Annotated in this window: 31 protein-coding genes (1 of these 31 running past the window's edge); 16 read left to right on the forward strand and 15 right to left on the reverse strand. The window is 40.2% G+C overall.

The annotated features are described in order from the left end of the window. Window positions 1–553 precede the first annotated feature (553 nt). Entirely contained in the window at window positions 554–2,098 is a 1,545-nt protein-coding gene (locus EYS08_RS20125; RefSeq protein ID WP_131031798.1) for a GH39 family glycosyl hydrolase, read from the forward strand. A gap of 314 nt (window positions 2,099–2,412) precedes the next feature. On the opposite strand, the gene EYS08_RS20130 is transcribed toward EYS08_RS20125, so the two are convergent. The 11 genes from EYS08_RS20130 to EYS08_RS20180 all read right to left on the reverse strand — a co-directional run bounded on the left by EYS08_RS20130 (window position 2,413) and on the right by EYS08_RS20180 (window position 22,239). Continuing rightward, complete coding sequence (locus EYS08_RS20130) at window positions 2,413–3,666, reverse strand: glycoside hydrolase family 28 protein (protein ID WP_131031799.1); 1,254 nt, start codon at window positions 3,664–3,666, stop codon at window positions 2,413–2,415. 56 nt (window positions 3,667–3,722) lie between these two features. Beyond that, on the reverse strand, window positions 3,723–6,494 hold the full coding sequence (locus EYS08_RS20135; RefSeq protein WP_131031800.1) for a glycosyl hydrolase: 2,772 nt from the start codon (window positions 6,492–6,494) through the stop codon (window positions 3,723–3,725). A 4-nt stretch (window positions 6,495–6,498) separates the two neighbouring features. Next, window positions 6,499–6,807 (reverse strand): L-rhamnose mutarotase, encoded by a 309-nt coding sequence (gene rhaM / locus EYS08_RS20140; protein WP_131031801.1) that lies wholly within the window; start codon window positions 6,805–6,807, stop codon window positions 6,499–6,501. Window positions 6,808–7,100: 293 nt separating this feature from the next. After that, on the reverse strand, window positions 7,101–9,554 hold the full coding sequence (locus EYS08_RS20145; protein ID WP_131031802.1) for a glycoside hydrolase family 31 protein: 2,454 nt from the start codon (window positions 9,552–9,554) through the stop codon (window positions 7,101–7,103). Window positions 9,555–9,556: 2 nt separating this feature from the next. Continuing rightward, window positions 9,557–12,058 (reverse strand): glycosyl hydrolase 115 family protein, encoded by a 2,502-nt coding sequence (locus tag EYS08_RS20150; RefSeq protein ID WP_131031803.1) that lies wholly within the window; start codon window positions 12,056–12,058, stop codon window positions 9,557–9,559. Window positions 12,059–12,063: 5 nt separating this feature from the next. Next, window positions 12,064–13,191: a glycoside hydrolase family 88/105 protein gene (locus EYS08_RS20155; RefSeq protein WP_131031804.1), complete on the reverse strand. Its 1,128-nt coding sequence runs from the start codon at window positions 13,189–13,191 to the stop codon at window positions 12,064–12,066. A gap of 18 nt (window positions 13,192–13,209) precedes the next feature. Continuing rightward, window positions 13,210–16,113, reverse strand: a complete 2,904-nt coding sequence (locus EYS08_RS20160) for an exo-beta-1,4-galactosidase (RefSeq protein WP_131031805.1) — start codon at window positions 16,111–16,113, stop codon at window positions 13,210–13,212. Window positions 16,114–16,208: 95 nt separating this feature from the next. Continuing rightward, complete coding sequence (locus EYS08_RS20165) at window positions 16,209–17,000, reverse strand: rhamnogalacturonan acetylesterase (RefSeq protein ID WP_131031806.1); 792 nt, start codon at window positions 16,998–17,000, stop codon at window positions 16,209–16,211. Window positions 17,001–17,137: 137 nt separating this feature from the next. Continuing rightward, window positions 17,138–17,905 (reverse strand): rhamnogalacturonan acetylesterase, encoded by a 768-nt coding sequence (locus EYS08_RS20170; RefSeq protein ID WP_131031807.1) that lies wholly within the window; start codon window positions 17,903–17,905, stop codon window positions 17,138–17,140. Window positions 17,906–17,941: 36 nt separating this feature from the next. Beyond that, window positions 17,942–19,792, reverse strand: a complete 1,851-nt coding sequence (locus tag EYS08_RS20175; RefSeq protein ID WP_131031808.1) for a rhamnogalacturonan lyase — start codon at window positions 19,790–19,792, stop codon at window positions 17,942–17,944. Window positions 19,793–19,836: 44 nt separating this feature from the next. Next, window positions 19,837–22,239, reverse strand: a complete 2,403-nt coding sequence (locus tag EYS08_RS20180) for a carboxypeptidase-like regulatory domain-containing protein (RefSeq protein WP_165456528.1) — start codon at window positions 22,237–22,239, stop codon at window positions 19,837–19,839. A gap of 465 nt (window positions 22,240–22,704) precedes the next feature. On the opposite strand from EYS08_RS20180, the gene EYS08_RS20185 reads away from it, so the two are divergent. From EYS08_RS20185 to EYS08_RS20195, 3 genes are all read left to right on the forward strand, one after another. Beyond that, entirely contained in the window at window positions 22,705–24,708 is a 2,004-nt protein-coding gene (locus EYS08_RS20185; protein ID WP_131031810.1) for an alpha-L-arabinofuranosidase C-terminal domain-containing protein, read from the forward strand. Window positions 24,709–24,721: 13 nt separating this feature from the next. Further along, the gene (locus EYS08_RS20190; RefSeq protein WP_244216004.1) at window positions 24,722–26,263 is read left to right on the forward strand and encodes an alpha-N-arabinofuranosidase; all 1,542 of its coding nucleotides are present in this window, start codon (window positions 24,722–24,724) and stop codon (window positions 26,261–26,263) included. A gap of 148 nt (window positions 26,264–26,411) precedes the next feature. Beyond that, a complete protein-coding gene (locus EYS08_RS20195) occupies window positions 26,412–27,347 on the forward strand; it encodes a glycoside hydrolase family 43 protein (RefSeq protein ID WP_131031811.1) in 936 nt (311 codons plus the stop codon). A 463-nt stretch (window positions 27,348–27,810) separates the two neighbouring features. Here the strand turns inward: EYS08_RS20195 and EYS08_RS20200 are convergent, their stop codons facing one another. The 3 genes from EYS08_RS20200 to EYS08_RS20210 are packed head-to-tail and all read right to left on the reverse strand — an operon-like array spanning window position 27,811 to window position 32,371. Beyond that, window positions 27,811–30,156: a glycoside hydrolase family 127 protein gene (locus EYS08_RS20200; protein ID WP_131031812.1), complete on the reverse strand. Its 2,346-nt coding sequence runs from the start codon at window positions 30,154–30,156 to the stop codon at window positions 27,811–27,813. A 14-nt stretch (window positions 30,157–30,170) separates the two neighbouring features. After that, window positions 30,171–31,040, reverse strand: coding sequence for a sialate O-acetylesterase (locus EYS08_RS20205; protein ID WP_131031813.1), 870 nt, complete (start codon window positions 31,038–31,040; stop codon window positions 30,171–30,173). A gap of 2 nt (window positions 31,041–31,042) precedes the next feature. Next, a complete protein-coding gene (locus EYS08_RS20210) occupies window positions 31,043–32,371 on the reverse strand; it encodes a rhamnogalacturonan acetylesterase (protein ID WP_131031814.1) in 1,329 nt (442 codons plus the stop codon). A 702-nt stretch (window positions 32,372–33,073) separates the two neighbouring features. Between EYS08_RS20210 and EYS08_RS20215 the strand changes: the two genes are divergently transcribed. From EYS08_RS20215 to EYS08_RS20255, 9 genes are all read left to right on the forward strand, one after another. Beyond that, window positions 33,074–40,198 carry a type I polyketide synthase gene (locus tag EYS08_RS20215; protein ID WP_244216005.1) on the forward strand — a complete coding sequence of 2,375 codons (7,125 nt, stop codon included), beginning with the start codon at window positions 33,074–33,076 and terminating at the stop codon, window positions 40,196–40,198. A gap of 23 nt (window positions 40,199–40,221) precedes the next feature. Continuing rightward, window positions 40,222–44,469, forward strand: a complete 4,248-nt coding sequence (locus tag EYS08_RS20220) for a type I polyketide synthase (RefSeq protein ID WP_131031815.1) — start codon at window positions 40,222–40,224, stop codon at window positions 44,467–44,469. Window positions 44,470–44,492: 23 nt separating this feature from the next. Further along, window positions 44,493–44,741, forward strand: coding sequence for a phosphopantetheine-binding protein (locus EYS08_RS20225; RefSeq protein ID WP_225876570.1), 249 nt, complete (start codon window positions 44,493–44,495; stop codon window positions 44,739–44,741). Further along, window positions 44,729–45,493, forward strand: a complete 765-nt coding sequence (locus EYS08_RS20230) for an alpha/beta fold hydrolase (protein WP_131031817.1) — start codon at window positions 44,729–44,731, stop codon at window positions 45,491–45,493. The genes EYS08_RS20225 and EYS08_RS20230 overlap by 13 nt, the downstream gene beginning before the upstream one ends. Before the next feature lie 11 nt (window positions 45,494–45,504). Then, window positions 45,505–46,704 (forward strand): nucleotide disphospho-sugar-binding domain-containing protein, encoded by a 1,200-nt coding sequence (locus EYS08_RS20235; RefSeq protein ID WP_131031818.1) that lies wholly within the window; start codon window positions 45,505–45,507, stop codon window positions 46,702–46,704. Between the two features lie 10 nt (window positions 46,705–46,714). Beyond that, window positions 46,715–47,929 carry a glycosyltransferase gene (locus EYS08_RS20240; RefSeq protein WP_131031819.1) on the forward strand — a complete coding sequence of 405 codons (1,215 nt, stop codon included), beginning with the start codon at window positions 46,715–46,717 and terminating at the stop codon, window positions 47,927–47,929. Between the two features lie 357 nt (window positions 47,930–48,286). Beyond that, entirely contained in the window at window positions 48,287–49,576 is a 1,290-nt protein-coding gene (locus EYS08_RS20245; RefSeq protein WP_131031820.1) for a condensation domain-containing protein, read from the forward strand. Continuing rightward, window positions 49,573–50,841 (forward strand): hypothetical protein, encoded by a 1,269-nt coding sequence (locus tag EYS08_RS20250; protein WP_131031821.1) that lies wholly within the window; start codon window positions 49,573–49,575, stop codon window positions 50,839–50,841. The genes EYS08_RS20245 and EYS08_RS20250 overlap by 4 nt, the downstream gene beginning before the upstream one ends. Then, window positions 50,834–51,343: a hypothetical protein gene (locus tag EYS08_RS20255; protein ID WP_131031822.1), complete on the forward strand. Its 510-nt coding sequence runs from the start codon at window positions 50,834–50,836 to the stop codon at window positions 51,341–51,343. The genes EYS08_RS20250 and EYS08_RS20255 overlap by 8 nt, the downstream gene beginning before the upstream one ends. A 1,079-nt stretch (window positions 51,344–52,422) precedes the next feature. Here EYS08_RS20255 and EYS08_RS20260 read toward each other — a convergent pair. After that, complete coding sequence (locus EYS08_RS20260; protein ID WP_131031823.1) at window positions 52,423–54,501, reverse strand: CehA/McbA family metallohydrolase domain-containing protein; 2,079 nt, start codon at window positions 54,499–54,501, stop codon at window positions 52,423–52,425. A 157-nt stretch (window positions 54,502–54,658) separates the two neighbouring features. On the opposite strand from EYS08_RS20260, the gene EYS08_RS20265 reads away from it, so the two are divergent. The 3 genes from EYS08_RS20265 to EYS08_RS20275 all read left to right on the forward strand — a co-directional run. Continuing rightward, window positions 54,659–55,495, forward strand: a complete 837-nt coding sequence (locus EYS08_RS20265) for an alpha/beta fold hydrolase (RefSeq protein WP_131031824.1) — start codon at window positions 54,659–54,661, stop codon at window positions 55,493–55,495. Between the two features lie 580 nt (window positions 55,496–56,075). Further along, window positions 56,076–56,696, forward strand: coding sequence for a peptidase M16 family protein (locus EYS08_RS20270; protein ID WP_131031825.1), 621 nt, complete (start codon window positions 56,076–56,078; stop codon window positions 56,694–56,696). A gap of 153 nt (window positions 56,697–56,849) precedes the next feature. Beyond that, window positions 56,850–57,671, forward strand: partial view of a M28 family metallopeptidase gene (locus EYS08_RS20275; RefSeq protein WP_131031826.1) — the 5' portion only. The gene runs 528 nt beyond the window's last position; only the first 822 of its 1,350 coding nucleotides appear in the window; its start codon is at window positions 56,850–56,852; its stop codon lies beyond the right edge, outside the window.

Consider the following 57,671-nt stretch of genomic DNA (forward strand, 5'->3'; position numbering starts at 1 on the left):
TCGCCGCCACAGAGAAAAACAGATTTAAGGGAGTAGAAAACATCCTTCCAGGAATACTTGCTTTGGGCAGCAACGCAGGGCAGATGTGCATGGCAAAGTTTATCGATTTCTAATTTGTTTAAGTAGTCAAAAACAAAATTTATGCCTCCGAAAGAGGATATTGGATTTGAATTTATTATTTTCACAGCAGTAATATTGGTCAACACTAATTTAAGTGAATATTACCTTGCTGCAAAACATTATTTATCAAGGTTTTGCAGCATTTTTTTTTATAACATGCGGACATTAGGAGCTATCGGGTCGATTGGGAATCTTAATGCTTTAACCAGATTTGCATGGTGCTTTAAGATTCCCGCCTGCACAGGAGTGACGACCGATTATTTAAAACTGTTAATGGTAGCTTGTCGAAGGGCAATCTTTTTTTGATTTACTTTCAATGTAAGGGTCTTCGACTACGCTCAGACTGACACCATATAAAAACAATACAATATGAAAACATTAAAAAAAGTTTACCTCCTATTCTTTAGCTTAACCGCTTTTATCCACACGGTTAATGCGCAGTTGGTTTGGTTATGATGAACCGAATTACACCTATATGAAAGATGGCCAGAAGTTATTGACCGAGATTTCTAAATTAAGTCCGGTTCCGGTATATGTACGTGCGCATAATTTGCTAACCTCCGGAGATGGCACCCCTGCGTTAAAATGGGGATCTACCAATGCCTACACCGAAGATGCCAAAGGTAATCCGGTTTATAACTGGAAAATTGTTGATCAGATTTTTGATACTTATGTAAAAAGGGGGATGAAACCTTTAGCCCAAATTGGTTTTATGCCCGAAGCCTTATCAACCAAACCTTTTCCTTACCAACATAAATGGAAACCCGGCGCCAGGTATGATGAAATTTTAACAGGCTGGGCCTATCCGCCAAAAGATTACAAAAAGTGGGGCAATTTGGTTTACGAATGGGTAAAACATTGTGTAGCACGATATGGCAAGGCTGAGGTAGAAAGTTGGTACTGGGAAGTGTGGAACGAGCCGGATGGCGCTTATTGGAAAGGTACACAGGCCGAATTCTTTAAACTTTACGATTACGCTGCCGATGGACTAAAACGTGCCTTACCTACTGCGAAAATTGGTGGTGCCAACGTAACAGGTGGTGGAACGAAGTACCTGGATGCCTTTATCAAACATTGTTTAAACGACACCAATTATGTAACGGGTAAAATCGGTTCTCCTTTAGATGCTGTTCTTTTTCATGCGAAGGGCTCGCCAAGGGTGGTTAATGGAACCGTAGTGATGAATGTAAGGGCTCAGCTCCGCAATATTGATGGCAATTATAAAATCATCAGTAAATACCCTCAACTTAAAAACATACCTGTAATTATCGGCGAATCTGATCCCGAAGGTTGTGCCGCTTGTGGCATGAGTACCAATCCTGAAAATGCCTACCGCAACGGCACAATGTATTCGAGCTACACCGCAGCTTCTTTTGCCCGGCTTTACGAACTTACAGATAAATATAAAATCAACCTGTTAGGTGCCGTTACGTGGTCGTTCGAATTCGAAAACCAGCCCTGGTTTGCAGGCTTTCGCGATTTAGCTACCAATGGTGTTGATAAACCTGTTTTAAATGTATTCAGGATGTTTGGCCAGATGAAAGGAAACCGTGTTGAAGCCATAAGTAACCGCATGTACAATTTAAATTCTATTTTGGATTCGAGCATCCGAAAACCACAAACAGACATAGGTGTTTTAGCCACTAAAGCCGAGAAAACGGCAGCTGTTATGTTGTGGAATTACCACGATGAAGATAAAACGGATTCGAAAGATTTTATTTCCATATTGTTGAATAAATTGCCTGCAAAAATGGTAACTGTTACAGCATATCGCATTGATACCGAAAATAGCAATTCTTATTCGGAATGGAAAAAAATGGGCTCGCCACAAAACCCAGATGCGAAACAGATTGCAGTATTAGAAAAATCAGGCCAGCTTAAAATGATTGGCAAACCCAGAAAATTTGACACCACAGGTGGTGCTTTTGAAATGGAATTAGCCAGACAAGGAGTAGCTTTGTTGAAGTTGGGTTGGTAGGCATTTTGCTTTTTTTTTGCCACGGAAACACTGAAAGCAGAAAAATAAAGAAGTATTTTTCTCTTGGTCGGCGGCTCACCGACCAAAACGATTGTTTATAGCGATATAATCTTAATGCTATTTACGCACTCGTTTGGAAACGAGCGCGAGCAATAAAAGTTGCCATGGTCTGTGTCTCCACAGACCACCTAAATATTATTTTTTCGTTCTGTGAGGACACAGACCGAGGATAAAGTTTATTCTTTCTACCTCCGAAGTACCTCTTTCATTTGACCTCAAAGCCCAATATCATTAACTTAAGAATAAGTGTTGGATTAAGGTTTAACCACCAATGGTGCTCCATTTACCATTACGTTCTCAATTTTAACATCCTGATACCTGTTTTTCAGAAAAGGTGTTTTTGTAGTTACTTCCAAATCTTTAAAAAGAAAACCAGATACTTTATCTTCAGGGTTCCCATCCATTTCGCCAAATTTTGTTGCTTCTACTTTAATGTTTGAGATCTTGATGTTTCTAATCGTACCAAATGGCCTTGCGGTGCTACCTGCCAAATCGAAAAACTGTTTCCAGGGATTTAGGTCGATAATAGCGCCACATTTTCCTGTAATGTTTTCTACCGTAATATTTTCGTAAAGCTGAAAAGTATCTCCACGCATTTTCATTTTTAAAATGGGGCAGTTATTCTCCACCTTACAGTTGCGCATGGTAATATTGCGTGCATGAATACATTCGCTTCCCATGGTTAAAGTAGCATGCGCTTCGCCAATGGTACAGTTTTCAATTAAAATATCTTCAACAATTCCATTTTCTGGCAGGTTCTGTGCATCGGGTCCTTTACCGCCTTTAATGCAAATAGCATCGTCATTTACCGAGATATAACAATTCCTGATCGTTACTTTTTTACAAAAATCAATGTCTATACCATCAGTGCTTGGTGCTTTTACAGGCCTAAGTGGCGAACGGATATCACAATTCTCAATTAATACATTGTTAGATTGGTACAAATGGGTTGTCCAGAATCCAGAATTACGCAATTTTGCCCCCTTAATATTCACATTATTGCATCCCCAGATAAAAAGTAGCCGTGGACGGCTCACTTCAAGGTTTGTAGATTCCCTTCCTAATTTTTTAAGCGAATCGCGATGTGCCCAAAATGTTTTCCAGAATTTAAGGCCATTTCCATCAATAGTTCCCGGACCTGAAATACTAAAACCATCTACTTTTGTTGCATTTATTAATGCCGCAAAGTATTTTAGGCTCCTCCCTTCCATCCGCGACGGGATAAAAGGATAATCTTTTATGTTGTCAGATCCTTTAAGCACAGCACCTTCTTGTAACAACAGCTTCGTTTTAGGCTTAAAAAAAAGCGCTCCACTAAGATAAATACCTTTAGGGATTACAATCGTTCCTCCACCTTTTTGATAAGCTTTATCTATTACACTTTGAATGGCTTTGGTATTCAGTTTGGTGCTATCGGTACCTACACCAAATTTGGTGATGATATAGTTTTGAGCCATGGTATTTGAGCCAATAACCAAAAGAAAAGTGAGGATAATGAGTTTTTTCATGATAAAATGCATATTGATTTGTACGAAGCATTAAGATCCCGTATGCGAGAATATGATTAATTAAAAGCTGTGATGCTTACTGGACCGATTAACCCTGAAGGCATTACCTTCCAGTTTGATGCATCAAAATCCTTATAGTTAATATTTACGAAATTGATTTCATGATAATTCCTCCATTGAATTTTCTTGATATCCATATCACGGATGCGGTTCGCCATCAAATTAACCACTTCAATTTTTATGGTATTATGGCCTGCTTTTAAATATTTGCCAACACGGGCCTGAAAAGGAATACTCCATAAAATGCCTACTTCCTCACCATTGATCCATACACGTGCACTCTCATCTACATGGTTCAGGTTTAAAATATATTCTCTGGCTGTTTTCGAACTCAGATTAAAACTTGAGGTGTAAACACCAGTACCAGAAAAGGCCAGTAATTTAGGATCGTTTAAAGTAGTCCAGCTTACCAGTTTAGCTAACCTCTGATCTGCAGGAAGCTCTGGCCCACCTTCGGTAAAATGTAAATTCCACAGTTGGTTAAGATTGATTGAATGGGCAGCTTTGTTCAAATAAACCCAAGGAGTTTTGGTTGTTGCATTCTGATCTACCTTTAAAAACAAACTCTCTCCCGATTTAAGCTGTACACGAACCTTTTTATTGCGTACTGCAGCCAAGCCCACATTCGAACTTTGCGGATCCATAATTAAAACCTGCCCTTCTTCATTTAAGGAAAGCTCCGTATCGATATCTTTAGCGGTGTGGTTAACCAGATAATAGTATTTTCCAATATTTGTTTTTCTCCTGATAAACTGAAGGCCTGAATCAGTTAAAGTTTCTCTGTTAATGGCTACCGAACTTAATGCTTTTTGCACATCATCAGCAAGCAAGATTAGCCCTGTCCCTACTTTAAACTGTTTAATACCATCTGCGCCATCCGTAAAAATCAATTTAGCCAAGGTCGCTTTTAGCTGTGCTCTGCGGGCTTCCAGATTGTTTAAACCTGGAACATCTTTAGGCAATGCCTGAAAAATGACTTTTGATCCGTTGCTGGCCAGTTTTATCATCTGATCTAAAGTTTCCGGGCTGATTATTTCACACTGCGGAACAATTAACACCTGATATGGTGCAGCCGCCACGTTGGTACTAATTAATGCATTGTTAACAGTTGATTGCTTTAATAGCCGATCAGATGCAAAATCAAAAGAATAACCCGATTTGGAAAGCGCTTTGGATAATTTATAGAAAGCCGTTGGGTGCAGCCACTCGTCAACATCATGTACTTTTAAGGCCATGTCTAAACCTTTGGCTTTGTTCCATACATCATAAATTGGCCAATAGATTAAAAGTTCGTTGTCGGGCTTTCCTGATTGAAGAATAGACTGGCAACGGGCTATATAATTGTTCAGCCCTTTTGCCTGCGGCCATAAACTGTTGTTTGGGTTCATTTCCACCGAGGCATAAAACAACCATCCCGGCCAAGGGGCATTTGTTGGCGAGTTGGTGGTACCATGGTAAAAAATATGGTTTATGCCTGCCAGAAACAATTGTTCTGCTTCTGGTTTACATTGCGAAAATGAGGTTTTAAAATGTTCGGTTAACCAGGTGAATGTTTCAGAAGATGCCAGTTTTTTACCACCTGTATGTGCCGCAGAAGATGCAAACTTGCACATCATAGGGTCTGGGTCTACATTGCGGATATCTCCTGAATCGCGCCTAAGCCCCGGGATAGGAAAGTAACTTGAGCCGAAGGTTTCCGTTTCGGGAATATCAACTGCTCCATAAAGATCGAGTAGATTGCCTGGCGAACCATGCGATTGGTTTTTGGTCACCGATTTAAGCTGATGCGCCCAGTTGGTCCAGTTTTGCGTAAAATTATGGAGCAAAAGTTCATCCATGGTTTCGCGGTAATCAGATTTTAAACGGGCAATATTTGCATTTGTAGAATCCTTACCAGTTAATTCTTTAATATGAATGGCCAGATCGTAGCCCCTGTTTTTCTTAAATTCCTGAAAGAAAGTTGGCGTCCATGTTGCGCCATACACTTCATAACTATCGTTAAAAAACGACCGAATACCTTGTGGTTTGTCTCCAAAAGCATCCGAAAATCTTTTCAGGTAAACATCAACTGCATTTTTATCGAGGTGATTTAAAGTAAAACCTTCACCGCCAGGTGCTGCACGTTTAACCATTTGCCTGGTTTTACCTGCAAAAGCAGCATAAATATCCCAACTGCCACTGCTGGGTGACCAATTTAAAGATCCATTAGCTTGAACTTTTGAAAACAGATCGAGTACTTCACCTTTTGCACCATAAGCAGTTAAAGCCTGTAACTGCGCGAAATCCTGTTTCGCTTCTTTAACTTTAATGGTTTCGGTTAACTTCTCTCCCGCCTTGAGTTTATATTGTTGGGTAATCAGTTTGGTAGCGGCGTTTTCGGGCTTAATCTGCGGACCGCCAAATGGCCAACCTGTACCGGTATTCATATCTACCCCTAAGCCTAAAGTATTAGCTTTATTTACCGTATGGTGCAATATATTCACCCACTCTGGCGATAAAAACTGAAGATATTGTTTTTCAAAGCCCTTAGCTCCATAAATTGGCGTAATTTCTACTCCACCGAGACCAGCATCAGCATATTTCTTTAAAACAAGGTTTAAGTTCTGCTCATCTACAGCATTCCCCATCCACCACCAGCGGGTCCAGGGTTTCATCTGCTTTTCGATAACAGGCCAGCTACCGGTATCTTTTACAGGCTTTTGCGCTTTGGCTAAACTAAAAATTAGCGTACTAAACAGCAGAACAGAACAGAATCGATGTAATTGCATATTTTTAATCTAAATGGAATACCATTTCTAAAGGGAATGTTTTTGGAGAATTATCAGCATTGGTTTCCATAATATCGGCCATATATGCCCACCATTCCTGTACAATCTGAGTGCTGCCCAAATCTTGTGAAGAATTTCCATTTTGTTGTTGCACGGCAAAAAGTGTATTGGTTTCTTCATCTAGAAAGATAGAATAATCGCTGATCCCATTTTCCTTTAACAAAATAGATAACGCTGGCCAGATCTCATCATGGCGCTTTTTGTATTCTGTTCCAAAACCGGGTTTAAGTTTCATCTTAAATGCAATTTTCATGTTTTCAATTTTATTTTTTTAAGGATTTTGTCATTTTAAAACCCGTTTTATTTCTTCCATGGTTCGTGTCCCCACGGACCACTAGTTATTATTCTCTGCCAAAAAGAAATCGCTCAGTTTCAGTCTGTGAGGACACAGACCGAGGAACCAGAGATCGTCATTGCTTCAGCCGATTTTTCATCGGCTGAAGCAATCTTTTTGTTACTGTAAAGATTGCTTCGTCGTACCTCCTCGCAATGACGCCAGATTTTGATATCTTATCCGCCGTGGTTCGTGTCCCCACGAACCGCCTATTAATTCACTACAAAACTTAAATCAGCACTGTTATCTCCAGCTGATTTGATCCAAAGTATTTTATTTTTTACATCATAAAACCAGCCTTCCGTTTTATCCAATTGATCTGGTGTTTTTAAAACTTTCAATTTAGCACCATTTTCTGAAACAACACTAGGATCTGCCTTTCCTGTCCAATGTATTTTAGCCAGGTATTTATGTTTAGTTGGCTTAAAATTACCTGTTGGCTTAGCTACTTTCAACGTTAAATCCGATGCAGTTAATGAAGAAGTAATTTTGGTTAACGCAAAGTTACCTGTTTTGTATGCAGCGCTTAAATTATCGTCCTCGTACATATCATATTTAGACGTTCCATAAGGGAAAACATCCAGGGTAATCACATCAACTGGTTTTTCACCACTATAGGCCATTTCTGGTTGCATCGGAATAATACTTCCCGCCTTCACAAACAAGGGAATGGTATCTAAAGGTGCTACGACATGGTGATAACTTTTGCCTTCGTATTTTTCATTCGTCCAATAGTTAAACCAGGTACCTTCTGGCAGATAAACCGAGCGGGTAATGGCGCCTTTGGTGGTTACCGGGGCAACCATTAAATTATCACCAAACATGTACTGATCGCCTATTTCGTATACATTTTCGTCATCCTGATGGTTGAGTACTAGAGCCCTCATCATGGGTAAACCTTTTTCGTATTGCTGATGCATACTGGTATATAGATAAGGGAATAAACGGTAACGTAAAAGATCGTATTTTTTGAAATTACGCAAAGCATCTTCACCATATTTCCAGGGTTCTTTATAACCGGGATGATCCATCCCAAAAACAAGAGCTATCGGGCTGAACATCCCAAACTGCACCCAACGGATATACAGTTCCGGATCGGCCTGATGTTCGAAACCGCCCATACAATGTGCCCAGGAACCTACACCCGATAGACCAACATTTAATCCAGCTTTAATTACCGGAGCAAAGTATTGCCATTCGCTAGGCCAATCGCCTGCAAAAATATAAGGATAACGTTGAATGCCCGAATAACCTTCCCTGGTTTGATTTAATCCCCTAAAACCATTAAACTTTTCGAACTCCAAAAACGGTGCTTTAGCATAGGCTATAGGAAATAAGTTATGCAAACGTTCTGCATCTTTTCCTGTAGGCCCTACTTTTTCACTCTCATTTGCCAATGATCCAAACGCACTACCTTCATCTGTTTTCAGAAATTTAGCGCCTAATTTTGCTACCCGCATTACGCCGTTATCCCACCACCATTGCGTTGCCTTTTCATCAAAAAAGTTTACAAATTCGCCGGGTTTACCATTTTCGGGATACGTATAACCTTGTGCTCTGGCCTGATCTAACAGGTTTAATTTTTTGGCATTATCAAACCGTGGACGAAGATGAAGCCCCACCATTTTATAATTCATGGCATAAATGCTATCGAACATGGATTTTGGGTCTTTAAAGGTTTCTCTCCATTCGAAAGAAGTGGCACCTTTACCGCCATTTTCGCCAAATAAGCGCCATGTAGAATCCAGCCAAAGCAGATCAACCGGAATACCTAACGACCGGTATTTTTTTGCCAGCTCAACCACATAATGATCGGAAGTTTGTGCCTCATGGCCCCATGTACCACCACTATATGTACCTGCATGTAAACCTAAAGCAAACTGCGGTAACATCGGCGATTTGCCTGTAATACTGGTATAATAATCTAAAATAGCCGGAAAAGTAGGCCCATAAATGAAATAGTAATCCAATTCTCCATCGGCAGCTTTAAAACTGTACTGATCTTTTTTAGAAGCGCCCATATCCCATTCAGTAGCAAAAGAATTATGCAGGAAAATGCCATAACCTTTTGTACTCATGAAAAACGGAACCGGACAATAATTGGCTTCCAATATATTGTAAGCACCGATGGCGTGCGGCAAACCTTTACCACGCCCAACATTTAACGTTACTTTTTTAAAGCGGCGATCCATAAAATCCATGCGCTCGCCAAAACCAAAGAAATGTTCATCGGCCTGCAGTTTTTTGGTTACCCCAACCTGCGTATTTTCTTTATTTATTGATCCATTGACTTCGTTGCTCAGCAATTTACCTTTGGCGTCAAAAACATCAATCCTGAAAGGGGTTTTGTATAATTTAACCACCAATTTTGAGGTGGCAAGCAAAAAATGATCTTTTTTATCCGAAACCTTAACCGCAACATTGGCCCAGTTGTAATTAATCACCATTAGGTTTTCGTTGGCTTCGAATTTACCATTCCAGCTGGTTCTGATCCTAACGATTTCAGGTGTACAGAACTCCAATTTCACTTCTCCCCTTGTGGTTAAAAATGAAATGGTATTGCCCGTTTTCTTAAAACCAGATTTATAATTGCCAATGCTTTGTGCCCTGGCGATGGCAAGCATAAAAATTAAGGATAGGGCAAAAGCTAAAAGTTTCTTCATCATATTTATTGTATTTCCAACTGGTTAATCACCAAGCCCGGATCGAGCATATAAATTTTCACAGTCGATTTACCTGTTTTATTAATATCGTGGTTGGTTATGCCCGAAGCATAACCCTGTAATACATTCTGTTTCCAGATATTATTTTCTGAAGCCGGAGAAATGTTAATTACCTGCGGCTTATCATTATTTACCGAAATGGCATAACGCACTTTAATGCCGTTATTAACGCCCTGGGTAGGCAAACATTTCACTTCGATCTGGTGTTCGCCCTGTGTTTTGAAATCAACTTGATAAATAATAAAGGCGGCATTTTGAAGCGCTGTTTCACCAATTGGTATAAAAGTAAAAGGATAAAGAGAAATACCAGCGCCCCCTAAACCAAGTCCTTTTAGGCTTTGTAAAGATAGACCCTTCGGCACTGATCTTTCGGCATATTTAGCTGCACGAACAATGATCTTATTTTCAGATTCCGCAGTGATGTGTAATGATTTCGCAGTTACAGAATCGGCCACTTTTGGCATTTTAAAAACGGCTAAATCGCGTGGTTTCCAGCTCATCATTCCGTTCCACTTGCCGCCTGCAATTTCTTCATTGTACTTTTTGGTAATTAACTGGATCTGCTCAAAAGCAGCTTTTGATTTTTTCGAATAAGTTAAGGCCGATTGATCGCCCTTCGAGGCTAAAACCAGACTTTTCTTTGCATATAAAATCTTCTGGTTCATCAGCATGGCACCTTCAACGGGATACAAAATCAACTCAAAAAAAGCATCCTTCAAACGTGCAGGCATCTTTTCATTTAAGCTTTCAGCCTGATAATAAATCCTTTCATAAGCGGCTAAACGCTCTTCGGCCTGGGCATCGGTAAAATTAACACTGGCCATATGCTCTGGCTTAGCAGCCTGTGCCAAGCGATAATAAATTGCTTTTATTTCGGCGATTGGTTTTGCAAATTCAGCACCGAAAGTCTCTGCAGCCCAGCTTTCAGCATAATTATCCGCATTTTCGGGTTTCCACTGGTTTACATTCCAGGCCAGATCCATGGCAAACTGCGTTTCCATTTCGGCAGGTTTAATATCGCCCACATTTATAACCCAAAGTCGGTCGGCTTTATACTGGTAAGCCTTAGTTAACTCGTAAGAAATTAATGATGGAGAAATGGAAGAAAGCCACAAATAATCTTGTGGGGCACCCCAATAAGAAATATGGTAGTACACCCCGCTTCCACCCGAGCGCTTTTGCTCTTCAGGGTTCGAAAGCTGACGGATATAACCGTGATTATCGTCGGCCCAAACAATGGTCACATCATCAGGCAGTTTTAAACCAGCCTGGTATAAAGATAATACTTCCTTGTAAGGGCAAAAAATCTGTGGAATGGAGCTTACCGGTTTAGTGATGTTCTTGCTGAGAATGGTACGTTGATCGGCAATTACCTCGCCCAATAGTTTCACTTTTTCATTTTTATCTTTCGGTCCCGGCATACTGCCATCATGGATACCACGCATCCCCACAGTATAAATCGATTCGCAATTTTTTGCCTGTTTTACACGGTCGGTCCAGTAATTTGCAATTTCATTTTTATTCAGATCGTAGCGCCATTCACCCGGTTTTTTACCGTATTCGTGCTCGAAATTCTCAGCCCACTCGAAAACATTGTTCCGCAGCATGGGCTCACAATGACTCGAACCTAAAACAATGGCATATTTATCGGCCATTATGGGATTATTGGCATAATAATAGAACGCTTTGGTTGAAGGATGCATACCCGGCCAGATGTAGTTAGCTTTTAACCTGAGCAGCAGCTCGAATATTTTAGTATAAGTTTTTGGGCCGATATCTTTCACATCGGTATCCATCATTTTAGCAGCCCAGGGCTGAATGCCCCAATCTTCATCATTGATAAAAATACCGCGGTATTTAACCGATGGCGATTCTACCAAAGGCTGACCAGCTTTTACGTATAACGATTTTTTTATTGCAGGTTTTACATCAGCCCACCAACACAGCGGCGATACGCCAAGCATCCGCGAAAGCTGAAAAATGCCATAAGCAGTCCCACGCCTATCACTACCGGCAATCACCAATGCCCTTTTCACTCCCTTTACAGGATTTTCGATCACTGAAACAGAAAAAGTTTCCCATTTACCGGATAAAATAGTCCTATTTATTTTCCCGGCTTTGATTAACTGATCGATATAAAACGACTGCCCTATAGTACCAACAATAATGGGATAAGCACTTAAAGCAGGATTATTTTTCAATACCGAGGTAGTTGTTCCCGTTAATAAATGAATATCATCCTTGAAAGCCTCAGCAGCAATTCCAACAACTTCGGCATCTTTTTCATCGATATAAATCGAAGATGCTTTTCCTCCATCCACAATCGGAAAAGATGAAATACTATTAATTTCAGAAACAGCAATGCCCGCCCTTTGCGCCATATTTTGTTTGGGCAGCAGGAGCAACAACATCCATACCGATAAGCCAGCTAGATTTCTGAAATTCATTTTAATTACTTTTTAAGCTTGTAAACCTCAGTTCCGGCCAATAAGAAACAACCCAAACCATAATCTTCAAAATCAGGAACGCTGGTATAACTTACCGGCTGCCCGTCTTTTGGCTCTTTCCCAGTTCCTTGCATATAACCTATAAAACCGTTTTTTTGAACAGCATCTTTCGTCATGGCGTTCCAGGCTTTGGTAATGATGGGCAGATAAGTAGCCTTATCTAAAATACCCTGATTTACGCCCCAGGCCATACCATACACAAACAAAGCAGTGCCCGAAGTTTCTTTACCACCAAAATGTGTGGCATCATGCAAACTTACATTCCAAAAACCATCAGCGCGCTGGATTGGTACTAAAGCTTTGATCATTTCGTGGTAAGTTTTTAAGTATTCATTGCGGTGAGCTTCATTTTCAGGGATAATTTCCAATACGCGCACCAATGCGGCAACCACCCATCCGTTTCCTCTGGACCAATAACAATCTTCGCCATTTGGTTCTTTATAAGGAGGCACAAAATCCTTATCGCGCCACCAAAGACCATCTTTGGCATTGTACAAACCACCACCTTCGGTATTTTTGGAATGCATATACATTTTGTACATGTAATTGTAGTAGGTGGTATCGTTGTATAATTTACCCAGTCTGGCAAAAACAGGCATTCCCATTTGGATCGCATCGATCCATGTCCAATCGTTTACCTTGCCCGATTTGATGACCAGATCGATAGAAGCTTTAATGTCTTTAATGCGTTCGGGTTGTTTATCAATCAAATAAAGATCGATATAAGTTTGCCCACAGGCCTGATCGTCGGCATTTTTTGTAGTAATACCATTTCTTAAACCCCAGTTGTGTTTTTGCCCCCATTGAACGGCATAATCGTAATATTCTTTTTTGGGATGGATTTTATAAAGATTCATCAATCCTTCGTAATACACTGCCCTTGTCCAGATATTGCTTGGCCTCTCCCTGTTGGTTATGATTGATTTCCCGGCATCAGGCCACTTATTCATAAAATAAGCATTTGTTGATTTTAATACTTTTAAAACCTCCTTTTTATTGGGGATTTTCTGTGCCAAAAGCAGTTGGACAGATATGCCGAATATTATTGCAGCGCTGAATATAAATTTCTTCATGGTGGTATTTCGCTTATCTTAATTGGTTTTTGGTTTTACTTTTAACTCGTCAGGACTATCTTTCGTAAAGGTATCGAACTGAATTTTCGACGGACTTTCGAAGATATCTTTTACGGTGTTAAAAGCAACTTCATATTTTGGATTAAACTGGGCAGACATCATATACTGCTGTAAACTGAAATAAAGTTGTTGTGCAGCAGGTGCGTCTTTTAAATCAGGTGAGAGGTTGGTACTCGAAACCACTAATTTCCCCTTACCTACTTTTGCTTCGAAAACTAATGCCAAACGGCGGTTCAAAAACCAGGTATCAATTGGTTGAATAATTGACTTAAATCCTGAAGGAAAATCTTCGAGATTCATTACCTGCGATTTGTTTACAATTTCCCACCACTGCATATCGCTATGGAAATCGGTCGGAAAATTATTAAAAGCGGCGTGTTTTGGATCACACAAAATACCCAAAGTATGTGGCGGACGCATTTTAAACCACGATGTATTCCAAAAAACAGGCAGAAAAGTCTGCACCACTTCCTTTCCTTTTACCACTTTGCCAGCTGCGTTGAGAAAAACATTCCCTCCCTCGGCCAAAACGGCCTGTGCTTTGTCATCTAAACTGGTACAGTAATATACGTTGCTTTTAACCTGAGGCAATTGTGCAGGATAAACCCAGAAACTCCAGTCGTTGGCAAATTCGGTTTCATCAATGGTGACCTCCAGTTTCAGTTTTGTTGCTTTTGTAATGCCATTTAACTGAAATTTAATTTCTCCAATGGCAATACAGTTGGTAACAGCTAAGGTTTTAGGATTGAAATTACCTTTTGCCACATTTGTTCCGCTTTCATCTTTGAGTGTCCACGAAAGTTTTGCATTTTCAATAGGCGCCTTTCCAAAATGTGCCACTTCTACCGCAGCTGTTAAGGTTTCGTTATTAGTAAAAACAAATTTTGAAACTTTTAGCAGAGGCACGGTACTGTTAGAAAAACGTTTGAATTCTTTAGCGCTGATATAACCTTTTTCATCCCAAAAGGCATCTAAAACCCCTACAAGTGCTGTTCCCTGTCCTGGATAATCATTTAGCGACAATAACTGGTAACCATTGTAATTCGGCGTACGCAATGCTTTTTCAATTTCATTTTTATAGCAAAGGGCTTGTAATTTGCCCGAAGCCATTAAAAAATCGTGCCCTTGATCGGCCATATCGTGGTCTTTAAGATCTTCCTGAAACATCTCAAAATTTTTCGCACGATAAACACCTGTATATTTTTTTATTTCATCGAAATTAGGGAAAGCACAATACTGCCCCATTTCGTGTGCTACAAAAGGCACGGTAAACTGTTCGATCTGTTTGGCATAGGTTGAAATACTTTCTGGCTTTCTGCCCCAATCTAAACCCCTGGCACCAGCACGCACCATAAATTCGTTATTTGGAATAACCGGCCAACTACCACCTACTGAAGCGCCAGTGTACAATCTTCTCGAATCTTTAGCTTTCCAATAATTATTGAATTTAGTAAGGTACTCCACTTGCCTTCCCCGCGGTTCATTTCCATAGGCCATCATACAAAAAGATGCATAATTGCCATAGTTTTTGGTCATGCGGTTGGTTTCATCATAAATAAACTGATCAATCGGTTTTCCATCACCGATAGATGTACCGTGGTTGGCCCAGCTTGGTCCTTCTGGCTGAAGGTAAAAGCCGATCTGATCTGCAGCAATAAAAGCAGCTTCTGGTGGACAAAACGAATGAAAACGCATGTGATTTAACCCATGAGCCTTTGAAATTTTAAAAATACGTAGCCATGCGGCAACATCCATTGATGGATAACCTGTTAACGGAAATTCGCAATTGTTAACCGTTCCGCGTAAAAAAACCGGCCGACCGTTAATTTCAAAAGTTCTGCCTACTGCTTTAAACTCACGCATGCCAAATTGTACCTTTTTCTCGTCTTTTTTGCCATCTTTCGATAGTAAAGTAGCTGTTAAACGGTACAATACCGGATCAAACTCATCCCAGGTGGCTATTTTATCACCCATTGGCAAATTGATTTCCAAAACACCGTCACCATTTGTAATTTGGTAGGCCGCTGTTACAGGCTTAACCTGAAGTGAATTTTTGGTATTGAAAGTGGTAGCAGCAAGCGTAATTTTCCCGGTTGAGGATTGCTTAGCATTCGCTTTAAGCTGGATTTTAACCTGGGCAGACTTATTTTTTAAATCGGGGTAAACCTGAATATCTTCAAAATAAACAGGCGAACCGGCTATTAGCTCCATTTTTCCAACTACGCCATTCCAGTTTCCTTGAGTGTGATCGGTTAAACTATGCGAATCCTGCCCAACGTTTATTGCCTTAATGCTGTTGTCGATTAAGAGCGTTATCGTATGTTTCCCTGATTTTAAATTTGCCGGGAGTTCGAAATTTTGCGCAACCACAAAGGTATACTGCGTTCCGATTTCGATATCATCTACCCAAACCCTAGTTTCTGAATGGGGATATTCTAAAGATAAAACCAATCTTTTACCCTTCCAATTGGCAGGAATTTCGATATCTTTTTGATACCATGCTGTACCTGTATAATGTTTGGCCGGAGTTAACCAGAAAGGTATTTTTATATTACCTGGTTTACGGTATTTTTCTAAACGCGGATGAAAAAAGTACGAACTATCGTAAATACTTCCGGTCCATTTTGTTTTGAGGGTAATGTCATCGCCCTTTAAATTTTCGGCCATCGAGCCTGGCAGATTAACGGATTCGGGAAGAACAGTCGAGTACCATTTTCCTTTTACACCTTCATCTTTAGCATCAATTTTGAAACGCCATTTGCCGGCAAGCGAAATACTTTGGGCATGTATCTGCGTGATGCTTAAGAATATAAAAGCAATGCCTAACAGCACTTTAAAAACTCGGTTAACCTGTATCTGCATAAAATTGGACGGTCTATTACCGCTGGTATTTGGTTAGGCGGTTAAAATAACACAATATTGGCAGGAAAGCATCCTGTAGTATCCTGCTCAATGGCTTATTTCAGGTAGCTATTCAGTTTATTGTTTTTTAATTTCTTTAGGCCTTCTACAACAGCAGTTGCATTTAATTTCGCTCCTGCTTCGTTGGTGTGCGTATGATCTTTCTCGGTAAAAAATGCCTTTACCTCAGTCGCGCTTAAAGTAGCATACTTATCTTTAATGATCTGATTCAATGGAATGAAATCGACTTTTTCGGCTTTTGCCACCTCTTCGGCCCAACCTGCGTAACTATCGTTGGCTAAAACTATGGCATTATCTTTAACCGGATTACGTGGAATCGATGAACATACAATCGCTGTTGCGCCTTTAGCTTTAATATCGCTGATAAATTTGCGCAGGTACCAGCCATAAGTATAAACCACTTCCTGTTTTTTCTTAATCGGGTTGTAAATTTCCTTGCTTTCCGTTCCGATGCCTTTTATGGTGCCGCGGGCACGGGCGGTATCATCTAATGGGCTGCTATCGTTATGACCAAATTGCATCATCACGTAATCGCCTTTCTTCACCTTAGCCAAAACAGCATCCCACAAACCATTGGTTTGAAAAGTACGACTACTGGTACCGCCAAGGGCATCGTTTTCGACATTGATTTTTTCGCTATTAAATAAATTTCCGATAAAACTTCCCCAGCCCCATAAAGTGCCATCGCCTTTGCCTTTTCCATTTTTAACGGTCGAATCGCCAATGAGGAATAAAGTGGGTTTTGCCTGCTGTTTTAAGATAATGCAGGAAGAAAAAATAATAAAAGCAGTTAAGAGAATAAGGGGTAGGTATTTAGTTGATTTCATCGTTGATTACACAGATTAATTGATTACAACCTTCGGGATGATTACACCGATTGTTGGATTACACAGATTTATTTTGTCTTTGGTCTTTCAGCTTTAGTCTTTAGTCTTCGGACATCGGACTTTCGTACCTCCGACTTCTAGTCTTTTAGATACTTTTTCAAATTACAATCTTTTAATTCCCTGATTCCTTCTACAACAGAGGCCGCATTAACTTTTGCACCTTCCAAATTGGTATGGGTATGATCGCCTGGGAAATAGCGTTTTACCTTATCCGGACCGAGCGCATCATATTTATCGGCCGTTATTTTATTCAGGTCTACAAAATAGGCATTTTCTTCTTTGGCTACATCATCGGCCCATTTCCCGAAATCGTTATTGGCTCGAAGCACTTTACCATCTTTAAAAATATTCCTGGGGATCATCGAAAGTACAATCGGTGTGGCCCCTTTTGCTTTGGTTTCACGCACAAATTTGCGGATATACCAGCCATAGGTATGTACAGTTTCTACTTTTCCATCCGGCCAGGTTAATACTTTGGTTTCTTCACCCGATCCTTTTAACACGCCTCTTCTACCTACTTTTGTAGTATCAGGAACACTTCCATCATTGTGACCGAACTGCATGGTAACAAAATCACCCGGTTTTAATGTTTCTAAAACTTTGTCCCATCTACCCTCCGATAAGAAAGTTCGTGTACTTCTTCCAGCCATGGCATTATTTTCAATATGGATTTTTGTCGTATCAAACAGGGAAGCGATCGGCGTTCCCCAGCCCCAGGTTTCTTTGTTTGAGTTGCGGACTGTAGAATCGCCAATGGTATGTAATGCGGGTTTATGCTGAGCGATAAAAGCAAAAAAAGAAATGACGATGATCATTCCCGCCGGGATAAAGCTATATTTTTTCATTCTTGTTCTGTTAAAATTTATTTATGGTGCACATGATTATTTTTTGGATTCAATAAGTACAATGTTAGGTTTTGGTGCTTTCTTCATTCCAAAACCGAAGTAAAACCCAGTATGCGGGGGTTGGTTATAGCCATCGTTTTGCCAGGCAATACTTAAACGGTATTGCGGATCGTGCATTAGTGTATAATTGCGGTACACAGTCGGTATAGTTGAGGTGTAAATTCTAAGGCTTTGGTTATCATAAGACCTTAAGATCAATTCTTCACGCCAATCGCCAAAAATATCAGCACTTAAAGCAGGTGTAGATTTAGTTCCGTTGTTCGAAACAGCTCCATCTGCTGTAAAAAGCCGTCCTCCGTTGTATTTATCGATGTGGTTTCCATCTAAAAGTTCCCTTGACAAATCACCATCCCAATAAATTAAAAAATTGGTTGATCGGGGCTGATTACCGATCCGATTGCCCTTGATATCAAATAATCCATTTGATCCCGACCACCACATCTGTGCGCCAAAACGGGTATTATCGATATTATCGGCCACACCTCTGCCCACATCTTCGTCTTGCGATCCTTCCCATAATATTTTGCCTGTTTTGGCATCATACACCGCCGCACCGGGGCCTTTTGTACCTTCTTCTATTTCGTGTACACCAAAAACTTCTAACCCAGGGCGCTCCGGATCAAGGTCTGAAACATGAATGGCATCACCATGCCTTAGGCCCGTAGAGTACAGCCCCTTTCCATCATCATCTACACACATCGAACCGTAAATAATTTCATCTTTTCCATCCTGGTCTACGTCAGCAACGGTTAGGTTATGGTTTCCCTGCCCAGAAAATGAGTTTTTAGCATCTTTGGTATCAAATACCCATCGCGAGGTTAGTTTACCATTATGCCAGTCCCAGGCCGCCAAAACCGTTCTGCCGTAATAGCCTCTGCACATCACTACACTTGGATGGATACCATCTAAATAGGCCACGCAGGCATTAAACCGATCTACACGGTTACCCGTATTATCGTTTTTTCCGTTTCCACCTCTACCGCCCCAGGCACCAATATTGCCACGGGCAGGAATATAATCTGATGTGGCTAATGCCTCTCCCGTTTTACCGCTAAATACGGTTAAAAATTCAGGGCCATCTAATATTTTACCGTTGGGATTGCGCCAATCTTTAGTCGCATCGCCAATTACTTTTCCTTTGCCATCTACCGTTCCATCGGCAGTTTTACATACCATTTCGGCAATACCATCACCATCCAGATCGTACACCATAAATTGGGTATAATGAGCGCCTTCACGGATATTTTTTCCCAAATTAATCTCCCACAAAAAAGTTCCATCTAATTTATAGGCTTGAAAAATCGGCGGATCGGTAATACCGTTTGATGAATTATCCCTACTCCGGCCAGTTTGGTGCAATACAATTTCATATTCACCATCTCCATCTAAATCGCCTACTGAAGCATCATTAGGCGTGTAGCCTGCTGGTGTTTTTAATGGAATAGTTAAATATTGCTGAATAGGTGGCTTGGCTGGCAACGTAAAAGATTTACTGGCTTCCAATTCACTGCCTTTTAAAATGGGTTTTACAAAATAGCTGTTCGAAAGATCGAATTTAACCCCAGCATCTACAAAATTAGTGCTCTTGGTAATGGGATCGTGATTGAGTTTTATGGCTTCATTATTTCCGCTTTTGCGGTATAGGTTAAAAGCAATGTCATCGGCATCGGTACCCAACATCCGCCAGGCTATATAAACAGAGTCGCTATTTTGCCGTACGGCGATTACTCCACGGCCCAATTTTTCCATTTGGCGCTGGCCGAAAAGCTGTGTAGCAAAGAACAAGCTGATCATAAAGCAGGAAACTGTAATGGTTTTGATCATCATGACTTATGTGGAAACTTAATTAATAAATATAATCGATTCATGGTTTATTGAACTTTATAGACTGTTTTCGCCGATACAGCCACCCCTTTATCAGTAATTCCATCGGCTTTGATCAAAATATCGGCTTTGTTATCTCCGTTAAAATAAGTGATAGTTGCTTCGCCATTTTCATTGGTTTTTACAGCTGGTGTCCAGAAAATAGTAGTACGTAAATCTTTATTTGGTGTTGCCGGACTGCTATAATTTGGCGAATAAAAAGTCCTTGCGGCATAATAACCGTTTAAATTTAGGTTTAGCAAATCTAGATTTGGTCCGCGCAAAGCCTCATCTTTTAAATTAAGGCTGATGAGGTACACATCTTTTCCACTGCTGTTTAGCAAATGCTGAATTCTAACCTGGTTAATCTGATCCATGGTTAAACTGTAGTAATCCAAGCGCTCAGTAAAGAGCTCTTCTCTATTGTTTACTTTAATAACCGGCCTAACTTTTTTTCCATTGGCGATAAAGGTGACTCCTTCATTTCCCAGCGTATCGTTATCTTCTGCCGGATAACTTCCTTTGGCCTTTGTTAACAGAAAATGCTCCAATCCTTTGTAAGAATAATCGGCTGCTGTAATGTTGAAAACTTCCTCAGGATACCCAAATGAAGTAAGTACATCCTGAAACAGAACCACCTTGTTATTCTGGGCGGCCTTAATTTCAATATCGTTTAAACTGATCGAATCGCCAAACTTGTAAGTGCGGTTATAATCCATGCGTTTACCGATTTCTACATTCAAGGTGTTCGAAATTCCAGATGAGATTGTTTTTAACGGCGCTAAATTTAAAGGTTTAATCAGCGTATCGATCTGCAGCCAACCACCCTTTTTCCCTTTATCATCTTTTGATGAAATTTTTACCGTTTGATTGCCATACCAAGTGAGTCCATCCAGAAAATAACGTCCGTTCTGATCGGTTTTCGTAGTATAGATTTTATTACCTGTAAAGTTGGTACCAAACAGGGTGATATTCATATTCGGAATGGGTTTATCGGCCAGTTTCTCTTTTACCAATCCTTTAATTGTGATGCCAGGCTCAGGTAAACAACTTATTTTAATAGCCGAATCGGCCAGTTTTCTCCAGATATAATCTCTCCAGCCCTGGGTAAGCAACAATAAGTCGAGCTGTTTTAAACGAGATGGATTTTTAGCATCAAAATATTGTGCAGCGTTTTTAATATCTCCCTTTAATTCCGATTGTAGCATCAAATACGAAACAATATCATTTCCATCATCTGGAATAAGCCCATCAACAGCAGCTAAGGAAAATGCCGTTTTAGCTGGCTGACCAAGAAAATTGGTCGCTTTTACCTTAATAATCACTTTTTCTCTTGGTTTATAAGCTGCTTTGTTTGGGCTTATTGAGAAATTGACCTTATTTTCGTCTTGTATAAAAATAAGCCGTTCACAGTTAGGCCTGTTCTGGTCATCTAGCAGGGTTATGCTTGCAATACCATTCGGAAAACCTTTTGTTGGGATAGATACCGATACTATAGCTTTACTTAATTTGATCGATCCGGAATAAATATTATCGCCTGCATGTTTAATTACAAGCGAAATGCTTTTATCCTTCAACTCGCCGAACATTAACTCGTTAGCACTAATACTTGCTTTGATATTTAAAGAATCGGTAGTAATATGTAATGAGAGGCCTTTTTTAAGGCTTAAGGGCATTTCTGATGTAAATTTTTCTTTGCCATAAAAGCCCTCAACCTTATATTTCTCATCTGCTTTTGGCGTAAAAGCAAAAATGCCCATACCTGCATCGGTACTTTGAAAGGCAGTTACGGTATCTCCTTTTGATGAGATTACACTTCCTGTGGCTTTAATCCCATTTCCAATGTCATCATTGGTTTTAAAGGCTACAATACTGCTTAATCCTTCAACCAGCGAACCACCCTCCGGGAAAAAGGCAATGGATTTTTTTGAATTGGAAATATCGTTTTTTTTGACCGGATTTCGGGTAAAATAAGAAGCGTTTTCAATAATGTTATTGCTAATGTGAATCCGTTTTTGAAAAACAAAATCATCGCCAAAGTTTCGCATCCAATTGGTGTAAGCCCTAATGGCGTACCAACCAGAAGGAATAGAATCTTTCAGTTTAAAATCTCCCTTTCCTAGTCCACCATCCAACCTGATCATTTTCCGGTCTAAAACTTCCGATTTTGGCGAAAGCAGCTCCACATATAAATTATTGCTGGTAGCGGTTAAACTGCTGCTTTTTCCATTTACCAAATAGGCGCTAAACCATACATCTTCGCCAGTGCTGTAATAACTGCGGTCTACCTGTAGGTATGATTTCTCAAAAAAGAGTTTAACCAATTGTTTATCTGTAACTTTTTGTTGCGCCGAACCACAAAGTGTTGCTGCGCTTAAAAAGCCAAGCAAAGTATATTTTTTAAGATTCATAGTTCTTTTATCAAGCATGTGAACCAGCTATTTCGCACATAAAAGCCCTACTGAATAAAATAGTCAATATTTGAATATTGAAAAAACGAAGGCTCATCATGTGTTATTGGTTAGCGGATCATAACAGCCGTTGGTAGCAGCCATAAATGATTCATGTCGAATGTAAATAGTATATCCCTAAGGTGCATCCTGTAGTATCCTGCTTTTTGACGATGACAATATGTTATAAGAAAGATTTTAGAGGTTTTTGCTAAATAAATTTTAAACATCAAGTAAAAAGTTACTTTACTAAACCCTTTTACTACCTTAATCCATATTTGAGATTCTTCCATCATTTTCCCCAGTGCTAAGATTGTAGAATTTACCAACAAAATCGTAGATGGATAAAAAAATAAATGTTTAGATAACGTTTATTATTTTAAATATTTTACTTTTACCATTAGGATCTTCCAAATATTAAACCGTATGAAATTAAATTACCCTGTAAAAAGTGTGTTTTCGGCATGCCTGGCGTATGCAGCAATTGGAATCGGGTACACTTCCGAAGTACAGGCACAAACTGCAAAAGTGATCAAAGTTAAAACAGACCACTCCATTGCCAAGGTGCAGCCCAATATGTGGGGCGTTTTTTTTGAAGACATCAACTTTGGCGCCGATGGCGGCATTTATGCCGAACTGATCAAAAACCGCTCATTTGAATTTGCAAAACCGCTGATGGGCTGGACTTTTCAACCAAAAAAACCACAGGAAGGCGAGATATTGGTGGTGAACCGGAAAGAGGTGAACACCGCCAATCCACGGTATTTACAGGTAAAAAAACAAACCGACGATTTTGAACTTGTAAACGAAGGTTTTAAAGGCATGGGCGTAAAAAAAGGCCTGCGTTACGATTTTTCTGTGATGTACCGTCAATCAACTCCTGGGGTTAAACTTGTACTCCTGTTAAAAGATGCGAACAATAAAGTTATCGGACAGGGAAGTTTAACACCCGACCAAACGGGTAGCGACTGGAAAAAACAGTCGGCAAGTTTCACCGCTACCGAAACCGATCCAAAAGCAAAATTTGCCATTGGGTTCCAGGGAAAAGGAAATATCGATCTGGATATGATTTCGTTATTTCCCAGCGACACCTGGAAAAACCGTCCGCAGGGGTTAAGGGCCGATATGGTACAGTTACTTGCTGACATGAAGCCCGGTTTTATCCGTTTCCCCGGTGGCTGCATTGTAGAAGGAACCGATCTGGCCAACCGTTATCAGTGGAAAAAAACCATCGGCCCCATCGAAAACAGACAACTGTTGATGAACCGCTGGAATATTGAATTTGCACACCGACCTGCACCTGATTATTACCAGAGTTTTGGGTTAGGTTTTTTCGAATATTTCCAGCTGGCAGAAGATATAGGATCTGATGCCCTTCCGATACTAAATTGCGGCATGGCCTGTCAGTATAATTCAGCCGAAGTGGCTTCACTTGACGAGCTCGATCCCTATGTTCAGGATGCGCTGGACCTGATCGAATTTGCCAATGGCGATGTAACTACCAAATGGGGAAAAATGAGGGCAGATCTTGGTCATCCAAAACCTTTCAATTTAAAAATGATGGGTGTTGGAAACGAAAACTGGGGCCCACAGTACCTGGAAAGACTAGCGATTTTCACCAAGGCCATAAAAGCCAAATATCCGGATTTTAAACTGATCTATAGCTCTGGCACCGGTCCTGATGGCGATCGGTTTGACTTATTGAATACCACTTTAAGAAGCAATAATGCCGATTTTATCGATGAACACTATTACCGCCCAGCTGATTGGTTTTTGAAAAATGCCGGGCGTTACGATACCTATCCAAGAAACGGATCGAAGGTTTTTGTTGGTGAATATGCCGTCCATGCAGACAATAGTATAATTGGAAGTAACCGCAACAACTGGCAAAGTGCCTTAGCTTCGGCTTCGTTGATGACAGGCTTGGAGCGCAATGCCGATGTGGTACAGATGGCCTCTTATGCGCCTCTTTTTGCCCATATCGATGCCTGGCAATGGGCACCTGATATGATCTGGGTAGATAACCTGAAATCGTACGGAACACCCGATTATTATGTACAGAAACAGTTTTCTACGAATAAAGGAACCGATGTGGTTTCGGTTACACTCGATGAAAAGAACATTATCGGTCAGGACGGACTTTACGCTTCTGCGGTAACCGATCAGACAAAAAAAGAACTGATCATTAAAATTGCCAACAATTCCGATCAGGCACAAAACATAGATTTCGACCTGGAAGGAAAAATGAAACTAAAGAGTAAGGCCACCAATGAGGAAATAGCCAGCAGTAACCTAAATCAACTCAACTCTTTCGAAAATCCCGAAGCGGTAAGCCCACAAAAAAGCGCTATTAACCTGAAAGGCAAAAAACTCAACATCACTTTAAAACCTTATTCTTTTAACGTTATCAAAATCCCATTTAACCAATAGATTTAACGAGATCATGATGAAAAAACTTATCTTATCTGCGGCTGTATTCTGCAGTTCTATTTTAGTGCACGCACAAAGCGAAACCCAGTTAACCATTAAACCTGCTGGTGATCAGATGGTTAGCAAGCACATTTACGGTCATTTTTCCGAGCATTTGGGCCGCTGTATCTATGATGGTTTTTGGGTGGATGAAAATTCGACTATTCCCAATAAAGGAAGAATCCGTTTAGATATTGTAGATGCTTTAAAGAAGATAAAAGTTCCAAACCTGCGTTGGCCAGGCGGCTGTTTTGCCGATGAATACCATTGGAGAGATGGCATAGGGCCGAGAAATCAACGTCCGAAAATGGTAAATACCAACTGGGGCGGCGTAACTGAAGACAATAGTTTTGGTACACACGAATTTCTAGACCTCTGTCAGATGCTCGATTGCGAACCTTACATTGCAGGCAATGTAGGCAGCGGAACCGTTGAAGAAATGGCCAAATGGGTTGAATACCTGAACTTTGATGGTGTAAGCCCGATGACGGCCATCCGCAGCCAAAATGGTAGAGAAAAACCATGGAAAGTTTCCTTCTGGGGTGTGGGTAACGAAAGCTGGGGTTGCGGAGGAAACATGACACCTGCTTATTATTCTGATTTATACCGCAGGTATGCCACTTATGCACGTAATTATCCGGGCGCTCCGCTAAAAAGAATTGCCAGCGGCGCAAACTCCGACGATTACAACTGGACAGAAACCTGCATGAAAAACATCGGCGACCAGATGTGGGGATTAACTTTACACTATTACACCATTCCAACAGGAAACTGGGGCAAAAAAGGATCGGCTACCAAATTTGATGAGGCACAATATTTTTCGACCATGAAAAACTGTTTAAAAATGGAAGAACTGGTAACCAAACACTCAGCAATAATGGATAAATACGATCCTAAAAAGAAAGTGGCTTTAGTGGTTGACGAATGGGGAATCTGGACGGATGTAGAACCTGGAACAAACCCTGGTTTCTTGTATCAACAGAACAGTTTACGCGATGCTTTAATTGCTGGTACAACTTTGAATATCTTTAATAACCATTCCGATCGTGTTAAAGTAGCCAACCTGGCACAAACAATTAATGTTTTACAGGCCATAATTTTAACCGAAAAGGATAAAATGATCTTAACCCCTACTTATCATGTTTTTGATCTGTACAAAGTGCATCAGGATGCCAAATATCTACCGATTGCCTTTACCAGTCCTGATTATACTGTAGGCGATCAAAAAATTCCGGCTTTAAATGTTTCTGCCTCTCAGGATGCTAGCGGCGTTATCCATATTTCATTGGTGAATTTAGATCCGAACAAGAAAATTGCCTTAAGCACCGTTTTAGATGGGTTAAAATGGAGCTCAGTTACAGGACAGATTTTAACCTCAGCCAAACTTACCGATGTAAATACGTTTAGCGATTCGAACAAAGTGCACAATGCGAAATTTAGCGGTGCAAAAAAATCGGGCAATGCACTTAAAGTAGAATTACCTGCTCAATCTGTTGTTGTTCTCGAATTAAAATAAGCTCATGAAACAAAATAACCAGTATCATGCTGCTATTGCTTCTTCTATTCAAATGGTTAAGCGACAAGCCAGATACAAAATTGTAAATCAGCCCGTAACACGAATCCTTTTGGCGGATCTGTAATCGTTGTAGAATAAAAATAAAATGATGAAAAAACTCATATACCTTTCTATAATCTTACTATCGTTTTTTTTTAATGCCCAGGCACAATCGAAAAAGGATGTTTATCTCTTTGCCTATTTTAAAGGTAATGGGGAAGACGGGTTGCATCTGGCCTATAGTAACGATGCATACAAATGGACCGCGCTTAAAAATGATCAATCGTTCCTTACGCCCAAGGTAAGTAAAGATAAACTGATGAGAGATCCTTGCATTATCCGAGGGGCTGATGGCTTATTTCACATGGTTTGGACAGTAAGTTGGAAAGATAAAGGTATCGGTTATGCCAGTTCGAAAGACCTGATTAACTGGAGCGAGCAGCAGTTTTTACCGGTAATGGCTAAAGAAGATAGTGCGAGAAATACCTGGGCACCTGAAATCACTTACGATAGCCATACCAAGACCTATATGATATATTGGGCCACAACTATTACGGGTAAGTTTAATGAAACGGCCTCAACTGAAGAAAGCGGTTACAATCACCGTATGTATTACGTTACCACCAAAGATTTCAAAACCTATTCGGAAACCAAACTGCTTTACGATCCGGGTTTTAATGTGATTGATGCTACTATTGTAAAAAACGGGAAACAGTTTATCATGTTTTTAAAAGACGAGACCCGCGAGCCTGCCCAAAAGAATATCAAAATAGCTTATGCCGATCAATTGGTTGGTCCTTACAGCAAGGCGGGAAATCCAATTACGGGAAATTATTGGGCCGAAGGACCAACAACTTTAAAAATCGACAATAATTGGATGGTGTATTTTGATAAGTACCGCGACCATAAATATGGCGCAATCCAATCTGCAGATTTAAAAAACTGGACTGATGTTTCCGATAAAATCTCCTTACCAAAAGGTTTAAGACACGGAACCATATTAAAAATTAAGGAAAAAGAACTAGAAATCTTATTAAAGCAATAGGGGTTAAGAAAACGAAATAATACCTGATGCTCCGTGGTCTGTGTCCGCACAGACCACATTGTTAAACCGCATCAATTTACCCCACCACGCGTCATGCTGAACTCGTTTCACTGCGTAGCTTTCCGCTTCGCTACAAGTCAGCATCTTTATAGTCTATACATATCCACTTCAAAAACCTTCCTCATAGATCCTGAAACAAGTTCAGGAAGACGACCGCCTTGGGTAATCCCCGTAGTCTGTGTCTCATAGACTACTATGATAAACCCCCTCTACGCATCATGCTGACTTGTTTTACTGCTTAGCTTTCCGCTTCGCTACAGGTCAGCATTATAGTCTATACATATCCATTTCAAAAACCTTCCTCATAGTTCCTCAAACAAGTTCAGGAAGACGATCGCGTTGAATAACGTTGATGGTCTGTGAGGACACAGACCACGGAATAAGACGAAATGACGCCAGCTATCTATTTCACCAACCTCACTTCATATATATTTGCAATAGCTGATCCCTGATCGGCAACAAATTTTACTTCTAAACCTGCTTTTAATAGTTCTTTGGGGATTAGGTATTCCTGGGTATAAAAAGTATCACCTTTGTTTCCATCCAGCTTTACATTTTCAATTACAACGCCATTAATCAAAATAGAAAAGTTTTTATTCTTTTCTTTTCCGTAATAAGTTAAACTCATCTTGGTGGCCAATAAATCTCTGTTTTTAAGCATATAACTAAACCATGCTTTCCCATTTCTAAAATGCCTTTCCTGATACGTTCCGTTATCGGTTTGTTCACCCTTAAAATTGTGATCCGATTCTGGCTGCTGCTCTCCAGTATTGATCAGATCGACGGTTCGCTGTTCCGTTTTCATCTTTTCTTCTTCAGCCAACTTAATCGCCTTTGCACGTTCTGGCAATGCCTCTGTGCTGCTGTAAGGGAAATAAACCACATAGCGCTTTTCGGCCAGGGTGTAAAAAGGAACCAGTTTTAAAGATTTGTATTTTGGCTGATAGATGGCATTTTGAGCACTGAAAGTTAAACTGTTTTTATCAATCAAAGTAATTTCATTTGCTAAGGTATTTTTAGCTCCTGTAACGAGTGGTGCATCGCTGATCGGGAATAATGGCCCTGAAGCAATATGCCCCATCCTACTGCCATCAGCTAATAAATTAGGTTGATTTAATGTATCCATCGCTGCAGCGAGCACAACCGGGCCACGAAGAAAGGCCACCCAATCAGAACCATCGGGCATAAACTCAGTGGTGGTGTGCATTGGCAATGAAATGTTAATCACATCACCCGTAGCCCAAACACGATCGATACTGGCATACCCATTTGTTTCGCTTTTAACCGTTACTTTTTTCCCATTGACGAGCACAGTCATTTTTCCCTTTTCCACCCAAGCCGGCTGACGAAGACGTAGGGCAAAACGTTGCTTGTGCTTTAACTGAAGTTTGATTGTGGTATTTTCTGCATCAGGAAAAAGTGTTTGTTGTGTAAGCTGAATACCTTTTTCCTTCCAGTTTAAGGTAGAAGGTATGAAAAGGTTTACATACACATCATTCTTGCCATGAGCATATATCAGCTCTCCATATTTACCATGGTTTTCCAATCCCGAGCCTACACAGCACCAAAAACTCTCCTGTGGACTCGAGTAAGTACGGTAATGCCCCGGCCGCATCGGTGTAAAATATACAAAACCACCTTTTGGCCGCTGCGAAGAAAGGATATGATTGTAAAGCGTACGTTCATAATAATCAAGGAAGGTGTTCGAAGGTGAGGCCAAAAATAGCTGTTTAGTGAGCTTCAACATGTTGTAAGAATTGCAGGTTTCAGGGCCTTCCCGCGATTCGGTCATCGAAGAAAAGTTATTGGCAGGATGAAAGTGCTCTCTAACACTATTTCCACCTATGGCCACTGTTCTATGCTCTACTACTGTTTTCCAAAAGAAAGCAGCCGCATTTGCCCAGGAAGGGTCTTTATCCAACAAGGCGATCTGCTCAAAACCAATTACCTTTGGAATCTGCGTATTTGCATGCAAACCATTCAGCGCATCTGTATTTTTCAGCAATGGATTTAGAATGGATCGATCTGAAAACCGCTTCGCCAATTGAAGATACTTTTGATTACTCGTTATTGCATAAACATGCGCAAAAGTTTCATTCAACCCACCATGTTCGCTTTTTAGAAGTTCTTGTACTTGCTGATCAGATAAATTCGAGACCAGATCTACACACCAATCGGTGAGTTTTAGGAGCATCTGCTTTGCTTTTACATTACCTGCAACCGCATAAGCATCGTAAAGCCCTGCATAAATTTTATGGATATTGTACAAAGGAACCCATTTTCCATTCAGTGAAAAACTTGACGACTTGATGTTGCCTGCTTTGATCTCCTTCCAGATTTCTTTTCCACCTGGAATACCTGCCAAATAGCCATCGCCATTTTTTACCTGGCATTTATCCAATTCGGCAATCATGTATTCCATTCGGTCTTTAACCTTTGTATCACCAGTTGAAGCATACATTAAAGCCAGAGCAGACAAATAATGTCCGCCAATGTGCCCGTCTAAACCTGTGTTTTCCCAGTTTCCGTAAGATGCTGCTTTAGACTTTAATCCCGCCTCCCTTAAATAAGGAGCCAAAAGCTTATCCGCATCAAGCGAAAGCATATATTTTTTGTCAGTTTCCTGAGCCTGCTTAAACGGCCCTTCGAGCAAACGGACTTCCGATAAATTAAATGGCTGCAAACTCGCCTGTCCGAAAGTAGTTCCATACAGGGCGGTAAACAATACAACGGTAATTATTTTTTTCATTGTTAAATGATTGTCTATTTTAAATGTTTATTTATCTCCTCGGCCATTCTTAATCCCAGTTCCCAGGTCCCCTTGGTACCAAAATGGATATAATCTTTTGGATAACGCGTATTTTTATCACTCGCTCTTTGGCTAAGATCATCAGTGAGTATAACATAAGCATTGCGGACAGATAATGGCGTTTTAGCATTCGATGCTACTTCACGCTGTCCGTTTCGAACCTCATCTATTGATATACTCTTATTAGGTGGTGGGTAAACATACCCGTAAACAAACAGCATATTGGCTGTTTTTAAATCCTGTCTGACCCGAATAATGAATTGCTTCAAGTTTTTACCGTAGCTCTTGCTTATTTCCTCTCCTTTATCAGCATCGGATTCGCCCTGCTGCCACAACATTCCCTTAATCACAGGTTGATAACCACGTTTGACTAAACTATCCAGCCCAGATTTAACCGTACTCATAAATATCTTATATTGTAAACCTTGGTTTATTCTATCCTTTTGATCCTTCCCTGGATTCCATTGTTTATAAAGATTGGTACCACTATGTGCATGTTTTACAATGGCTATACGGGCTTTTGGACGAAGATTTTGTAATTGTGATCCAAAACCCAGTTCCGGACCAAAACGGTCGGGCGATTCTGAAGAAGCATGTAATGGAAACCATTGATCAGGTAAAAAATTACTATTAAGATGAGGTTTTCCTGAATGATAAATCAAAACCCTGCGATCAACTTTCATCGAATGATCCATATTGGACAAGTACCCTTGACCAGTTGCATTCGACTGTCCACCAATCAGATAAACTTCAATTACTGGCTTTTTTTGTCCGAAACAAGAAAAGCAAATAAAAGTTAATATTAAAATTAAATTACCTCTCATTTTTAATTCCCATCTGGCTTAACTACACTACTTTTGGGGCTCTCTGGCCAGTGCCAATCTGCAGGGTTATCTGGTTTTGCCGGATCAAATTTTGGCAGATCATCTACCAGATATTTAGCAATTGCTAATTTCTGCTCTTTAATCCCTAAGATGATACATTGCGCAATTTCATAAGCCCCATAAGGATTAAAGTGTGTGTTATCGGCCAATGCCTTATCCTGACCAGGATAACTGTTAGCAGGATAATGAACAAAGGCTTTTTTCGAAGGCTCTTCTCCCAAAGCATTAAACAAAGTCGATGTCATGGTATTCAGATCAATTAAAGCAACTTTCTCTTCGGCAGCAACCTTACGTGCAGCATCAGGAAAATCGCCAAGAGAGTTTACAATTTTTCCATCGGGGCCAAAAGACCTTCTACTGGTTGAGGTAACCACAACAGGGATTCCTCCTTTTTTCTTCACTTCCGAAATGAATATTTTTAACCTTTCGGTATACAATTTATAAGCGCCATCGTTGGGCCCTTTATCTTTTTGATCGTTATGTCCAAATTCAATAAAAAGGTAATCGCCAGGTTTCATAATACTTAAAATCTTCGTTAATCTTTTGCTCCCTAAAAATGAACCCAGTGTTAAGCCAGATTCGGCATGATTGGCAATCGCAACACCAGGTTTGAAAAAACGGGGAATCATCTGCCCCCACGATGCCCATGGCTCATCGTCCTGGTTTACTACCGTCGAGTTCCCGGCTAAGAAAACGGTAACCTGATCTTCAACCTTCCTGATTTCGAGTGCCTGTAGTGCCGTTTGATGGTCAAATTCCAAAGTCAGTTTATCATCCCAATCGAGTTTGGTAAGTTCGCGTGGTTTTAATGAAACAAGTTGTCCGCCAGCAATATGTTTATCTTTAACATTTACGATAAAAGTTTTAGTTAGCGATTGCCCAGCAGTGGTTTTTACATTTTCTAGCATCAACCTTCTTGATTCTGCTTTTACTGTGCTTAATGCAGGGCCTTTTGAATCGCCTAGTGTAACTGTCATTTTGTAGTTACCCTCTGGAACAGCTACAGAAAAATAAAAAGGTTTATCACTTTTCACCAGATCTGATGTTAAAAAATTCTTCCCATCATAATCTACCCCCTCAACTTTCGAATCAAAATCGAAACCATAACCCTTTTCTTTACCGTAAACATCAGTTGGCAAAATTGGTGTATAACCTTTAGCAACCTTTCCGGTACCAAAATCAAATTTGTAATTGACTTTTTCCTGGGCCTGGGATAGATTGACAATTAAACCAAGAAAAATGAATGGCTTAATAAACTTTTGAATGCTCATATACTTAAGGTTTGACGTAGGATCTCTTTGATGATTAAATCCATCATGATCGCTTTCCTGTAAATTTGGTTAAATAAACGTCTACCTGACATTTATTAACGAATATAAAAACAATTCCCAATTAAAATGAGAATGAACAGCATATTTAAAATTTTAGGCATTTTTTTAATAAAAGTGCGTTGTCTACAAATACAAAAAACAACAAACATTCAATTATCAATACTAATTAATACTACAAAGATAAACGATTCAAAACGCCATATAAATTTCTTCAATTTTTAATTAAAAAATTTTAAGCCTAAGAAATATTAAGCTATAAGACCAAAAACCCCATTTTACGAGCTTAAATCAATAAAAATTCAATAATTTCCAATCAAAAAAGCATAAAACTTCAACACAAAACGTATAAAATCAGTCAATTATAAAAATAAATCTGTAAATTAACCCATTATTAATACTAACTCAATATGGATAGTCTTTTTTTGTATTTGAAATTTAAATACATCACATAAAGAACCATAATTGAAAATATTAACTAGATTTTTGTTCATAAAATTCATTTTTAAATGAAAAGAGCACTTACTTTTCAAGCACTTATTCAGTTCATTCATTTATGAATTTTTAAAACAATTTGACTTAACCAAGTCGTATATTAGTCTAATTAATCATACACATTAATTGTAGCCCTAAAAAGCTGTGTTATTGCGTATTACGGCAAGCATAAAGAACCATTATGTTTCGCTTTTAGTCATCCATCAAACAGAAGAAGTAGAAAAATCTAAAGCCATGAACAAATACGCCATTATTGGAGTAACTCCCTTCGAAATCCCTGATAGTAGATTGGTTTCTAATCTACAAAAAGCCGATTGCTTTCCGGTTCTCAGTCTTGGACATCATGTAGCTGACGCCGAAAATGCGCTTCAATCAATTTTAGCATCAGGTGTCAATGATTTCGGTGTAAGCATTAATTCAGCTGCATTAGTTAACATCGATCTACCTACCGAGGTAAGTTTAATTATTGCACCTTATGATTTTGCATTAAAATGTAAAACATCAGCAAAAATCATTCTTCAGGTGTATGACCTCCAATCGGCATTGGCTGCCCAGGCAAACGGTGCCGATGGAATTATTGTAAAAGGAAATGAAGGCGCTGGCCGTGTGGCATACGAATCTTCATTTGTACTTTTTCAACGGATTATTAAAGAAATTACCGCTATTCCGGTTTGGGTTCAGGGGGGCGTAGGTATTCATACAGCGGCCTCTTTAATGGCTCAGGGTGCAGCAGGAATCATTTTAGATAGCCAACTCTCCTTATTCCCAGAATGTTCCGCTCCTGAAGATTTAAAAACTGTTTGTGGTAAATTAAGTGGAACAGAAACCAAACTGATTGATAACTGCCGCGTATTGGCCCGTCCAAATTCGCCGGCATTGGCAGAAGATATAGACTATAACGGTCTTCAAAAACATTTCAAAGGTTACGATCTGGAAACAAATTATCTTCCAATGGGTCAGGATATTACCTTATCGATAGATCTGGTTACCAAATATAAAAAGCTTGATAAGTTGATTTTTGGTATAAAAGAAGCCATTTACGGCCATTTAAAACAAGCCAAAGCCATCAATGTAATAAAGGCGGAAAACTCGCTTGCTAAAGATTTAAACATCACCTATCCTATTGCACAGGGCCCAATGACGAGGGTAAGTGACGTAGCGCCGTTTGCAGATGCGGTTTCGGAAGCTGGCGCTTTATCGTTTATTGCGTTATCCTTGCTAAAAGGGGCATCGGCAAAAAACCTGATCGAAGAAACTAAAAAACTGGCTGGCGAAAAAACCTGGGGCGTAGGTATTTTAGGTTTTGCACCACAAGAGCTTAGAGATGAGCAACAGGAATATATATTAAATGCAAAACCTCCTGTTTTACTAATTGCAGGTGGAAGGCCATCGCAGGCTAAACCCTTCGAAAAAGCAGGGATCAAAACTTTTCTCCATGTACCCTCTGCTTCTCTTTTAGATATGTTTTTAAAAGAAGGGGCTAAACGTTTTGTATTCGAAGGCCGCGAATGTGGTGGCCACGTTGGGCCCCTATCCAGCATGGTATTATGGGAAAAACAGATTGAACGTTTATTAAAAGAAGAAAATCCGGAAAGCATCAGTGTTTTCTTCGCAGGTGGTATTCACGATGCTTTTTCTACTGCATTCATTTCGGTAATGACAGCTCCTTTGGCGGCTAAAGGAATGAAAATCGGTGTATTAATGGGCACCGCTTATTTATATACCAAAGAAGCCGTAAGCACAGGCGCCATTTTAGATAAATTTCAACAGGAAGCCATGCAGGCAAACGAAACCGTACTGCTTGAAACCGCTCCAGGACATGAAACCAGGTGTTTAAATTCTCCATTTGCCACTTTCTTTAACGAAGAAAAAAAGAAACTTCAGGCAGAGGGAATGGATAAAAAAGAAATCTGGGCCAAACTTGAAACGCTAAATGTTGGCCGTTTACGTATTGCCGCAAAAGGCATAGAAAGACGTGGAGATGAACTGGTAAAAATTGACGAAACTGAACAAACTGACTTAGGCATGTATATGATCGGTCAGGTTGCACCTATGCATAAAGAAGTGATGTCATTGCTCGATCTTCACCAAGATGTAGCCGACAATAACTATACACATATTTTAGACGCCACACTTTCTTCACCTCCGGAAAATAAAGCCAAAGCACTGGATGTTGCCATTGTGGGTATGGCCTGTATTTTCCCTGGGGCCAAAAACCTCGAAGAATACTGGCGCAATATCATTCTAGGCAAAGATTCAGTAACCGAAGTACCGGATGAAAGATGGAACAAGGAGCTGTATTATAATCCAGATTCTACCGCAGGAGATATGTCGCACTCTAAATGGGGCGGTTTTATTCCAAGGATAGATTTTGACCCTTTAGAATTTGGTATTCCACCACAGTCGCTTGCGGCCATAGAGCCTACACAACTGCTTACCTTAATGATAGCCAAACAGGCTATGCAGCATGCAGGTTATGCCGATGGCGGTGTGGATAACGAAAATGTTTCGGTAATTATTGGTGCCGAAGGTGGAAACGATCTGGCCAACAGCTATAGTTTCAGAGGTTTTTACAAACAGGTTTTTGGCGAAATGCCAGCCGAAGTAGATGCCGTATTACCAAAAACAACAGAAGATTCTTTCCCAGGTATTTTAGCGAATGTAATTTCGGGCAGGATCACCAACAGATTAAACCTGGGCGGTAGAAATTATACGGTTGATGCGGCCTGTGCTTCATCTTTGGCAGCAATAGATTTGGCTTGTCAGGAGTTATTTTTAGAGAAATCGGATATGGTTTTGGCCGGTGGAGCAGATCTGCACAACGGCATTAACGATTACCTCATGTTCTCGAGCACACATGCCCTTTCTAAAAAAGGGAGGTGTGCCACTTTTGATGCCGAAGCAGATGGAATTGCCCTTGGTGAAGGGATTGCCATGATCGTATTAAAACGATATGATGATGCTTTACGCGACGGTGATACGATTTATTCTATTATTAAAGGTGTAGGTGGATCAAGTGACGGCAAAAGCCTTGGTTTAACGGCACCACGTAAAAACGGACAGGTAAATGCTTTAGAAAGGGCTTATAGCCAGGCTGGAATTACGCCATCACTGGTTGGCCTGGTAGAAGCACATGGTACGGGCACAGTGGTTGGTGATAAAACTGAAATCAGCGCATTAACCGACATGCTCAATCAATCGGGTGCAACCGCCGGACAAACGCATTTAGGCTCTGTAAAAACGCAAATTGGTCATACCAAATGTGCTGCCGGAATTGCAGGTTTGATTAAAGCATCGTTATCGGTTTACCATGGTATTAAACCACCAACCATCAATTTAAAAACACCAAATAGTTTCTATAACGCCCAAACAAGTCCATTCGCTTTTCATACCGAAGCTGGTTTATGGATGGAAGAAAAAAGATATGCTGGCGTTAGCGCCTTTGGTTTTGGGGGAACAAATTTCCATGCCGTATTGGAAAGTGCTCAGAATACCGAAAATAAAAATTCGATCTTAAAATCGTGGCCATCAGAACTGTTTGTTTTCAGGGGCGATACTTATGAGGAAGCTAAAAAGCGGGTGATTTCGGTAAAAAATCTCTTAGAACTGAACGATCAGATTGAACTGAAAGATATTGCCTATAGTTTAGCAACTGCTGATACCAAACCTGTTCAATTGAGCATTGTTGCCAATCACCCAGAAGATCTGGTAATGAAAATCGACCTTGTTTTATCTGGTGTAGAAAGCAAAGATACCTACCTCACCCAAAAACAGGATGGCAAGGTTGCTTTTATGTTCCCGGGGCAAGGCAGCCAAAGGGTAAACATGGCAAGGGATCTTTTTGTGGTTTTTCCTGAAATGAGAAAACTGCTGAAAGCTTATCCTGAATACGAAAAAATCCTGTTCCCAAACACCGTGTTTAACGAGGGTGATGCGAAAGCACAAAAAGAACGCATAAAAGATACCCGCATGGCACAACCGCTATTGGGTATTGTTGATCTTGCAATCGCTAACTTCTTAAAATCATTGGGCATTATGCCTGATATGGTTGCGGGCCACAGTTATGGCGAATTGCCTGCACTTTGTTTTGCCGGTGCTTTTGAAGAAGAAGCCCTGGTTCACCTGAGTGCAGAAAGAGCAAAATCTATTTTAAATGCAGTAGAAAACGGCGATCCGGGCACTATGCTCGCCGTGAGCGCAAAACAGGAAGACCTTGCACAATATCTTGGCGATATCAAAGACGTTTATCCGGTAAACTTTAATGCACCAACCCAATGTGTTATTGCTGGTAGTACAGCAGCTATTGGCCAGTTGGCCGCAGTATTAAAAGAAGCCAAAATATCTTTCCGTCCACTTGAAGTGGCCTGTGCCTTCCATAGTCCCTTGGTGGCCAAATCGAAACAGCTTTACCAACAAGTACTTTCTGGCGTAAACTTTAATGATCTAAAAATTCCGGTATGGTCTAACACGACAGCAAAAGAATACCCAACTGAAGCTGCCGCTATAAAAGAACGTTTGACCGACCATTTAATAAAACCTGTCCTTTTTGTTGATGAGCTTAGGGATATGTATGCAGCCGGCGCCAGGGTTTTCGTAGAAGTTGGCCCTGGCAAGGTGCTAAGTGGCTTAACCAAAGCTTGCATTGGTAAAGACGAAGTGATTTTACACACCGAAGATCAAGGTCAGAATAAACTCAGCAATCTGCTGGGCACACTGGCTGGTTATATGGCTACTGGTCGCGAAATCAAACTCGAAAAATTATTTGAAGGCCGTTCTGTTAAAAGCATCAAATTGGATGAACCTTCAATTTATAAAAAAAGTCCCGCTATCTGGTATGTGAACGGTCAACACGCTGTTCCATCAACGGGTAAACTTCCGGCCAATGGCGCATCCCCTATTACTAAACCGATTATCCTTATGAATAACATCTCTACACCAACTGAAAATCAACAGGTTAATGGCTCTGCCAAAGACTTAATGATGCAGGAGTATCTGCACAGCATGAAAATGCTGATTCAGGCACAACGCGATGTGATGCTTTCCTTTTTAGGGCAGGCTCCCGCAATGCCTTCGCAAATCATTAATCAACCTTTAACATCATACCAGGCACCTCAACCTGTCCGTATCGAAAATCAGATCACGGTAAAGCAGGAAGTGCCACAAACACAAACCATCGAAGCAATAACACCCGTGGTTGCACAAAAAGATTTAAAACTGGTGCTTTTGCAGCTAGTAAGCGATAAAACTGGCTATCCCCAAGAAATGCTGGGCATGGAAATGGATCTGGAAGCCGATTTAAGTATCGATTCGATCAAACGTGTAGAAATTATCGGTGCTTTACGTACCGAACTGGGTGGTTTCTCTCAATTAAACCTTCCGGAAGATAAAATTATGGAACAGCTTGCCGGACTTAAAACCTTAAGTAGCCTTGTAAACTGGCTTGCAGAAAACACCGAACAGCCAAAAGCGGTTAGTGCACCTGCTCCGATAGCAGTAGCAACAAGCGAGGCTGAACCTGCAAAATTTTCATTGGATCAGCTAAAATCGGCCATTCTTGATGTGGTGAGCGAAAAAACCGGTTATCCAAAAGAAATGCTGGGCATGGATTTAGATCTTGAAGCTGATTTAAGTATCGATTCGATCAAACGGATGGAAATTATCGCTTCGCTTAAAGAAAAAATCGGATTTGGTTCACAAGGCGACCAGGCTGATGATTTAATGGAAAAACTGGCTGCAATTAAAACTTTAAATGCCCTGGTTAATTGGATTGCCGACGTTGAAGCAGAAAGCTCGGAGGTGCTTACAGAAGCAAAAAAGCTTATTGAGGAGAGCATCGATGATCAAACGGTTAAAGAAAAATTATCCCGTTTAAGATTTGAGCTAACTCCTGCTGCATTGACCATTACCGAAGCAGCCATTTTAAAAGATCAGCGTTTTGCCTTAACCGATGATGGTGGCGGACAGGCGATCAAAATCAAGAAAGTGCTCGAAAAACATGGTGCCATTGCCGATCTGGTAAGTTTTGAAGACTCATTGGATGGCTATCAGGGCCTCATCATTTTGAACATGTTCGAAGCACAGCAAAAAGTAGGCATTCTCGATCATTTCGCAACGATTAAAAAACTAAATTTTGATACCGTAAAATGGGTGTATCTGATTGCGGATACCAAACAATATTTTAATGATCAATCTGATATTTCTTTCCTGAGAAATTATCAGGGTTATTCGGGCTTCTTTAAAAGTTTAGACCGCGAATACGAGCATACCAAATGCCGTTTTATCAGTCTCGAAACCAAAATGTCGCCAGATGAAATCACGAATATCACCTTAAACGAAATCCTGAATCCGGATAAACCTTCGGAGATCATTTACAACGACCATAAAAGACACATTATGGAACTTGTGCCGCATCAATTGAGTACAGAAACTGATGCGCATATCCATTTAGATAAAGATGCCGTAGTAATGGTTTTAGGTGGCGCACAAGGCATTACAGCCGAACTGATGATCCATTTTGCGAAAGATTACCCTTGCAGGTACATTTTAGTAGGCCGTTCTGCAAATCCCATCGCCTCCGCAAATGAAGCCAGTTCTTCGTTAAAAACCAAAGATGAGATCAGGCAGTACCTAATTAAACAGGGCGAAATTAAAAAACCTGCCGAAATAGAACAGGAAACCAATAGAATTTACAAAAACAACCAGATTTTACGCTGCATTGCAACTTTAGAAGAAGGTGGATCGACGGTAGTTTACGAATCGTTAGACCTTAAAGATGAAGAAGCGCTAACCCGTTTGATCAATCAGGTTTACGAAGATTATGGCCGCATAGATGGCGTGGTACATGGTGCAGGTTTATTGGAAGATAAATTGTTCCATAGTAAAACTCCTGAATCTTTCGGACGTGTTTTCGATACCAAAGTAACCCCATTAAGGGTATTGGCTGAGCAGTTAAGACCAGAAACCCAATTTGTAATTCTTTTCTCAAGCATTGCTTCTGTTTATGGAAACCGCGGGCAAACCGATTATGCAGCAGCAAACAGTGTAATGGATAAATATGCCTGGGCCTTAAAACAGAAAATTCAAGGCAAGGTAATGGCCATTAACTGGGGACCGTGGAAAGGCGCAGGTATGGTTTCGCCAACATTAGAAAAAGAATACCAACGTAGGGGAATTGCATTGATCCCTTTACAGGATGGAATGGAAACTTTCTTAAACGAACTTAAATATGGTAAAGAAAGCCAGGTATTAATCATGGCTGGAAACACCTGGACATAGAAAATCGCGTAACCAAAAAGCAGATGAAGAAAAGCGACGTAGCAATTATTGGAATGTCATGCATTTTTCCGGGTGCGAAAGATATGCAGGCCTTTTGGGAGAATATTATCAACCGCGTAGATTCTACACAAGAGGTTCCGGCTGATCGGATTGATCCTGTGCATTTCGACAAAGCAGTTAGCGGGGTAGATCGCTTTTATTGTAACCGTGGCGGTTTTATTCCCGATCATCAATTCGACCCACAGCGCTTCGGAATTTTACCACTAGCTGTTGAAGGTACCGAACCCGATCATCTGTTAACCTTAGATCTGGTTCACCAGGCATTAGAGGATGCATCAGTATTCGAAAAAAAATATTCCCTTGATAAAACTGGGATCATTATTGGCAAAGGCAATTATGTGGGACCTGGGGCAACCCGCGCCATCGAAATTGTAAGAACTGGCGAACAAATTTCGAGTGTATTAAAAGACTTAATGCCACAACTTACTGATGCAGAGATTGAAAAGGTAAAACACGAATTCCAATTGCGCAAAGGCCGTTTCAGTGCCGATACCGCAATGGGATTGATCCCTAATTTAGTGGCCTCACTAGTAGCCAATCGCCTTAACTTAGGCGGTTTGGCTTTTACTTTGGATGCTGCCTGTGCCAGTTCGCTTATCGCGGTTGATCATGGCGTGCAGGAACTGAATAGTGGCCGTTGCGATATGATTATTGCAGGCGGGGTACATTTAGGTCAGAATGCTGCTTTTTGGAGCATATTCTCTCAACTGGGTGCTTTATCCAAACAGGAAAAAATAAAACCTTTCGATCAAAATGCCGATGGATTGATTATTGGCGAAGGTTGTGGTTTTGTTGTACTCAAACGCCTCGAAGATGCCATACGGGATCAGGATAAAATTTATTCAGTAATTAAAGGCGTGGGCATCAGTAGCGATGGCAGCGGAACCAGCGTAATGAGTCCATCGGTTAAAGGCCAGCTAAAAGCCATTACCGAAGCCTGGAAAAACGCAGAACTGGAAAGTAAAAATATTGGCTATTTAGAAGCCCACGGAACAGGTACTCCACTTGGTGATAAAACTGAGGTTGAAACCTTAAAACAGTTTTTCGGCCAGGATGCCGATCTGCCAAAAGCAGGTATCGGTTCTGTAAAATCGAATATCGGCCATGCCATGCCCGCAGCAGGTATTGCAGGTTTAATTAAGTCGAGTCTGGCTTTGTATCATGGTATCATACCTCCTACTTTACATTGTGATGAACCTGTAACACAACTGGCCGAAACCCGTTTTTCTGCCGTGCAAAAAGCGATAGACTGGAACCAATCGGGTTTGCCAAAACTGGCAGCTGTAAATGCATTCGGTTTTGGTGGAATAAATGCCCATGTAGTATTAACTGCTTATGAAACGCCTAAAAAAGATGAAGTATTGGTCATCGCAAGACCAAGTCATGAAGCTTTGATCGAATCGCTCGAAAATGGAGATTATAACATTGGGAATGGAAATTTCCGTTTAGTGTTATTTAATCCAAGTCCCGAAAGGATCAAAAAAGCTTTAAAAATTGTAGCTAAAAATTCTCCGTGGAGAAATAAACAGGACATCTGGTACACCAATGCACCACTATTGGCGAACGATGGAAAAATAGCATTCGTATTCCCTGGCTTAGATGGTCTTGCAGGTGGCGAAATCAAATCGGTAGCCGATTATTTCAACATTCATATTGATGAAAACGAAAAACAGGACGGTCTTTTAAGCGAGGCCCTGAACATACTTAATAAAAGCAGTGTTTTAGATCAGGCATTAAAACAATTGGGCATTAAATCCGATATGAATGCAGGGCATAGCCTTGGCGAATGGCTTGCAGCAAGATCTTCAGAACTGGCAGAAGAAAGTTCGGTAATGAACTTACTGAATGTGCTTAACCCCGAAACTTTTGAACTGAAAGATTCGCGTTTCATCGCCGTGGGTTGCGGGTTAGATACACTTCAACCCATAATCGAAAGTATACCCGATTTATACCTATCGAACGATAACTGTCCACAACAGGTCATCCTTTGTGGCAGCAAAATAGCGCTTGAAGAACTCGCTCCGATATTGAAGGTAAAACAGATTTTTCATCAGATTTTGCCTTTCCAATCGGGTTTCCATTCTCCATTTGTAGCCGATAAGCTGGGTTTGATCCTCGAGGGTATGCAGGATATGCAGTTCCGAAAAACCACTACACCGCTTTGGTCGGCTACTACTTTAGAAACTTATCCCGAAGGTTTTGAAGCCATCCGTCAATTAAGTGCCGAACACCTGATTAAACCAGTGCGTTTCCGCGAGCTTACCGAAAAGTTATATGCAGAAGGTGCACGTGTTTTTATTCAGGTGGGTTCTGGTGGTTTAGTTGGCTTTATCGACGATACTTTAAGAGGAAAAGAAATCAGCACCATTAGTGCCAATGTACCAATCCGTTCGGGCATTACCCAGTTGCAAAGGGTTTTGGCAGCACTTTTTATTGAAGGAAAAGAAATTGGCCTTAATTATTTGGGCAATATCAAATCAACCCCACCGCAAAAAAATAAAGGCATTAAACTCGAACTGGGTTCGCCGATTATCCATAACCTACAAACACTTAAAGGCTTAACCATTAAGCAAGTTCAACCAACACCGTCTAAAACTTTTGTTGAGGCTAAACATCCGGTTTTACAGGCTTTTAATGAGAATGTGATGGAAATGATCAATATGCAGAGCGAAATGATCGAACTGTTCGAAAATGCAGCTTTACAAGTCGATCAGCCGGGCAACTGGGCGCCAGCCAAACCAATAAAACCAGTAAGACAACCATTTAGCCAAAAACTTGATGTGAGCCTTGAGAATTGCCCTTACCTGATTGATCACTCCCTATTGAGGCAACCAAAAGGCTGGCCAACAGTAGAAGATATGGATCCGGTAATTCCAATGACCATGATTTTTGAAGTGTTTGCCGAAATCGCCAACGCGCAATCACCGGAAGAGAAAGTACAAAAAATCATGAATATGCGGGTTTTCCAATGGATGAACGTGGTTAAACCTTTCCAGGAAACTGTAACTGGTGAGTGGAAAGACGAGCAAAGCGTCTACCTTAATCTGGAGCGTTTTGCTAATGCAGAAGTGCAGCTGGCGGTACAGTTAAATGCTGCTCCAAACAGAACTTTCGATATTGGAAAATTATTGGATATCGATCGTACTGCTGCACAGATTTACGATGCGCACATGTTCCACGGACCAGATTATCAGGGCATCAAAAAACTGATCGCTGTTGGTGAAAAAGGAATAACAGGCATCATCGAAGCCTCAGGCGGAAAAGGTTCATTGCTTGATAATGCAGGCCAGTTATTTGGTTTATGGCTGCAGCTCACCTTAGAAAAAGATAGGATTGCTTTCCCTGTTAAAATTCAGGAAATCGAATTCTTTGGCGATATGGCCGATCAGAAAGGCACTTTCGAATGTACCTGCGTACTTACCGAAATAAACGACGAATTTGCCACTGCAGATATCGTAATGAAAAGAGATGGAATTACCTGGCTTATCATTTCAGGATGGCAGAACCGCCGTTTGGAAATAGACGAACCGCTTTGGAACGTGTCGATGTCGCCACTCCACAACCGTTTATCGGAAGAAGTGGCACCAGGTGTTTTCCTTTTTGGCAATGCTTATTCGCGTGTGGTATCATGGGATTTTATACTGAAAAGGTATTTCAACCAAACAGAGAAAAAGCATCATCAGAACCTCTTACCCAATAAAAGAAGAACCTGGATGATCAGCCGGGTGGCGGCGAAAGATGCCGTTCGGAATTTATTGAATACACAGAAAAACCAGGCCTGTTACCCCATCACCTTCGAAATTTATTCGGATGAATTCCGCAAACCTTACGTTAAAGGTGGTTTAACAGATAACATCAATATCTCGATTGCACATAAAGGTACCGATGCTGTTGGAATTGCGAGATTTAACGAACCTGTTGGTATCGATATCGAACATATTGAAGAGCGAAGTGCAGGCTTTTTCGATCTTGTATTTAACGATCACGAAATGACCTTGCTCGAAAGCCGCGACAAAATAGAATGGGCGACCCGCTTTTGGGTAGCCAAAGAAGCTTATGGAAAATACCTGGGCAAAGGTTTACAGGGCAATCCCAAAGCCTATACCGTTGAAGTAATCAATGGTGAAGAACTATGCATCAATAACATCACAATCAAAACAATCAAACATAAAAACTATATCATCGGATGGACACTACAACTACAAAATTAAGCAGCGAAGAAATCTTCAACCTCATGAAACAATTTATCACCGAAGTAATCGGCGAAGAATTTGTTGAAGAAATGGATATCACCCCTGAAAGTTCTTTCACCAAAGATCTGGAAATGGACAGCATCGAAATTGTATCTTTTTCCGAAAAAATCAAAGCGCATTTTGGCGAACAAATCGATTTTACGGGCTGGTTATCATCAATGGATTTAGATCAGCTGATCAACTTAAACTTAGGCATGATCATCTCTTATATCGAAGAATGCCAATCATAACAGTAAACGGCAAATCGGTTCACATTCAGGAGCTCAACAAAGGGGCTGTTGAAACCATCGTCCTCGTTCATGGAATGTTTAGCAACCTGTCTGTCTATTATTTTAATATCGCACCGCTCTTGGCCACAAAATATCATGTGGTACTATATGACTTAAAAAGTCATGGCATGAGCGAAAAGGCTTTGGAGGGATACGATCTGGAGAACATGACCAATGATCTGTTTGCATTAATGGAGGTTTTAAACCTTCAAAAAGTGCATTTAGGTGGTTATAGTTTCGGTGGATTGATTGCTTTAAAAATGGCCATCCGCTTTCCAGGACGCATTAACAAACTGGCAATAATTGAAGCACCAGATCCGAATGACGATAAAACAAGGGGAATTATTGATGAGTACAGCCGTGAATTTTTAGAACATTACGTTGAAAATTTTACTGATACCACAAAAGTAAAAATGGGTAAAAGGCAGATGGAGCGCAACCACCGCATGTACGAATATCTTTTTTATCAAACCTCGATTAAAACCGACATGAAACTCGAAAAAGATTTTTTTGGCAGCCCTGCAATCGAAACCATAAACAAGTCTACCCTATTGCTGTATGGCACCGATTCCAATTGCCTTAACGCAGGTAAACATTTAGACGGAATGATTAAAAATGTCTCGTTAATCGCCGTACCGGGAGATCATAATATCCCGATACAACAACCATTGGTAATCGCCGAAGCATTGTTAAACTTCTTTCAGGAAATATAAAATTAACACACATGGCAAAATTTGTATTTGTTGTTCCTCCGCTAACTGGCCACATTAACCCTACGCTAAGTATGGGTACTGCCTTGATTGAAAGAGGCCACCGTGTAGGATGGATTACTTTAGATGAATCATTAGGGGATAAACTTCCTGCCGGAGGCGAGTTGCTGTTGATCAGTTATAACCAAAACGACCAACAGAAAAAAGATTCAGAAAAATACCTCGATATCATCACCAAAAAGATTGTTTACGGTATCGATAGCATCAAATTTCTGTACGAGGAAGTATTGATTCCGCTTAACAGGCACAGTTATGATGGTATTGCCGATTTACTCGATCAGTTCAAGCCCGATATGGTGATAACCGATCATCAGATGTTTGCCGGTGCAATTGCCGCAAGCAATAAAAATTATCCTTATGTTACATCTGTTACCGCACCTGCAGCCATAAAAGTAATGGACGAGCTGCCCAAAGTGCATGAGTGGGAAGTAAATCAGATTGTAGCCCTGCAGAAAGAATTCGGCATAAATACCGAAGATTCTATTGCCTGCTCTGATCTTGCCACTTTGGTATTTACCTCCAGAGATTTTTTTGGGGAGATGGATTTACCCGAGCATTTTAAATTTGTAGGCCCCGTTTTTAACCGCCGCAAAACTACAATTCCTTTCCACTGGGAAGCATTTCATACCAGCAAACCAAAAATACTGGTCAGCATTGGTACCACCTTCGATCATGACCATAAAAAAGCCTTTTTTGCCAAGGTAATAGAGGCTTTCGCTAATGAAGACTTACATGTAGTTGTGGTTTCAGACCCTGCTTTATTTGAGGAATGGCCAGCCAATTTTACGGTGCAGCGTCAGGTACCACAATTAGAACTTTTACCACACCTTGATGCTGTTGTTTGCCATGGCGGACACAATACCGTTTGCGAAACCTTGATGAATGGCCTGCCAATGGTGGTTATTCCAATAGCATACGATCAAAGCCACGTGGCCGGACGTGTTTTCAGGGTTGGTGCAGGAGAACGTTTAAACTTTAACCGTTTTAAAGCTAATCACCTTAAAGAAGCGGTACACAAAGTGCTGCAGAACGACAGTTATAAAATAGCAGCAGAACAAATTAAACAATCCTTTATCGAAGCCGGCGGAACAGAAAGTGCCGCCGATTTATTGGAAGCTTTAAGCAACAAAACCTCAAACGTATTCATCAGTTAAATTATACATTATGTCAAAATTCCTTTTCGTTGTCCCGCCTTTTTTTGGCCATATCAGCCCAACTTTAAGCATTGGTGCAAGTTTATTGACCCGCGGCCATGAAGTAAAATGGCTGGGTATTACTCCACTTGCAAAGGTACACTTACCTGAAGGTGGCGAATTTATTTACCCTGAAGAAGACCTGGCAGAGTATGCTGATGAAATACAACGTATTTTAAAACGTCAGGATGATGGCCCTGCCTGTTCTGGTCCGGAGGTAATGAAACTTGCCCTTGAAGAAACCTATGTTCCTTTTGCCAAAATGATGATGAAAGGGCTGAACAACTTTGTTGATGCCTGGAAACCCGATGTAATTATTAACGACTGCATTACCTTTGCTGGTGCATTAAGTGCACATTTAAAAGGCATAGCATCTGTTACCACTACCCCGGTACCACCCGATGTGATGGGCGATACGGCTAACAGTGCACCCAAAATATTCGAATGGCAACAAAACTTAATTAAAGGTTTACAAAGAGAAGTGGGCATTTATAGCGATGACATCCACATCCATTCGCATGAATTGAATATGGTTTTCACTTCACAGGCTTTTGCAGGTTTTGAAGAAAAACCATCTCACATGCATTTTGTTGGTCCGGTAAAAGGGAGGCCAAATTTAGCCCCTTTTGATTGGGAACGTTTAAGTAAAGCCACCACCCCTAAAGTTTTTGTTTCGTTGGGTACTTTGCTGGTTGATATTCGTAAAGAATTTTTCCAGAAACTGATTACCGCTTTCGAAAACCAACCTGTAACTATTGTTGCTGCAACCAATCCTGATATTTTCGAAAAATGGCCTGATAATTTTATCGTAAATGGTTTTGTTCCGCAATCGGAATTGATGCCGCACATGGATGCGGTAATCTGCCATGGTGGTTTTAATACGGTAAATGATACCTTCACAAATGGTTTACCAATGTTGATTACGCCTATTGCCTACGATCATTTCCATACTGCTAAACTAATTGAGCAAGCAGGTTGTGGAGTAAGCATCCGCTACAAAAGATTACGTATCAGTGATTTAAGAGACACCGTTTTCGAACTTTTAGAAAACCCGAAATACCGCCAGGCCGCACAAAAAATAAGAGAAACATTTATCGAAGCTGGTGGTAACGATAAGGCGGTGCAATTGTTGGAAGATTTTGCTGAGGTTCATAGAGTTGTCAACTTTGATAGCCCCCTTGCCTAGAAGTTGACAACTCTGGAAGTAAATCGCAAAGTGTCCGTCATCTCCTGAAGCACAGTCCCAACATTAAGTCGGGAGAGAGATCTACCCAGAAAGATCTCTCGACTGCGTTGCACTCCGCTCGAGAAGACGCCTCCCGTGCGATCGTCACCCTGAACCGAGCCTTAGCGAGCTCACCGAAGGTAATTTATTTCAGGTTCTATCTTGCTGGAAAGATGCTGATCCCGAAATTGCGGGACAGCATGACGAATCGACTAAACTAATCGCAAGCATGACGGAACGCATGAACATAACTTTAAGAGTTGTCAACTTGCATAACTAGTTTACTAGAAAGTTGACAACTCAGAATAATACTAAAAAATGAAAAGAAAACTGTTATTTGGCGAAAGGATGTTATACGGAGATGGAAAAAGCCCGTTTAACATTGTTATACCTTTCAAAATCAGGGGAGAAATTAAGGAAGACGATTTAAGGTTTGCCTTATTCAAAATCCAAAAAAAACACCCCTGGTTAACCGCCGCAATACGTTTTGATGAAGATAAAAGGCCTTGGTTTGTAACCAATCTTACCGAAAATTTTAGAATTCCCGTTCGCATTGTAGACAGGTTAAACGATGAGCATTGGAAGGAGGAATCTACCTATGAATGGAAAACCGTTTTTGATGCTTCAATTGCACCACTTTGCCGCATTACATGGGTTAAAGGTAAAGAGGTATCCGAATTTTTGATGGTATATCACCATTGTCTTTGCGATGGCACTTCGGCACTTTCTATTTTAACAGAATTACTTCAGCTTTTGGATGACCCCGACGCCAATATTGGGAAAGAGATTCCAATTATGGATATAAAAGATGTGATTCCGAAAAAGGTATTAAACAGCTACCGCAACAGGGCCAAAAACGGATTAATCGGCAAAATTGCCACTTTAGCACTTTGGATCATCCCGATCAAAAAGGTAGCGGTAGAACGTAAAAAGGATTTTATGCTCCGATGGAAATTCGATCAGGAGCTTACCAAACAGGTTATCCAGTTTTGCAAAGCCAATCAGTTCACCGTAAACACTTTGTTGAGTGCTGCTGTTTTAAAGGCCTTTAAAGAGGTAAGAAAAGAAAAAGCATTTAACAAAATATCATTACCGGTTGACATCCGAAACTTTAACCCGATTATTAAAAAAGACCACATTTTTGCTTTCGGATTAATGATTGTACTTTCCCTGCTGCCAGAAAAAGACTTTATTGATAATGTGAAGACCTTACAAAAAGATGTTAACGATAAATCGGCCAAACTTAATCCTTACAGCTTGATGATGATGATGGAAGCCTGTCACCCTGCATTAAACAACTTCACTAATTTCTTAAAGTATGGAAAATCGAGTAATGATTGTATGTTTTCTAACCTGGGTAGAATCGACATCCCGTACCAGTATCAAAACTTTGAGGTAGAAACCATATTCAGCCCTTCGGTAATGGGGCCATTAGGTAACACCACTACCATGATTGCTTCCACTTACCGCAATCAAATGGATTTTACCTTTGTGGCTAGCGAAGGTTATGTTCCTTTTGTAGAGGCAGAAGCCATAAAAGAAAAAGTAGTAGCTATCCTTAAAGAACAGGTTGAAAAACCGATCGAGATTTTAACTGCAACCGCATGAAAAGAAGATTAATTTTAGGAGAAAGAATAATGCATGTAGATAGCAAAACACCATTAAACTGTGTTTTTGGCGCCAGGATTTCAGGTAAATTCAGCGCAGAAAATCTGCATAGGGCATTGTTTAAAATCCAGCAGAAACATCCACTGCTGCAAATGAATATCGATGCTACAGGCAAAACACCATATTTCGTACGGAACGAAAATATCAGCAAAATACCGGTTAGGATTACCGATCGTCCAACAGATCAAAGCTGGTTGGCTCAATCAAAAATAGAGTGGTATAAACTTTTTGATGCCACAAACGAGCCATTAGCCAGGTTAGTTTGGTTAAAAGGCGAAACCGAATCAGACCTTTTGCTCGTGCTCCCACACTGCATTTGCGATGGAACTACCATTTTAAATTTAATGCGGGAGCTGATGACTTTGATTGATAATCCTGAGCAAGATCTGGCTCCATATCCTTCATTTCTTTCTGTTCGCGACCTGTTACCAGAAGATTTTGTAATTAGTAAGGCAGGTCATTTTAAAGGAAAAATTTTTGCAGCGCTTGGCCGGTTATTTTTCTTTTTTAAAGCTACTTCGAACAATAACATAGACAGGAGCAATTACGCTGTTCATTGGAAAATCATCGCAGAAGATACTAAACAACTATTGGTTAAGTGTAAGGAAGAAAATACAACTGTTCATGCTGCAATCTGTGTGGCATTTATGGAGGCCTTTAAACATGTACAGGGCACCAAGTCCCATGGTAAAGTGATCTGCCCAGTTGATATCAGGCGGTTTGTAGAAGCCATAAAACAAGATACCATGTTTGCCTTTGCGCCTATTGTAGAATTAAAACTCGATCAGGCAGAGAACGATTTCTGGACAAAAACCCGAACCTTAAAAACTGCTCTGGAAGCAAAAATAGCAGAAATGAAAGTTTATGATCTGTTGAGCATGAGCGAGTATTTCCATTCATCAGTAAATAAAATGATTGGTTTTTTGAAAACAACAAAAGGCACGCACGATGTGACGCTCAGCAACATGGGGCTTTTAAACATCCCGAAGGATTATCAGCATTTTTCTATTGAAACCATTTATAGTCCTACGGTTGCTTTCCCATGGAAAAACGCCAATACATTAGTATGCAGTACTTTTAACGGACAGCTGGATTTCTCTTTTATGTCAAACGAATCATTCCTTCGGGAATTTGAAGCCTGGCAGATCAAAGACAGGGTAATGGAACTGATTAAGGAAAATTTAAACGAATTGGTCAATGTCTGATAAATTGGAATACGATGAGCAGGCAAAAGTGTTGAACTGGCGAAAGTTTGTGCGCAAAAACCTGCTGATACACCTTATCCCAAACACGGTATTGAATACTGTAGTGCCATATTTTGCTTTTAAAGCGCAAAATTCGGTGCATTTATTTAGTGGTGAGCAAAATCTGGCCAGGTTTTTATTGCCGATGTCGTTATTGCTACCGTTTATGATTACCCTTGATATTTTGAAGAAAATAAAAGAACTGCAGCATTCGGGTGCTATAAATTATAAGATAGACGAAAAAATTACGGGCTATCCTTTTATATTGAAAAAAGCAGGATTAAATGGCTTGTATAGTATTTTGGCTGTATTTGCCTTGATGCTTGCACTGCACTTCTCTTTCCCTAAAAATCACGATTTCGGGATCACTCCATCTGCTGTATGTGCGGGATTGTTAGCTGGTTTATATTCCATTACGTTTTTTTATCTCGCTATTAGAAGGTTTAAAGATGATGCAGTTTAGTATTATTTTGAAAATGGCTGTCATTCTGAACGCAGTGAAGAATCTGCCCAATCATAGAATTACTATTCAATGTATATATTAAATCCTTTACGCGGTTTGGTTACCACCAAACACTAGAAAACCTTGCCACGGAAGCACAAAAACACGGAAGTTCGACGTTGGGAGTTCGCTACTACCTTTTTGTACTTATAAACATCAAATTGGTCTTCGAAGGTAGTTTTTGAATGCTGTTCAAGGTCTTTTTCGAATATAGCGTTGTTATTTTACCAGGTAAGACATGTAAGGACAATAAGCTCATATGGCCTTAAATTTCATATATGGTAGATGAATAAAGTCCTTTTCGACCAACCATTGACAGACTGAAAATTAAAAGGGTAGTCTTTGGCCTTCAGACGAAAAGCTTAAGGCATTAGATTCCCAAGAGGCATACATTGATGGCGATACAATCGCATTTCTCATCCATCCTCGTTGTAAACGAGAACGATTAAAAGTTTCTTAACACAAGCCTTTGTTAAATAGTCCTGATGGCTGTAGATCCCGATTTAAGCACTAGTTTTTACTTTTTTATTGTGTGCTTGCTTGTTTCACAGGTTTCTTCGGGAGCAACGTACAGCAGGACGGAACCTCTCCTATACATTACAGGCATTGCGCTCCAAAAAGCTCCAAACAATTTATGTTGCAAATACCGAATAAAAATGATAGCGTTAAGTAAATTGCGTAGTAAAGTTCCTTCGACTCCGCTACCATTGACGTTATTTTGCAATTGGCTTACTAATAAGATATTTGCGGCACTATACATTTCCACCAAGCTAGGCCACAGTACTGTATCCCCGTTCCACTTAAATCCGGCCTAACAAATTTTTCGGATTCTGCTGACCCGGCCAGACCACTGACCTCTAAAGAAAAATTTTCAGCCGGCATTTTTTGTTTCTTTTTGATGCCAAAAAGAAAGAGCCTTTCGGCGGCGGTGAGCCGAGGCAAGAATGAGCCGCTGGGCAAAAAAAGGATATGCGTCATTCATATTGATTTTTATACAATAAATTATCCCTCAGGATGACACAGCGAATAATAAAAAAACATTATTCCAACCAAACCATTTGCGTAAAAGCACCATTAGTGGCAATATCCCAGGCCTCTACCCTTACCCACTTACGCCCTTTCAGATTAACTGCCCAACTGTAATTCTTTTTCCCAAAAGCCTGGGTATCGTTTAAATTAATACGGTTACGATAAACCTTTTCTCCATCACCCGATACAATTTCGACAAAGCTTAAGGGGAATGTCCAGTTGAGTTGCATATTTATCTTTGCTTTCCCATTATTATCAACCTTCAAAGTCTCTCCTGCACCTTTTCCATTAACATTAAAGCTCGGGATCAGTACCTCACCTGTTGATACAAAAAACTTTCCTTTCCGTATTACATCTAAAACAGGCTGCCAGCCATCGGCATAATTAGGTACCTTATCCAACTGTAAATAATTCACATTTAAGTGTGCATACATTTCATTTTGCTCAGTAATGGTAAAGATATCAGCCTCTGAAATAACGTGTTTTTTCAAACCCCAGTTGGCCATATCATCCATCAGGTTCAATACCCGTTTACTTAAGGTTGGCAACGAAAGATCTCCTGGAATGGCCTTCCAAGCCGCGCCCATAAAAGTCTCCGATTTAAAAAAGGCTTCTTCTTTATATTTGTCTGGATAACCTGTCGAAGCCTTTGTTCGGGCATGGGCGGTCCAGGCTAAGCCATGTTCTTGTTCCAATAGTTTAAGCATTTCTGTTTTATCATTAATGCGGTAAACTTTACCATATTTAGGATCGTTGGTTTCAAAAGGCTGATCGCTTTTTCTCGACATAATCCAATAAATTGGTTTAGGAAAAAATGCCAACCAATGTCCTCCATAAAAATTATTGGCTTCTTCGCCCGGTAACAGTAAAAAATTAGGCTCAGATAACCTTTTGGTTTGTTTAAACAAGGCATCTAATTCTTTTAAACGAACAGAATCTGGTCCTTTGGGGTGGCCTGGTCCGTGAAATTCGGCAAGCTTAACAATATTTAAACCCGCCTTTTTCAATACTTCAACAAATTCGGGCTTTTCCGGAACGGCTTTTCCGCTTAGCACTACGTCCGAAATAAACTCATTGTGGAAATGGCTAGCCATTGTTTTATAACCTGCCAACGGCACATAAGTATCATTATGTGTAAACTTTTTAACATCATCCAACGCTGCTCCTGCCTTCCCGGTGCTCAATAAACAGAAAAAATTAAGGCGCTGTTGGGTGTTTGGTGGTGCATTAAACCAGGGCACATAACGTTTATCGCCCAATGGATCCTGACGGATGCCTATACCAAAATCGGGAATCAGATTTAAATAATTGCTCCCTTTCCAGGTAAACTTAAGGTTAAAAGCTTCATCTAAGGGATAGAAATATTGATGCGGAGCAGGAAAAACGGCCAAACTTCCGCTATTATTTTCGCCGATAACAGTACGGTATTTTACTTCCAAGTTTTTACTTGGATCTCCTTGTACTGCCTTTTCGCGCTGAAGATTTCCTTTCACATCACTCCAGGCAATATTGGCCCAGGCATCTTTTTTGCTCGTTAATCCGGCATCATACAAAATAGCTGTAGAATCTTTTGGAGTTGATATTACTGCAGCCACATTAAACAAAGGACTTCCATTGTAAAGTGTTATTTCTAGAGCACCGCTAAAGGTTTCGCATTGAACTCCATTTATTCGCACTACAGTTTGCGAGCCCTTCGTAGAAACACTGGCTGCTCCTTTTTCGAATTTTACAACATTGGTGGTATATGGTTTTGTTGGAACCCGGTCGAAAAAAACATCCCAGCCCCCACTGTTTGGACTTAAAGTCCGTTTACCTATTCTCAGCACAAATGCAGGATCGAGATGAGCAGCAACTTCTTTTAGGGCGCCTTGCTTACCTAACAGCAAACTTTTAAACAATGGTTTGGTACGATCAAGATCTAAAATCATTTTACCTAAGGTTCCTTTACCAGCTGGCCAGCTGAGCACGAGTTCTTTTTGATTAGAAGAAACTGTTGCTCCGTTGGTTTTGAAGGCTTTTAGGTTTACCTGGCTCTGCGCACAAAATGCTGAAAAGCATATTATCAATAATGTAGAAATACTGTTTCTCATACAACTTAATCGTTTTAGTATAGATATAACGCAAGATAACAATTAAGTGCAAAACATAAAATATTCTCTAATTAGTAATGCATTTCGTTCATTATTTATTTTTTTTAAAAAAACACCTAACATTACTTAACTTAACATAGAATTAAAGCCAAACATTTTGCATCCTATACTCATCAGAAACAATGTAAAAATCCTTGGTGAAGGTAGCCAGGTAATTGTATTTGCCCATGGCTTCGGCTGTGCCCAAAGTTCTTGGAAATTTATTACAGATGCTTTTCTGAATGACTACAAGGTAATACTATTTGATTATGTTGGATCGGGCGATTCAGACCTAAGCCAATACGACCAACGGAAATATGCTACACTCGAAGGATATGCCTGTGATGTAATCGATATTATAGAAGCACTTGATTTAAACAACATTATTTTTGTTGGTCACTCGGTAAGCAGTATGATTGGTATGATTGCCGCATTACAGATGCCAGAAGCATTTAAAAAACTAGTTTTTATTGGCCCATCACCAAGATATTTAAATGATCGTGATTATATTGGTGGATTTAATGCAGAAGATATTGAAACTATATTTGAGCACATAGCAGATGATTATGTAGCCTGGAGCAAACAATTGGCACCAGTAGTGATGAATACCCCTTTAAAACCCGAATTAGCTGATTTTTTACAGGAATGTTTTGAGGCTACCGATCCAAGTGTTGCCCTGGCCTTTGCAATGGCTACTTTTAAGGCCGATTATAGAGACAAATTAAAAAACCTCGGCGTGCCAAGCCTTACCCTGCAAAGTTCGAACGACATGATGGCTCCTTTATCAGCCGGCGAATTTATCCATAAAAATACACCAGAAAATTTTTTGGTTGTAATGAAAGCCACAGGGCATTTTCCGCACATTAGCGAACCAGAAGAAACCATCAGGGAAATAAAAGACTTTATTGAAGATATCCGTTTAAAATCGGGATCTGATCACCTGTATGCCTCCTAATGATTTTTCAACCATCAATAAATTAAAAATCTTTGAGCAAAGAAAATTACAGGTTATTGCTCTAAAAACACCTTGCTACTTCTTTAGCCTTTTCGCAGGTTACGGTAATCAACTTTACCCATATTTATATTGATCTGCAGTAAAATGATCATCCTCAATAGCTTGCAGGTGTGGTGCTCAGTTTAGCATCTAACCCCATTACGTAAATGGTTGAAAGCATTTTATGTGCAATCCGTACATTCAGCGATCATTTTTAAACTGGATCAACCTAAAAAGGGTGACTTGCTATGCACCTGGCGATTACATGATCATCAACTATTAAACAATCCATTACGATCAGATTATCGTTGCGATTATAATTTAACATAACCTGGAGGAATATTTTTGCAAAATAATAATGAACAAAATGAACAAAATATATATTTGTAAAAAATATACCCTCATTTTCAAAGCCCGCACCACCCCATTCGTCTAATATCCTTGCCTTTCCAAAGACTAAATATAGTCAAAATAAGCACTAAGAAGTATATTTATAACGCGTTAAACAGAAAATCATAAAAAATAAAAATAAAAAAACAAAATGAACAAAATTAAAACAATTGCATTCACTGCATTAAGTATCTTATCCGTTTACAATGCGAAAGCTCAAAACTTTAAAGAGCCTGTTAGCTATAAACTTAAGAATGGCATGAATATCATTATTTCAGAGAACGAACGTTCGCCGAAAGCATATTCTAGCTTTACCTTAGATACGAAGGCCTTTGAGGGCAAAAAAGATGGCATAGTGGAGTTGTTAAATGCAGTTTTAAATGAAAACGTAAATAAAAACTCAAATATTAGCTTTAAGGATAACAGCGGTAAACTTACTACATTAAATGCTGATCTTGAGAAAGATCTGGCAACAATGGCTTCAGTAATTCAACATGCAAGCTTCGATCAAAAAACTTTTAATACAGCTAAAGCTAAATTAATTGCCAGTTTAAAACTACAGGATTACGATTATGACCAAACGGTAAATGAAAATTCGATTAATGCATTAACCCTGGCCGATGTTAAAAACTTTTATAGCCAGCTTTCTCCAGAAAAAACATTTTTAACCATTGCCGGAGATGTTGAACTAAATACAGCCAAAGCTTCAGCTAAAAAAGCTTTTGGTAACTGGAACCGGACACAAGAACTTGCATTAACTGTGGCAAGGTAATATTAAAATTAAGCCTAGGCCCTTTGATTAGTTTCGAAGGGCTTTTTTTATGCCCAAAATGTTACAAGAGATTAGGTTTAAACCGCCTGTATTCAAGGAATCATTCAATATATTCGTTTTAAATAAAATCATTATTTCTGAAAAAACCGACAGATGAAAAAAAGCTACTCACTCCTACTTCTTTTTACCATAAGTTTATCGCTACAGGCACAAGTTGTGGTTAACCGAAATCAGGATATTGATAAAATGGTTAAGGCTGTAAACCAGGATTCGCTAAAATCATATATCAGTAAAATGGTTTCTTTCGGAACAAGAAATACGCTTAGTGATATTAAAAGTAAAACAAAAGGAATTGGAGCTGCCAGAAATTGGGTCGTAAATAAGTTTAATCATTTTGCCAAGCAAAGTGATGGCAGGCTTACTGCATATCTGGATACCATTACATTTAAACCCGATGGTAAAAGAATAGATCAGCCTACACTTTTGGGCAATGCTGTAGCCGTGCTAAAAGGTACTAATGCAAACGACAAACGTGTTTATGTGGTGAGCGGACACCTCGATAGCCGGGTTACCGATGTAATGAACAGAACCAGTGATGCACCTGGCGCCAATGATGATGGTAGTGGCGTTGCGGGCGTAATTGAGGCTGCGAGAATTATGAGTCAATATAAATTTTCTGCCACCATAATTTTTGTAGCCGTAAGCGGTGAAGAACAATCGTTATTAGGCTCTGGTTTTATGGCTGCAAAAGCAAAAAAAGAAAACTGGGCTGTAGATGCCATGTTAAATAATGATATGATTGGCAACAACAACAGTAGCGAAACACAAATCATCGATAATACCAGGCTCCGTGTATTTAGTGAGGGTTTACCCAGCTTCGATCTGGATAAAAATGCGAAGAGCATCCATCAGTTTGGCTTAGAGAACGATGGTAAAAGCCGTCAGTTGGCACGATATGTTAAAGAAATAGGCGAG

Source organism: Pedobacter kyonggii (genome assembly GCF_004310665.1).
Classification (GTDB): domain Bacteria; phylum Bacteroidota; class Bacteroidia; order Sphingobacteriales; family Sphingobacteriaceae; genus Pedobacter; species Pedobacter kyonggii.

Coding starts and splice junctions, on each gene's coding strand:
- EYS08_RS20195 (WP_131031811.1), top strand. CDS start 26,412: ATGAAAAAACTCATATACCTTTCTATAATCTTACTATCGTTTTTTTTT.
- EYS08_RS20205 (WP_131031813.1), bottom strand. CDS start 31,040: ATGAGAGGTAATTTAATTTTAATATTAACTTTTATTTGCTTTTCTTGT.
- EYS08_RS20130 (WP_131031799.1), bottom strand. CDS start 3,666: ATGAAAAAACTCATTATCCTCACTTTTCTTTTGGTTATTGGCTCAAAT.
- EYS08_RS20210 (WP_131031814.1), bottom strand. CDS start 32,371: ATGAGCATTCAAAAGTTTATTAAGCCATTCATTTTTCTTGGTTTAATT.
- EYS08_RS20220 (WP_131031815.1), top strand. CDS start 40,222: ATGAAGAAAAGCGACGTAGCAATTATTGGAATGTCATGCATTTTTCCG.
- EYS08_RS20225 (WP_225876570.1), top strand. CDS start 44,493: ATGAAACAATTTATCACCGAAGTAATCGGCGAAGAATTTGTTGAAGAA.
- EYS08_RS20235 (WP_131031818.1), top strand. CDS start 45,505: ATGGCAAAATTTGTATTTGTTGTTCCTCCGCTAACTGGCCACATTAAC.
- EYS08_RS20185 (WP_131031810.1), top strand. CDS start 22,705: ATGAAATTAAATTACCCTGTAAAAAGTGTGTTTTCGGCATGCCTGGCG.
- EYS08_RS20165 (WP_131031806.1), bottom strand. CDS start 17,000: ATGAAATCAACTAAATACCTACCCCTTATTCTCTTAACTGCTTTTATT.
- rhaM (WP_131031801.1), bottom strand. CDS start 6,807: ATGAAAATTGCATTTAAGATGAAACTTAAACCCGGTTTTGGAACAGAA.
- EYS08_RS20270 (WP_131031825.1), top strand. CDS start 56,076: ATGAACAAAATTAAAACAATTGCATTCACTGCATTAAGTATCTTATCC.
- EYS08_RS20170 (WP_131031807.1), bottom strand. CDS start 17,905: ATGAAAAAATATAGCTTTATCCCGGCGGGAATGATCATCGTCATTTCT.
- EYS08_RS20175 (WP_131031808.1), bottom strand. CDS start 19,792: ATGATGATCAAAACCATTACAGTTTCCTGCTTTATGATCAGCTTGTTC.
- EYS08_RS20250 (WP_131031821.1), top strand. CDS start 49,573: ATGAAAAGAAGATTAATTTTAGGAGAAAGAATAATGCATGTAGATAGC.
- EYS08_RS20125 (WP_131031798.1), top strand. CDS start 554: ATGCGCAGTTGGTTTGGTTATGATGAACCGAATTACACCTATATGAAA.
- EYS08_RS20240 (WP_131031819.1), top strand. CDS start 46,715: ATGTCAAAATTCCTTTTCGTTGTCCCGCCTTTTTTTGGCCATATCAGC.
- EYS08_RS20160 (WP_131031805.1), bottom strand. CDS start 16,113: ATGCAGATACAGGTTAACCGAGTTTTTAAAGTGCTGTTAGGCATTGCT.
- EYS08_RS20190 (WP_244216004.1), top strand. CDS start 24,722: ATGATGAAAAAACTTATCTTATCTGCGGCTGTATTCTGCAGTTCTATT.
- EYS08_RS20135 (WP_131031800.1), bottom strand. CDS start 6,494: ATGCAATTACATCGATTCTGTTCTGTTCTGCTGTTTAGTACGCTAATT.
- EYS08_RS20155 (WP_131031804.1), bottom strand. CDS start 13,191: ATGAAGAAATTTATATTCAGCGCTGCAATAATATTCGGCATATCTGTC.
- EYS08_RS20260 (WP_131031823.1), bottom strand. CDS start 54,501: ATGAGAAACAGTATTTCTACATTATTGATAATATGCTTTTCAGCATTT.
- EYS08_RS20255 (WP_131031822.1), top strand. CDS start 50,834: ATGTCTGATAAATTGGAATACGATGAGCAGGCAAAAGTGTTGAACTGG.
- EYS08_RS20200 (WP_131031812.1), bottom strand. CDS start 30,156: ATGAAAAAAATAATTACCGTTGTATTGTTTACCGCCCTGTATGGAACT.
- EYS08_RS20180 (WP_165456528.1), bottom strand. CDS start 22,239: ATGAATCTTAAAAAATATACTTTGCTTGGCTTTTTAAGCGCAGCAACA.
- EYS08_RS20230 (WP_131031817.1), top strand. CDS start 44,729: ATGCCAATCATAACAGTAAACGGCAAATCGGTTCACATTCAGGAGCTC.
- EYS08_RS20150 (WP_131031803.1), bottom strand. CDS start 12,058: ATGAATTTCAGAAATCTAGCTGGCTTATCGGTATGGATGTTGTTGCTC.
- EYS08_RS20245 (WP_131031820.1), top strand. CDS start 48,287: ATGAAAAGAAAACTGTTATTTGGCGAAAGGATGTTATACGGAGATGGA.
- EYS08_RS20145 (WP_131031802.1), bottom strand. CDS start 9,554: ATGATGAAGAAACTTTTAGCTTTTGCCCTATCCTTAATTTTTATGCTT.